Consider the following 47790-nt stretch of genomic DNA (forward strand, 5'->3'; position numbering starts at 1 on the left):
GGGCTCAAGAGCGTACTGGAACGTTATGAAACCCTTCGTCAGACTTAACTGAAACCGCCGTATACGGATCCGTACGTACGGTGGTGTGAGAGGTCGGGGGTTAGTCGCCCCCTCCTACTCGATTTTTGGGTCATATGTAACCTGGCATTCATCCAAAAATGCAACAAATTTCACTTTTGGGCAGAAAATAATCGTACTTAATCATATAATGTGATATACTATTTTTGAAAATAGAGGATATAAAGTATAGCTTATTTCTGAGAGGAGTCGTTCTAATGAAGGCAAAAGCAGCCATAAATGGATTTGGGCGGATTGGTCGAATGGTATTTCGAAAGGCAATGCAGGAGAGAGAAGTTGAGATCGTAGCGATTAATGCAAGCTACCCTGCAGAAACGCTGGCTCATCTCATTAAGTATGACAGCATACATGGAACCTTTCCTTTAAAGGTAGAGGCGAAAGAGCATTCGCTTATTATAGATGGAAAAGAAATTCAACTGCTTCAATCAAGAGATCCGCGTGAGTTGCCGTGGAAGGAGCTTGGCGTCGATATTGTCATTGAAGCAACGGGGAAATTCAAAACACGGGAAACCGCAGGCTATCATCTCCAGGCCGGCGCAAAAAAGGTAATCATCACCGCTCCGGCGAAGGAAGAGGACCAGACAATCGTGATCGGTGTTAACGATCAGTCATATGATAGCGACAAGCACCATATTCTTTCAAATGCGTCCTGTACAACGAATTGCCTGGCTCCTGTCGCCAAGGTGCTTGACGAAGCGTTTTCGATTGAAAGCGGACTGATGACAACGGTTCACTCCTATACAAATGATCAGAAAAATATTGACAATCCGCACAAAGATTTACGACGTGCCCGTGCCTGCGGACAGTCGATTATTCCGACTTCGACCGGGGCAGCCAAGGCGATTTCAAAAGTGCTGCCGCAGCTCGAAGGGAAACTGAACGGAATGGCGCTTCGTGTTCCGACACCGAATGTTTCACTTGTCGATCTTGTCGTGACCGTGCGGCAGGACGTAACCGTCGAGGAAGTCAATTCAGCGTTGCAGCAGGCGGCCGCCGGTTCTTTGAAGGGAATTCTTGGCTTTACCGATGAACCGCTTGTATCGATTGATTTTAACGGGGAAGAACAGTCGTCGGTCATTGATGGCTTGTCGACAATGGTCATGAATAAGCGGCAAGTGAAAGTACTTGCCTGGTATGACAATGAATGGGGCTATTCCTGCCGCGTTGTTGATCTGCTTCATCTTGTCGCCCGAAAGCTGTCAGTAAAGGAAGAGGTTCATTCTGCTTCCTAAAGCAGTTGCGATCAATGCATAGTGCCGGGCGCTTCGAGACATGCTAGTAGGGGCTGGGAAGGAAGCTCGGTTGAGATAAAAAACATGGCGCTGCCTTAGCCCGGGGAAAAAGGGGAAATCCACCTTTTGCCCCGGGCTCCTTCCTTTTTGCTGTTGTGATGGGACGAGTATCCTTGCTTGGCAAAAGTCTTCAAAAAAATTTAATTCTAACTGTTGCAATCAATTTACAAACGAAGTATACTGATTTTCGTGAACTTCAATTACAGTTAATTAGGGATGATTCTTTTGCAGAAAGGGTTAGGACCTCTTTGGACTAACTTTCCCCCGTGTAAACAGACGTTCCTACATGTTTGAGAAGGCATGACATTTCTTTGTAAAGGGGGATTCAACTTATGGACACAATGGGTCGTCACGTCATTGCTGAGCTTTGGGGTTGTAACGTGGAGAAGTTGAATAATATGAGCTATATTGAACAGGTTTTTGTGGATGCTGCATTAAAGTCAGGAGCAGAAGTCCGGGAGGTTGCTTTCCATAAGTTTGCGCCGCATGGTGTGAGCGGGGTCGTGATTATCTCTGAATCTCACTTGACGATTCACAGCTTTCCAGAACATGGCTATGCGAGTATTGATGTTTATACGTGTGGAGATCGCATCGATCCTAACGTGGCATCTAATTATATTGCGGAGGCCCTTGGAGCTACCACAACAGAAGTGATTGAGGTACCTAGAGGAATGGGCCCGGTCAAAATTGAAAAATCAAAAGTACAAGCACTATAAGAAGAGGGGTGTCCTAAAAGCGGTAGCTTTTGGGGCACCCCTTTAAGCAATTCCGTCCTCTTTTTACGCTTTGGCAAGCTGGGTATGGTATGATAAGGACATCAAGCCAACAAGGACAGGAGAGGAAATAATGGCGCTGAAGGATACATTCGGGCAGCTCTTTAGCAAACGGACGGAAACAGCTGAACGTCACCCGCTGAATGAACTGAAGACCCGCTACTATAAAACGACGAAGGACAAGGCGCTCGAAGCAGCCGAGAAGGTTATCCAAGAGCAGCAATGGACGGTGAAAAGAGTCGAGGCGGAGCGCGGTGAAATTGTCGCGACAAGCGCAAACGGGAAAACCCTTTTTATCGTGACGGTCATTACGGTCAAACCATTTCGGACAGCAGTCGATGTGTCCTGCTCGATCGATACCGTGCTCCCGTCGGATTTTGGACAAAGTCGGAAAGCGATAATGGCTTTTTACAAAGCATTAGATCAAAATTTGCCTTACATAGGGTCAGGTTTAGGGGACGAATTATCATAACGATGCTTGTCAGCGATTCCTTTTTTCTATATGATGAAAGATAATAATGTTAAAGTACGACTGGGGAAAGTGGAGATGATTTAATGCGTTGTCCTGCCTGCCACCATAATGGAACTCGGGTTCTTGATTCAAGACCAAGTCATGAAGGGCGCTCCATTCGCCGCCGCCGGGAATGTGAAGCCTGCAATCACCGCTTTACGACGTTTGAGATGGTCGAAGAGGTTCCTCTTATCGTTGTCAAAAAAGATGGAACGCGGCAAGAATTCAGCCGGGATAAAATCATTCGCGGTTTGATCCGGGCATGTGAAAAAAGACCGGTCTCGCTCGAAACACTTGAACAGATCGTCGGCAGTGTTGAACGGGAGCTGCGCGGCAGAGGAAAAAACGAAGTACACAGTCATGATGTCGGAGAGCTGGTCATGGAGCGTCTTGCGGATGTCGACGATGTCGCTTATGTACGTTTCGCATCGGTGTACCGTCAATTTAAAGATATTAATGTGTTTATTAAAGAGCTGACCGATTTGATGAATAAGAACGAGTAACAATGGAGCTTAAAGCGAACTAGCGCTGCAAGCTCTTTTTACGCTGCTTTGACTTGCTCATATCAATCAGGAAGCATGACAGACATCATGAAAAGGAGGGGACCTTTGGTGACATGGCATTGGAAGGAGTTATTACCCGTTGATCGATTTACGGTTCGGACGCGCTATTACCTGGCCGAACAGGATCGTTTGACGCTTACTTTATTGTATCAGCCTTTAATCGGAGCATGTGCCCACAGCCTCTACATGACGCTTCTTTCCCAGCTTGAACGTGATCAATACTGGAGCGGGGAGCTTATTCATCGTCAGCTGATGCTTTTGCTCGGCGAGTCGCTTGAGGTGATTTATGAGGAGCGGAAGAAGCTGGAGGCGATTGGTTTATTGAAAACCTTTAAGCGCAAAGACGAGGAAGGGTCAACGTATTTATATGAATTGCAGCCTCCGATGACACCAAAGCAGTTTTTTGAAAATGATGTTCTTAGCGTTTATTTGTTTAATCGGCTCGGCAAAACGTATTACCGTCAGCTGCGTGAGCGCTTCATGCTTGATGAAGTGGCCAGTGATGACTATACAGAGCTGACATACGCCTTTGATGAGGTGTACGCGTCGCTCCATCATTCTGAAATGGTCTCGAACCTGAAATCGGAAACGGGGAAGGTGCTGCATATTGATGAGCGAAAAGCGCTCATAAGCAGGCAGGATGAACAGGATGTCACCTTTGTTTCGAATCAATTCGACTTTGAGCTGTTTGAAAAAAGCTTATCGAAGTCGATCGTCCCGGACTCGGCGTTGACGGAAGAGATCAAGTCGGCGATTATCAGGCTCGCCTTTGTCTATAAAATCGAGCCGTTGGAGATGAGCAGTATCGTCCAACAGACCTTTATCCATGAGGAGGAGGTCAACAGCGAGCAGCTGCGCAAAAAAGTGCAGGAGTGGTACAAAATTGAACAAGGGACAGAGCCGCCCGCTCTCGGCTTGCGGACTCATCCAGTTAAGGATCGGATCATGGCTGACCGTGAGCCTGCGACAGAGGAAGAGCGGATCATCCATTTTTATGAAACGACGCCACCACTTACCTTGCTTGAAATCCGCTCTGACGGCGCCAAAGTCGCAGCGGCGGATGTTAAAATAATAGAATCGCTTATGCTTGATCATAAGCTGCTGCCAGGCGTGATCAATGTGCTGCTCGATTTTATTCTTTGGAGTCAGGATATGAAGCTCAGCAAGGCGTTGGTCGATAAAATCGCGAGCCATTGGGCAAGAAAAAAAGTACGAACGGTGAAGGAAGCGATGGAGCTTGCCCTCTTCGAGCAGAATAAGTCAAATCAAAGCAGCAGGCGGTCCGGATCTTATCCGAAAGCATCAGCAAAAGGCAAAGCAAACCCGCGGCGGGACAAGCTGCCGAAATGGCTGCTCGCCGAAAAGCAGAAAGAGCAGGACGCTAAAGCGGAGGTCCCTTCTTCCGCCAAGCGAAATGAACTTCCCGCATCAGGGGATAAAAGCTTTGAGGAGATGCTGGAGGAGCTGAAGAAAAGTAAGGCGGGGAAGGGAGAGAGCTAAGTGAAATCAATTCAATCATCGTTAACGGACTGGATGCAAAACAGCAGCCTGAGAGAGCGGCTTGACCGTGCCATGCAGGAATTGCTGACGGACCCCTTCGTCCAGTCTGCTTTACAGCGCAATCCGGACATTAACCAGGAAAGCATCGAGCAAGGTCTTGTTAAATTATATGAATTTCGCAAGGAAAGCTATCATTGCGAGACGTGTCCGGGGCTTGCGGACTGTCCGAACATGATGAAAGGCTACCGGCCGGAACTGATCAGCCAAAAAGGGGCGCTCGACCTGCATTACCATCCGTGCCACTTGAAGCGTGAAGAGGATGAAAAGAAGCAGCAGCAGCAGTTAATGCGCTCTCTCTATGTGCCGAAGGAGATTCTTGAAGCGAGCTTTGATACGCTTGACCGCGATCAGGACAGGGCAGAGGCCTGCCGCAAAGCGCTTGCGTTTGCGCTTCATGCCAATCCCGGCGAGAATGGCGAGGGACTTTATCTTTATGGGAAATTCGGCGTCGGCAAAACACATATTATGGGCGCGGTCATGAATGCGCTAAAGAGCAGGCGGATCGGCTCAATGATTGTGTATACGCCTGATTTTTTCCGGGAAATGAAGCAGGCGATCGGCGACGGCAGCTTTCAGCAGAAGCTGGATATGGTCAAAAGCGTTCAAGTGTTAATTCTTGATGACATTGGCGCCGAGACGATTTCCGGCTGGATTCGCGATGATGTGCTCGGCGCGATTTTGCAGCACCGCATGCTTGAAAAGCTGCCGACCTTATTTACGTCCAATTATGATTATGAGGAGCTGGAGGAGCATCTCGCTTACTCGGATCGCGGCGGGACCGAGGAACTGAAGGCGAAGCGGATTATGGAGCGAATCAAGCATTTCACGGCGTTTGTGACGGTAGAAGGGAAAAACCGCCGCTCACGTTAGATAAATCAGCTTTTCTATGATACGATAACAGTATCCTATTTTGAAAGATTCGGGGGTTACGATATATATGAGCATTGATGCGATTTTAGAGCGCGCGGTCAATGGTGAGCGTTTGTCGATGGAAGATGCGGTTGCTCTTTATGAGAGCGACGAAGTTGAAAAGATGGGCGAAGCGGCGAATACGATCATGAAGAAGTGGCATCCGGAACCGATTACGACATTTGTCATTGGTCGAAATGTCAATTATACGAACTTTTGTGACACGTATTGCCGTTTTTGCGCGTTTTACCGGGCGCCTGGCAGCAAGGAAGGCTATGTGTTAAAAGATGAAGAGATTTTCAAAAAAATAGAAGAAACCGTCGCTGTCGGCGGAACGGAAATTTTAATGCAGGGAGGAACGAATCCGGATCTCCCTCTCAGCTATTATACCGACTTGCTGCGCGAAATTAAAAAGCGCTTCCCAATTTGGATGCATTCCTTTTCTCCGGCTGAAGTATGGAAGATCGCCGAAGTGTCAGGTCTTGGCGTCGAGGACGTTTTAAGGGAGCTTCATGAAGCAGGACTGGACAGCATGCCCGGTGGCGGAGCGGAAATTTTGACGGAGGAAACGAGGCTCCGGGTCAGCCGGTTGAAAATCACGTGGGAGCAATGGATTGAAGCGATGGAAGCTTCGAAGCGCGTCGGGATGTTTGGCTCGGCGACGATGGTCATCGGCTTTGGCGAATCCTATGAGGAGCGCGCTTTGCATCTCCAGCGCGTCCGTGACGCTCAAGATCGTTCAAATTGCTTTACCGCCTTTATTTCCTGGCTGTTCCAGCCGGAAAATACAGGAATGTGGAAAACGAAAAAGCTCAGCTCGCGTGATTATTTAAAAAATGTCGCGATCTCGCGGCTGTTTCTCGATAATATTGCCAATTTCCAATCATCCTGGGTAACGATGGGCCCGGAGGTCGGCAAGCTTTCCTTGCAATACGGCTGCAATGATTTCGGCAGCACGATGATGGAGGAGAATGTCGTCTCGGCAGCGGGTACTACACATAAGGTCAACACGAACCAAATTCTCAAGCTTATCCGTGAAGCAGGGAAAATACCGGCTCAGCGTAATACGAAATATGAGATTCTTCACCTGTTTGAAGGCGAGGAGCAGGCGGAGAAAGACTTTATTATGCAAAACTAAAAAACGCAAAAAAGCTGTTTCCAGAGGGAGAGCCTCCGGGACAGCTTTTTTTAAGGAGGAAGAACGTATAAACATTTTCGGGATGATTCGGGGCGGGGCGTCGGCTTCGCGCGCCGCTGCTAAGAAAAAACGCTCTTTTCGCATATTCCCCATCATGTTTTTTGGAAAGCGGTCATAGGATGGAGTAGAGCCTGTCTGAATACGGTTATGGAAAAATGAAGCAGAAGAAGTTCGTTAGACGGTAAGGGGGAATAAGCGTTGATCGCAATCCATTTTGAACAGACCGATGATTGCAAGCAGCTGTTAGATCAGCTAAGAACGTATATCCGAAATTACGCTGCCTATGGATTGGAAGGAACGGTGAAAAGGGAAGGAGAAACAACGATTTTACTGAACTATGAAAATCAGTTTGTTAATTTCTATGATTCCTTTCATCCATTGCTCGTTTCCGTGCTGACCGATTATGTGATCAGTACGAAGGAAGAAGAGTGGCTGCTCGATATCGTCGAAACGATGTTCTATTTTACAGCCAAGGAGGAGCAACAGGAAATTATCACCATTGCTCGAGCCATTTTAGAAGGAGATCGCGATGATCTGCCGATGATGAAGACGTTTTTCAATCGCCGCGCCTATATTTATGAAGCATTTGCCAATCATGTCGAAGAAGAAACGAGCTTCTTTTATGAGCCATTTCTGACCTTTCGTCTGCGGGAGTATGGGGAGATGCTGATTGATTGTGTGGAAATGGCGATTGATGAATATATGCTTGAGCAGGAATATCAAAATATGATTGCTGACCTCCGGCACTATGTGAAATCACATCAGCCGAAATTTTCATGTTTGCATATTGTCCATGATCAAGGCTTCACACTCTATGATGAGCATTTTCGTCGTTTGACACGGGAGGAGCTGCTGTTTCACTTGAATGTGGAGCTTATGTTTGAAGAAGCGCTTGAGGTCGAGGAAATGGTTGTCAGCCCGCTGGTCAGTCTGCTGCCGGGGAGAGTTTATCTTTTCACCGATGAGCCGGATGACGGTGTCATCCTGACGCTGCAGGCGATTTTTGAAGAAAGATTGCGCCTTTATCCACTGCGGGCTTACGAGCCAGAATCAACCAACTTTTGAAATCCTCTTGATTTTCCAGCTTGCGCTCCCTATAATACTACATATCAACAGTCAAATGAGTAAGGGTCACGACGAGGACATGAGCTGCGAAAATTCTGTTTTCAGAGAGAGAAGCAATAAGCTGGGAGCTTCTTAACATGAATCGCACGCTTACCACCTCTGAACTGCGCGAGGGGAACACCTAATGTGGAAACTGGCGCCGGCATGCAGCCGTTATCCTGCATCAATGAGGAGACTAAAGTAATTTTTCAGTCTTGAATGAGGGTGGAACCACGAATGACACGCGTCCCTTCTATGTCTATAGAGGGATGGGTGTTTTTTATGTTGTTTTTAATTAGATCAGAAAGAAGGAGTGGATAGTCATGGCAATGAAATTAACGTTTCCCGATGGCGCGGTAAAGGAATTTCCTCAGGGGACAACGACAGAAGAGGTAGCGGCTTCGATTAGTCCGGGGCTGAAAAAGAAAGCGCTGGCCGGGAAGCACAACGGTACACTGGTTGATGTAAGAACGCCGCTTCAAACAGATGGAAAGATTGAAATTGTCACGCAGGATAGCGAGGATGCGCTCGACATTTTGCGCCACAGCACGGCTCATATTATGGCCCAGGCGATTAAACGGCTGTACAAAAATGTTCATTTAGGAATAGGGCCGGTCATTGAAGGCGGCTTTTACTATGATATCGATGCTGAGGAATCCATTACAGCAGAAGACTTGCCGAAGATCGAAAAGGAAATGAAAAAGATTATTTCTGAAAATCTTGAGGTCAAGCGCGTTGAAGTATCAAGGGACGAAGCGATTCGGATTTACGAAGAGCTCGGTGATCCGTACAAGCTTGAATTAATCAGCGCGATTCCGGAAGGGGAAAAGCTGACGATTTATGAGCAGGGAGAGTTTTTCGACTTATGCCGCGGTGTTCATATCCCGAGCACGAATAAAGTGAAGGAATTCAAGCTGCTTAGTTTAGCGGGCGCGTATTGGCGCGGCGACAGCAAAAATAAAATGCTTCAGCGTATTTACGGGACGGCTTTCTTTAAGAAGGAGGACTTGCAGGAGCATCTTCGTCTGCTCGAGGAAGCGAAGGAGCGGGATCACCGCAAGCTTGGGAAAGAGCTTGGTATTTTCGCCCTTTCCCAAAAGGTCGGTCAGGGACTGCCGCTCTGGCTGCCGAAAGGAGCGACGGTGCGCCGCATTATCGAGCGCTATATCGTCGATAAAGAAGAGCGTCTGGGCTACCAGCATGTGTATACGCCGATTCTCGGCAGCGCCGAGCTGTACAAGACGTCGGGCCACTGGGATCACTATCAGGACGATATGTTTCCGGTCATGGAGCGCGATAACGAGGAATTTGTTCTCCGCCCGATGAACTGTCCGCACCATATGATGGTGTACAAGCAGGAAATGCGCAGCTACCGTCAGCTCCCATTGCGGATAGCCGAGCTTGGAATGATGCACCGCTACGAAATGTCGGGAGCGGTCTCCGGACTGCAGCGTGTCAGAGGGATGACGTTAAATGATGCGCACATCTTCTGCCGTCCTGACCAGATCAAGGAGGAATTCCTGCGCGTCGTTCACCTCATCCGCGAAGTGTACGAGGATTTTGACATCAAGGAATATAAGTTCCGTCTTTCCTATCGCGATCCAGAGGATAAGGAAAAATATTTCGACGATGATGCGATGTGGGAAAAAGCGCAGGGAATGCTGAAGGAAGCAATGGATGAGCTGGGCGATGTCGACTATTATGAAGCGGAAGGAGAAGCGGCTTTCTATGGTCCGAAGCTCGATGTACAAGTCCGCACCGCTCTCGGCAAGGATGAAACGCTCTCCACAGTCCAGCTTGACTTCCTGCTGCCGGAGCGCTTTGATTTAACCTATGTCGGTGAGGATGGCGCGCAGCATCGTCCAGTCGTCGTCCACCGTGGCGTCGTCTCGACAATGGAACGGTTTGTTGCCTTTTTACTTGAAGAATACAAGGGGGCCTTCCCGACATGGCTCGCGCCGGTGCAGGTTCAGGTCATTCCGGTCTCACCGCATGTCCATTTGGACTATGCAAAACAGGTGCAGGAGCAGTTACAGCAGCTCGGGGCCCGTGTTCATATTGACGAGCGCGATGAAAAAATCGGCTACAAAATCCGCGAAGCGCAAATGCAGAAGATTCCTTATATGCTCGTGATCGGTGATAAGGAAATGGAAGCAGGCGCCGTCAACGTCCGCAAGTACGGGGAGCAGGACTCGCAATCCGTCCCGCTCGAGCAGTTCATTGAGCAGCTGAGTGCGGAAGTAAAGAAGTAAGCAGACAATCAGGAAAAATTCGTCATTGCAATCTCAGCCTATTAACGGTAAAATGAATAGGTCGGTCGCTAAACGAGTTGACACCTATCAACGGGTATGCTATAGTTGTCAAGTAAACAATTACACATTGGACACAAAGCAGAAGCGCCCGCTTCTCACCTGATTGACGCGAATGCAGTTGGCAGGTACAATAACATTCATTTTTCAAATGAACAAAGTGTGGGCGTATTGTGCCTGCACTTTTTTTATATTGAATGAGGAGCATGTACCATTCCGTTCTTCTGAATGGAAGCAATATGCGTGAAGTGCTTTGATCCGTTTAAAATCCTTTGGAGGTGGCTCATTATTAGTAAAGACATGTTGGTCAATGAAGGGATTCGTGCGCGTGAAGTACGTCTTATTGGAGCAAACGGTGATCAGATTGGGGTCAAGTCGAAGCAGGAAGCGCTTGAAATGGCGCAGAATGTCAACCTTGATTTAGTTTGTGTCGCTCCAACTGCGAAACCGCCTGTGTGTCGTATCATGGACTACGGAAAATTCCGTTATGAACAACAAAAGAAAGACAAGGAAACACGCAAGAAGCAAAAGATCATTAACGTCAAGGAAGTTCGTCTTAGCCCGACGATTGAAGATAATGACTTTAACACAAAGCTTCGTAATGCGCGTAAATTCCTGGAAAAGGGAGATAAGGTAAAGGCTGCGATCCGCTTCCGCGGACGGGCGATTACCCACTCCGAAATCGGACGCCGGGTATTAGAGCGTCTGGCGAAAGAATGTGAAGATGTTGCCACGATCGAGGCAAAGCCGAAGATGGAAGGACGCAGCATGTTCTTAATCTTGGCTCCAAAGGTGGAGAAGTAACATCGATTTGAAGTAGATTAAAGGAGGACCTGAGTTATGCCAAAAATGAAAACTCATCGCGGCGCTGCAAAGCGTTTCAAGAAAACAGGATCTGGAAAGCTGAAGCGTTCACACGCCTACACTAGTCACTTATTTGCAAACAAATCAACGAAGCAGAAGCGAAAGCTCCGCAAATCTGCGATTGTTCACTCTGGTGACTTCAAACGTATTCGTGAAATGTTAACGTACAAAAAATAATTGATGTTTTTCTGATAGAAAAAAGGAGGGAACTGCGATGCCAAGAGTAAAAGGCGGTTATGTCGCTCGTCGTCGTCGTAAGAAGGTTTTAAAGTTAGCAAAGGGATATTTCGGTTCAAAACATACATTATTCAAATCAGCTCAAGGACAAGTAATGAAGTCCTTGCTTTATGCTTACCGTGATCGTCGCCAGAAGAAGCGCGACTTCCGTAAGCTGTGGATTACACGGATCAATGCGGCTGCCCGCGTGAACGGTCTTTCATACAGCCGTTTCATGCACGGTCTTAAGCTTGCTGAGATCAATGTAAACCGTAAAATGCTTGCTGACCTTGCTGTCAATGACGAGAAGTCATTCGCTCAGCTTGCTGAAAAAGCAAAAGCAAGCCTTAACGCATAAAGAAGAGACAGCTCTGAAGCAGCGGATATAGTGCCTAGGGGTTATCTCACAAAAAGGAAGAGAGGGTGTCCCGGAGCCTACGGCTTTTTGGGGCCCCTCTCTTTTTTTCTGATGCCGCTACGCGGTTTTTTAGAAAGGGTGTCCAAACATGGGAGCAGGAGTCCTTTATTTGTTAATCGTGAACGTGCTTTCTTTCATTGTTGTAGGGGCCGATAAGCAGAAAGCCCGAAAGAGACAGAGGCGCATTTCGGAGCGGACGCTTTTTCTTTGGGCGATCATCGGCGGAAGCGTAGGCTCCTATATCGGAATGAGATGTTTTCATCATAAAACGAAGCATAAGCGTTTTATGATCGGGGTACCGCTTATTATCGTGATCCAGGTGCTGGCGCTCGCCTTCATCATTTCAGCGATACAAGCATAATGTAGTAGAGGAGGTGGAGCTGACAATGGAAGAGTTTCTAAGAAAGTCTTTATTCGTAATTGAGCAAAGCGGTTGGCTCGCCCCGCTGTTTTTTATTCTGCTCCATGTCGTCAGACAGATTTTCTTCATTCCGGTTCTGTTTATTTGTCTGCTAGGCGGATATTTATTCGGGACGTTGGCCGGCTCACTCTACTCGATTGTCGGTCTGACAGCAGTCAGCTTCGTTTTTTATTGGCTCGTTTATCTCTTTCCGGGTGTCAGGAAAAAGGTCGCTGCTTTAAAACGGCGCATGCTGAAAGATGAATATCGCCTGACATTGCCGCAAATGATGGTGATGAGACTGATGCCGTTTGTTCATTTCCATCTTGTGTCGCTTTATCTTATGGAAACGACAGACAATGTTAAAAAGTATACACAGCAATCCTTTATCGTCAGTATTCCACCGGCGATTGTTTATACATCCTTTGGTGATATGCTGCATGAATTGCCGCTCGTCGGTACGGTCGTATTTATTCTTTTTTTGACGTTGCTGTTTCTCTTTTTTCGGCCGAAGCGCACAACGTCTGTCAGCTGGGCCGGCTTTTTTGCGGAGAAGAAAGAATGAGTGGGAGCTGTCTCATAAGCTTCGTAATGAAAAAGACGGGGTGTGTCAAAAAGGGTATTTTCCCCTTTGGCACACCCCTCTTGCTTATTCTTTTCGCAGCAGCTCTTTAATCGGGCTTTTCCATTCGATTTTTGCATTCGGGTAGCGAAGATGAACATCATCGGCAATGAATTGAAAATCCTCTTTGGAAAATCCGTTCAGCCGGTCGGTTTGTCTCGCCCAAATATAGACGGAAACAATCTCGAAGGAGTCCTCTGTCGTCCCTAAATATTTTTCCCCTTCAAACATCACACCTTTGTAGGTGAGGAGGAAGTTTTTCCTGACGTCCTTCTCATCATCGTAAAAGAAAAACTGCTGTCGTTCATGCGCCTGCTCAAGCTTGCGGCGCGGGTGAAATAAATACTTTAAGGCCGAATAAGCCAGGATTATAAGAGCTAATAAAATTAAGAAACGAAAGAGAATGACCATGTTTCATTCCTCCTTTATGAGGGATCAGTGAATAGAATGATTTTGACATACTTTTATAAAGGAAGTAAAGTAGTTATTCAGTTATACGAATCAGAAAAGATTTGGTTGCATCTTTTTTGAAAAAAATTGTTATAATCAAGTTCAAGGGGAGGGATAACGTTGGATATTCAGAAGCTATTTGACATCCAGGAGACATTAAACAACCGGATTATGACCGAGCATCAGCTGACGCAGGCTGATTTGTTTCAGGAGCAGCAGCTGGCGCTTCTTGTGGAGCTTGGCGAACTGGCGAACGAAACGCGCTGCTTTAAATATTGGAGCCGCAAGCAGGCCTCTGAGCGAGGTGTTATTTTGGAGGAGTATGTCGACGGCTTGCATTTCGTGCTGACACTCGGACTGGCGCTCGGATTTCGCTACCCGCAGCCGCTTCAGTCATATGTCCATCAGGAAACGCTGACCGGGCAATTTCTCGTCGTGATGGAAACGACACACCGACTGCAGCTTGCTCCGACGGAAGAGAACTATCACGCTTTGATGGAAGCGTTCCTGGCGTTAGGCCAGCAGCTCGGTTTTTCCCACGAGGAAATCGAAGCCGGCTATTTGGCTAAAAATAAAGTGAATCATGAACGGCAGGATGTCGGTTATTAGATGAAGTGAGTAGGACCACGCTTTTTATGTATACTACTAATAAGTCACTACTTGATCATAGGAGGAATGTACATAATGAAGAAGCTTGATGAACGTCTGCAAATGCTAAAAGACCTGACTGATGCGAACGGAATTTCAGGAGATGAGCGTGAAGTGAGAGAAGTGATGACAAGCTATATTCAGCCATATGCCGACGAGGTGACGACCGATAAGCTTGGCAGCCTTGTCGCCAAAAAGGTCGGTCAGGCGGACGGCCCGAAAATTATGATTGCCGGTCATCTCGATGAAATCGGCTTTATGGTCACAAGCATTGATGACAAAGGCTTTCTCCGCTTTCAAACCGTCGGCGGCTGGTGGGAGCAGGTGATGCTGGCCCAACGCGTTACAGTCATGACAAAGGAAGGGAACATTCCGGGGGTAATCGGTTCAAAGCCGCCGCATATTCTTCCAGCCGATGTCCGGAAAAAGCCGGTTGATAAAAAGGATATGTTCATTGATATTGGCGCCTCAAGCAAAGAGGAAGCGCTTGAATTCGGCGTGCGTCCTGGCGATTCGGTCGTCCCGGTTTGTGAATTCACCGTCATGAAGAATGAAAAGTATTTGATGGCAAAAGCGTGGGATAATCGGATTGGCTGCGCGATTGCGATTGATGTCATGCGCGAATTGAAGGATGCAAAGCACCCGAATACGGTGTATGGAGTCGGAACGATTCAGGAAGAGGTCGGCTTAAGAGGCGCGCGGACATCAGCGCATTTGATTCAGCCGGATATCGGCTTCGGGATTGATGTCGGCATCGCCGGCGACACGCCTGGGGTAACGGAAAAAGAAGCTCTCGCCAAAATGGGCGAAGGGCCGCAAATCGTCTTGTATGATGCTTCGATGATTTCTCACAAAGGCTTGCGTGAATTTGTAACGACAACTGCTGATGAGCATGACATTCCGTATCAATATGACTCGATGGCCGGAGGGGGCACGGATTCCGGCGCGATTCACGTAACGGCGAACGGCGTTCCGGCGCTGTCAATTACAGTCGCGACCCGCTACATTCATACTCACGCCGCGATTCTGCACCGCGATGATTATGAAAATACGGTGAAGCTGCTCGTGGAGGTCATCAAAAAGCTCGATCGCGAAACGGTGGAAAAGCTTACATTTGATTAATGGTTGGCTCAAAAAAAAAATCAAGAGGGATTACCGTCAAAGCTGGCACTGTTGGCGGTAATCCCTCTATCTGTTTATTGCAGCCCCTGGCTGATTTGCTGGCACATTTCTTCTTTTTGCTGCTCGTCTGCGTTTTTCCAATATACTTCAAATAACACGCCAAGACCCGGCAGCATTTTTTCTTCTCCACGCTGAATGGCATCGAGAATTGTTGCTTCGACATCCTCTTCAGAGCTGCCCTGAATGTTGGCCATAATCGCACCACGAAGGTTAAAGCCCATCTTTGTGCCCTCCTTTCCAGTTCATGATTCTTTCTCCTTGTAGTATGGCTGAAATCAGACTGGATTATGTTTGTAAAAATCGGTATGATGAGGGATAGAACAGACAGGTAAAGGAGTACCGTATGCGAAGGATTGATTCGAGCAAAAATGAGCAAATAAAAGCCTGGAAAAAGCTTCATACGAAAAAAGGGCGCGAGAAAGCCGGACAGTTTCTTGTCGAAGGCTTTCATCTTGTGGAAGAGGCGTTACGGGCCTCGATCAAAGTAAATACAGTGCTGCTGACCGATGAAACGATCCCGCCCCAAGAGTGGCCGCTGGCTGAGCTTGACGTCATTATGATCAGTCCGCAAGTGATGAAGGAGCTGGCTGAAACGGAAACGCCCCAGGGCGTTATCGCCGTATGTGAGCTTCCTGAAACGCCGGATGCCGAGATTACGGAAGGAAAGTATCTGCTAGTGGATCGCGTTCAGGATCCAGGGAATTTGGGAACGATGATTAGGACGGCAGACAGCGCCGGCTTAACCGGTGTCATTGTAGGCGACGGCTGTGTCGATATTTTTAATGGGAAGCTGATTCGAGCGTCACAAGGCTCGATTTTCCACTTGCCGGTGCTGAAAGGAGATTTAGTGGACTGGGTGGAGCGATGTAAACAGGCGCAAATCCCTGTTTTCGGCACTGCTCTAAAAGGCGCCAGCTCTTATTCGGCGATTGAGCCGCAGCGTGATTTCGCGCTGCTGATGGGAAATGAAGGAGAAGGGGTGTCAGAGGAGCTGCTCGAGCTGACTGACCAGAATTTGTACATTCCGATCTATGGAGAAGCGGAGTCATTAAATGTCGCCGTGGCAACCGGCATTCTCCTTTATTATTTACGAGGATAAGGTTGCATCGGCGCTGAAGTTTTTCTATAATGAAAAAGCGATCATCATACAAGTGAAAAAAGCAAAATGCGACGAAAGAGAGTAGTACGAATGAAACCGCTATGCAGGGAGAGAATGCCTTGACTGAAAGCATTCTTATAGCAGGGAATTCCGAATTCGCTCTGGAGCAGGCATCGGAGCACGGGAGATGGATTCTCGTGAAGATGTACCGGTTTATGGCCGTTAAGTCAATGGAGCGAATGCAGGGAAGCGCCACTTTTCTGCGTTAATTAGGGTGGTACCGCGAGAGTCTTCGTCCCTTACCGGGATTGAGGGCTCTTTTTTTGACGATTTCCAGGAAGATTTGAGGGAGGGCGTCGTGCGGTTAGCGGATGCCCGAAAGAAGCCCGAAGCGGGTGTGGAGCAAAAGCAAGTTCATGGTCGAAAAGAAGGAGGAAAACAGATGCGTGAAAAATTAGAAGCGTTACGTGATGAAGCGTTAGAAAAGGTCAAGCAGGCCGAGGACAAAAAAGCATTGCAGGAGGTTCGGGTCGCCTACTTAGGAAAAAAAGGCCCGATTACGGAAGTATTGCGCGGCATGGGGAAATTATCGGCGGAGGAGCGTCCTGTCATTGGTCAGATGGCCAACGATGTCCGTGATGTGATCAAAGAACAGGTCGACAGCAAGGAATCAGCGCTCGAGGAAGCGGCGATTGAAGCCCAGCTCGCAAGCGAAAGCATTGATGTCACTTTACCGGGCCGTCCGGTTCAGGCCGGCTCCACTCATCCTTTAACGGCTGTCGTCGAAGAGGTGGAGGATGCCTTTATCGGTCTTGGCTTCTCTGTTGCCGAAGGACCTGAAATTGAAACGGATTATTATAACTTTGAAGCATTAAATCTGCCGAAGGATCATCCCGCCCGCGATATGCAGGATTCGTTCTACTTCACGGAAGAGCTTTTGCTGCGGACCCATACATCTCCGGTTCAGGCGAGAACGATGGAACGTTATCAAGGAAAAGGGCCGGTGAAAGTCATTTGTCCGGGGAAAGTGTTCCGGCGCGATGATGATGATGCGACGCATTCTCATCAATTTATGCAGATTGAGGGCTTATACGTGGATGAGAACGTGCGGATGAGTGACTTGAAAGGGGTTCTTGAAACGTTTGCGAAATCCTTTTTCGGAGCGGAAAGAGAGATTCGTCTTCGTCCAAGCTTTTTCCCGTTTACCGAGCCTTCTGTTGAGGTTGATGTATCGTGCGGAATGTGTGGCGGTCATGGCTGCCGGATTTGTAAGCATTCTGGCTGGATTGAAGTGCTCGGAGCCGGTATGGTTCATCCGCGTGTGCTTGAAATGAGCGGATTTGATTCAACGAAATACAGCGGCTTTGCTTTTGGAATGGGCGTCGAGCGCTTGGCGATGCTGAAGTATGATATTGATGACATTCGCCACTTCTATACAAACGATGTTCGTTTTTTAGCGCAATTCAAACGGAACTAGACCGATTTCACAGGAGATATTGAAGGAGGAAATGAGATGCTCGTTTCATATAAATGGTTACAGGATTACGTCGATGTCGCGGAAGTAACGCCGCAGGAAATTGCCGAAAAAATGACGCGCGGCGGAATTGAAATTGATTTCATTCATCAATTAAATCAAGGGGTATCCGGCGTCGTTGTCGGTTATGTCAAGGAGTGCCAGCAGCATCCGAATGCGGACAAGCTCAATGTATGCCAGGTTGATATTGGCGAGGAAGAGCCTGTCCAGATCGTCTGCGGAGCGCCGAATGTCGCCAAGGGGCAGTATGTCGCTGTCGCCAAGGTTGGTGCCGTACTGCCGGGCAATTTCAAAATAAAAAAAGCGAAGCTGCGTGGAGAAGTATCACAAGGGATGATCTGTTCGTTACAAGAGCTGGGTATCGATCAGAAGCTGATCCAGAAAGAGTACGCCGATGGGATTTATGTGTTTCAGGGCGAAGTCGAGGTCGGGAGTGATGCCCTTGCAGCGTTGAACCTTGATGATCATGTGCTTGAGCTTGATTTAACACCGAACCGCTCGGACTGTCTCAATATGCTCGGCGTTGCTTATGAGATTGCGGCGCTCTACGATAAGAGGGTCAAGCTGCCGGCAGTGGAGCTGGCGACGAACGAAGAACGAGCGGAGAACTATGTCAGCGTGGCGGTTGAAGCGAAGGAAGATAACCCGTATTACGGCGCGACGATCATTAAGGACGTCAAGGTCGGGCCGTCACCGCTTTGGCTGCAAACTCGCTTAATGGCAGCGGGAATCCGGCCGATCAGCAATGTCGTGGATGTAACGAATTATGTGCTGCTTGAATATGGTCAGCCGTTGCACGCCTTTGATTATGAGCGCTTCGGCTCAAAGGAAGTCCTTGTGCGCCGCGCTCATGACAAGGAGGAAATCATCACGCTTGACGACCAGAAGCGGACGTTGACAAGCGACCATCTTGTGATTACAAATGGCAAGGAGCCGGTGGCGATAGCCGGGATCATGGGAGGGGCAACTTCTGAGGTCAGTGAGGCTACGACGACGGTCCTGCTTGAAGCGGCTTATTTTGATCCGGCGACGATCCGTAAGGCTTCTCGCGATCTTGGGCTGCGAAGTGACGCGAGCGCCCGCTTTGAAAAGGGCGTCGATCCGAACCGAGTCCGTGAAGCGGGCAAGCGGGCGGCCGCTCTGATTGCCGAGCTGGCCGGCGGGACGATTGTTTCCGGCGTTGTGGAACAGGACGAGCTTAGTCATCAGCCTGCTGTCATCAATCTCGATATGAACCGGCTGAATGAGCGTCTTGGCATGAATATTTCAATCGCAGAAGTGAAAACGTTTATGGACCGGCTCGGCTTTGCCTATGAAGAAGCAGAGCAGCAATTGCGGGTAACGGCGCCATCACGCCGTCTCGATTTGCAAATTGAAGAGGATTTGATGGAAGAAGTAGCCCGTCTTTTCGGCTACGATCATATCCCAACAACGCTGCCAACTGGTGCGACGACCCAGGGCGCGTTAACGCCTTATCAGAAAAAGCGCCGTCTCGTCCGCAGGGTGCTTGAACAGGCGGGACTGTCACAGGTCATCACCTATTCATTGACAAGCCCGGAGAAAGCGCGCGGGTTTGCGACGGATAAAGAGGCGAATGCCGTTAGGCTGGCGATGCCGATGAGTGAGGATCGCAGTACGATGAGAACGAGCCTAGTTCCTCACCTGTTCGATGTGATCAGCTATAATTTAAATCGGAAAAATCAGCACGTGCATATTTATGAAATTGGTTCGATCTTTTTAAGTGAGGAAAAGCAGCTTTCCAGCCAGCCGCAGGAACGCGAAATGCTTGCCGGCGCTCTAACCGGGCTATGGCATGAGCACGTCTGGCAGGGGGAAAAGAAGGCGGTTGACTTCTATGTCGTGAAAGGGGTGCTTGAAGCGTTGGCAGCAGAGCTCGGGCTTGCGGAGCATATTCAGTTTGAACAGGCGAAGAAGCCTGGCATGCATCCGGGCCGGACGGCCGTGATCAAACTGAATGAGGAAGAAATCGGCTTTCTCGGACAGATCCACCCGACTGTGCAAAAGGAAAAGGATTTGAAGGAAACGTATGTTTACCAGCTTGATCTTCAAGCGTTGCTGACATTTGAAACAGCACCGATGGTTTACGAGCCGTTACCGCGCTTCCCGGCGATGGTGCGCGATATCGCCCTTGTCGTTCCGACAGAGCGCACGGCTGGCGAGCTAGAAGCGGTCATTAAGCAAGCCGGGGGAGACTTGTTGAAAAAGGTTTATCTCTTTGACCTTTATCAAGGTGAGCATATGGAACCTGGCAAAAAATCACTTGCTTTCTCATTAACGTACCTTGATCCCGAACGGACGTTAACCGATGAAGACGTGACGAGCGTCCATGATCGTGTCATTGCTGAGCTTGAACAAGTCGGGGCGAAGCTGCGAGGAAGTCAATAAGTAGGAATTAATTCCATTTACGGAGCCTGCCTCAAAGGGATATGAATCCTTTTGAAGCAGGTTTTTTTTACGGGTCAAGAGAGGGAGTTAGCTGTGGTTGGTGCCCGCAGAAAGCTGGGCTATGCCGGCGAATGGCTCTTGAGACAGCACGACATAGCCGCTTTTCTTATTTGTATTTCCATTAAGTACCCTTCATGTTATGATAGAAGGTAGGATTTTATTGGAGCGATTGAGAGATAGGAGGCTTTTTCGTGACTGAGCGGAAGGTAAAGCAACGGACAACTGTAACCATTTACGGCCAGCAATATACGGTTGTCGGTCATGAGCCTCCGACACATGTAATGGAAGTGGCTCAAATGGTTGACGAGAAAATGAGAGAAATCAGAAAACGAAACCCTTATTTAGATACAACCCGTTTAGCCGTGTTAACAGCGGTAAATGTTGTCGATGAATATAAAAAGTTGCTTGAAGAGCATGAAAAAGCTCTCAAGCAACTGAAACGGATGACAGGAGACGAGTAGGATGCTAAGCTTTCTTATTTTGTTTATTTTATTTTGCAGCTTTTTTATAGGCAGACGCCGTGGCTTTATTTTGCAAATTATTCATCTAGTAAGCTTTGTCGCAGCGTTGTTCGTTGCCTATAGCTATTTTCGCGAACTGGCTACATATATTCGGCTGTGGATTCCGTATCCGCAGTTTTCCTCGGACAGTACGGTCGGGATGATTGTCAATACGTTTAACGCGGAAAACGTTTATTATTCAGGGATTGCGTTTGCGATCTTGTTTTTCGGGACAAAGCTTGTGCTTCACTTGCTTGGTTCGATGCTGGATTTCCTGGCACACTTACCGATTTTGCGCTCATTCAACCAGCTGCTGGGCGGTATTCTTTGCTTCATTGAAGCGTATTTAATTTTACTCGTTTTGCTGTTTGTCGCCGCGCTCTTGCCAATCGAAGCGGTGCAAAGTGCGATGCAAGGTTCAATCGTCGTCCAGCTGATGATGAACTATACGCCATTTCTGTCTGAATGGATTAAATCGTTATGGATTGAAAATACAATCTAGTTGCAAGAACAGTCCGATAGGTGATGAAGCAGGTGGCGGCTTGATTCATCGGTCGGACTTTTTGTATGGCGGCTTAACGTTGATTTTCTTGTCCAGCTATCGGTATGATAAGAGGGGAGGGGAAGAGAATGAATAAAAAAGATGTCATTCGTGTACTTGAGGCAATTGCCACCTATCTTGAAATTAAAGGGGACAACCCTTTTAAAATATCTGCCTATCGAAAAGCGGCCCAAGCATTGGAAACCGATAAACGAACATTAGCCGAGCTGGACGACCCGGCTTCTTTATCAGGCATCGGCAAAGGGACGGCTGAGGTTATTCTCGAGCTGAAGCAGACGGGAGCCTCGAAGCTTTATGACGAGCTGGCTGGCAGTTTACCGGCCGGACTGCTTGAACTGTTAAAGCTTCCAGGGCTTGGCGGTAAGAAAATCGGCAAGCTTTATCAGGAGTTGAATGTCGTCGATCTCACAAGCCTGCAGCGGGCTTGTCAGGAAGGCAAGGTCCAATCTCTTGCCGGCTTTGGAAAGAAGACGGAGGAAAAGCTGCTCGCGGCGATTGAAGAAGTCACGACTCGTCCTGAGCGTCTGGCGCTGCCGGTTGTGTTACCGGTAGTCGCTGAAATCGAAGCGGCGCTCGAAACGATGGACGGGGTCGAGCGCTTTTCGCGGGCCGGGAGCCTGCGGAGATTGAAGGAAGAAGTGAAGGATTTGGACTTCATTATTGCGACAACGGAGCCGGGAAAAGTCCGGGACCAGCTGCTTGCCCTGCCGGCGGTAACGAAGGTGATCGCCAGCGGTGAGACGAAAGTATCGGTCGAAGTAACGGCGACGTTTCCGATCTCGATTGATTTTCGCCTTATCCAGCCGGAAGCGTTTGCGACGACGCTGCATCATTTTACCGGCTCGAAGGAGCATAATGTCAAAATGCGTCAGCTGGCGAAAAAAAGAGGAGAAAAAATCAGCGAATACGGTGTGGAGGATGCAGAAACCGGAAAGGTGCGGACATTTGCGAGCGAAGATGCTTTTTTTGCTTATTTCGGATTGAGCTATATTCCGCCGGAAGCGCGTGAGGACCAGGGCGAAATCGAGCAGGCGGAGGCGACATCGCCGCGCCGTTATGTAGAAGAGGCAGACATTATTGCCGATCTCCATATGCATACAACGTGGAGCGACGGGGCTCATTCGATTGAGGAAATGGTTGAAGCAGCGCGCAAAAGAGGCTATCAGTATATCGCGATTACCGATCACTCGCGCTATTTGAAAGTAGCCAACGGCCTTAGCATTGAGCAGGTGAAGGAGCAGCATGCGTATATCCGGCAGTTGAATCAGCGTTATGATGACTTTACCATTTTAACCGGTATTGAAATGGATATTCTACCAGATGGAACGCTCGATTACCCGGATGAATTGCTGGCCGAGATCGATTTTGTCATTGCGTCGATCCATTCTTCCTTTCAGCAGGATCAGGAAACGATTATGCAGCGGCTGAAAAACGCTCTGTTGAACGAGCATGTTGACATGATCGCTCATCCGACAGGAAGGCTGCTCGGAAAAAGAGAAGGCTACCAGGTTGATGTTGAACAATTAATTGAGTTGGCGAAAGAAACAAATACAGCATTGGAGCTGAATGCGAATCCGCTTCGTCTTGATCTTGCCGCCCATTGGCTGAAAAAGGCGGAAGAAGCCGGCGTCGTGATAGCGATTAACACCGATGCGCATCATATGAAGATGATGGAGGATATGAGCTTTGGGGCGGGAATCGCCAGAAAAGCGATGCTTGACCCTTCCTCAGTCCTGAACACGTGGCCGTTGGAACGCCTGCAGCAATTTCTTCAGCGCAACAGGCCATGAAGAGATAACGAGCCATCGTTATAAAAGGAGTGTACTATGGAAAGAGTCATTCGTGTATTAGAATATGAAAAAATGAAACAGCAGCTTAGAGAACATGTCGCTTCCTCGCTTGGCCGGCAAAAAGTGATCGAGCTCCGTCCGTCAACCGAGATCGAAGAGGTGGAAGAATGGCAGGCGGAAACAGCGGAGGCGGCAACCGTGATCCGGTTGAAAGGGCAGGCTCCGCTTGGTGGCATCTCGGACATTACCCCTCATGCGAAGCGGGCGAAGATTGGCGGCAGTCTGTCGGCGAGTGAGCTGATTGAGATTGCGAGCACGATTTATGGCGGCCGCCGTTTAAAGAAGTTTATCCAGACGATGGTCGAAGAGGAGGAGCTTGAACTGCCTCGCCTGTACGAGCACGCTGAACGGATTGAAGTGTTGACCGATGTCGAACGCAGCATTAAGCAATGTATTGATGACAACGGCCATGTGCTCGACTCCGCCAGCCCGGCGCTGCGGACGATTCGCCAGCAGGTGCGCAGCTACGAGTCCGGCATCCGGACGAAGCTTGACAGCATTACCCGCTCTTCCAGCACGCAGAAAATGCTTTCCGATGCGATTGTAACGATTCGCAATGAACGTTTCGTTATCCCGGTCAAACAGGAATATCGCGGAGCATTCGGCGGCATCGTTCACGATCAGTCCGCCTCGGGGGCAACTCTGTTTATCGAGCCGCAGGCGATCGTGACGCTGAACAACCAGCTTCAGGAAGCAAAGAGCCGGGAAGCGCGCGAAATCGAACGGATTTTGGCGGCATTATCGGCCGAAGTGGCCGAAGTAGCCGATGCGCTGCTTGTTAATATTGATGTGCTTGGAACGCTCGACTTCATTTTTGCCAAAGCGCATTACGCCAAGGCGATTAAGGCGACAAAGCCCCGCTTAAATGAAAAAGGCTATATTTTAATGAAAAAAGCGCGTCATCCTCTGCTTGATAAAGATGAAGTCGTCCCGATTGATCTTGAGCTTGGCGGGGACTACCGTTCGCTGATCATTACCGGCCCGAATACAGGCGGGAAGACAGTCACCTTGAAAACAGTCGGACTGCTGACGCTGATGAGCCAATCAGGCTTGCACGTTCCCGTAGAAGAGGATTCCGAAATGGCTGTCTATAAGCAGGTGTTCGCTGATATTGGCGATGAACAGTCGATTGAGCAAAGCTTAAGTACATTTTCCTCGCATATGACGAACATCGTCAGCATTCTCGACAAGGTTGACTTTCAAAGCCTTGTGTTATTCGATGAGCTTGGCGCGGGAACAGATCCGACGGAGGGAGCCGCATTGGCGATCTCGATTCTTGACGATGTGTACGAGCGGGGAGCGAGCGTCGTGGCGACGACCCATTACAGCGAATTAAAGGGGTATGCCTACAACCGCGCAGGCGCGATCAATGCCAGCGTCGAATTTGATGTTGAGACGCTGCGTCCGACGTACCGCTTGTTGATCGGAGTCCCGGGGAGAAGTAATGCGTTTGCGATTTCACGCCGTCTCGGCCTCGATGAACGGATTATCGAAAAGGCAAAAGAGCAAATTGACAATGAAACGAATCAGATTGAAAATATGATCGAAGCGCTTGAGAGCAGTCAGAAATCGGCTGAATCAGAGTGGGAGGATGCCGAGAAAATACGCGCCGAAGCAGAGCAGCTCCGCGCTGAGCTGGCAAGGCAGCTTGAGGCGTTTGAGCAGGAGCGGGAAGCGTTGCTGAAGGAAGCCGAGGAAAAGGCGGCGAAGGCAGTCAATGACGCACGGGAGGAAGCCGAGCTGATTATCGCCGAGCTGCGCGATATGCAGAAGCAGGGTCTTGCTGTGAAGGAGCATCAGATCATTGATGCGAAGAAGCACCTTGAGGAGGCAACGCCGAAGCTGACAGCGAAGCAGAAAAAAGTAAAGAAAATCGCGGCGAAAGCTCAACGCTCGATCGCACCGGGCGATGAAGTAAAGGTGCTCAGCTTTGGTCAAAAAGGCTTTGTCACGGACAAAATCAATGACAATGAATTTCAGGTGCAGATCGGCATTATGAAAATGAAGGTCAATAAAGATGATTTGCAGCTGCTTGATCGACCGAAGCAGGTGGAAACGAAGCCGCTTGCGACGGTCAGAGGAAGCGAGCATCATGTCAAAGCCGAGCTTGATTTACGAGGTGAGCGTTACGAGGACGCGATGCTGCTTGTTGAAAAATACATTGATGATGCGCTGCTTGCCGGTTATCATCAAGTTTCGATTATCCACGGGAAAGGCAGCGGCGCACTCCGCAAAGGGGTCAAGCAGCTTCTGAAAAAGCATCCGCATGTGAAAAGTGAGCGTGACGGCGGAATGAATGAAGGTGGACTCGGCAATACGGTTGTCGAATTAAAATAAGTGAGGCGAATGTAAGTGGAGACATTCTTTGAATATGAATTTGTTCGGACAGCGGCGTATTACAGTGTCACCGTACTCGGGCTGATCCTCTTTCTTGCTATTTTTGAGCTCGTCACAAAATACGATAATTGGCGCGAAATTAAGCGAGGAAATGTAGCCGTGGCGATGGCGACAGGAGGAAAGCTGTTTGGGGTGGCGAATATTTTTCGTCATTCCATCGAGCACTCTGATTCCATTTTGACGATGCTTGGCTGGGGCGTCTACGGATTCGTTCTGCTATTGATCAGCTATTTTATTTTCGAGTTTCTAACACCTTCCTTCAAAATCGATGAGGAAATTGCCAACGACAATCGCGCGGTCGGGATCGTGTCGATGATTATTTCGATCGGGCTCTCCTACGTAATTGGGGCCAGTATAATCGCGAGATAGTGACAAAAAAGGAGAATCATGCCGTGGAACTACTGATGAAAATTTTGTATGTTTGTTGTGGTGCTTTTCTGCTGGCGGGAATTGTTTATATGCTGTTTTTTGCTGCTTAATCAAAATCTGTTTCAACTTCCGGGCAGCCGGCGGTGCACTCACTCGCGGGCTGCCCGGAAGCTGTTTCCGTATAGGAAAACCGTTAGTTTGTCCCCGTTTTTCTTGCGTGAAATTGACAAAAAATGATTTATTTATGTAAGCGATTCCAATACAATAGAAGTAGAACGATCATGAAGGAGCAACTGAATAAAGAGGAGGAGATGAAATGTCGACGACCGGCAAGATTTGGCTGAAGCATTATCCCGACGAAATTCCTCATTCCCTTGACTACCAGAACAGCAGTCTCCATGATTTTCTGCAGCGTTCGGCCCGGAAGTATCCGGATCAGACCGCGATTGAGTTTTTAGGAAAGCGGCTTTCCTATTCGGAGCTTCATCAGCAGGCAGTTCAGTTTGCGCAGCGGCTTCAATTACTTGGAATCGAAAAAGGAGACCGGGTGGCGATCATGCTGGCCAATTGTCCCCAGGCGGTGATCAGCTATTATGGCATCATCATGACCGGAGCCGTTGCCGTTCAAATCAATCCTCTCTATGTCGAAAGAGAGCTGGAGCACCAGTTAATCGACTCCGGCGCCAAGCTATTAGTCTGTCTCGATCTCGTTTTTCCCCGCGTCCAGAAGGTGAGAGCGAAAACGAGCTTGCAGCAAGTGATTGTCACCAGTATAAAAGACTATCTCCCCTTTCCAAAAAATCTTCTCTATCCCATCGTCCAAAAAGAAAAAGTAACCGTAGAATACAATGAGCAAACGATCGCTTTCTCCGCCTTTTTGAAGCAAGGTGACGGCGCTTTTAAGCCTGTCCCGCTCGATCCGGAAACGGACTTGGCGCTTTTGCAATATACTGGTGGAACGACAGGCCTTGCAAAGGGCGTGATGCTGACCCATCGGAATTTGGTCGTCAATACGATGCAGGCCGGCCACTGGATCTATAAAACAACGCCGGGACAGGAGCGCATGCTGGCAGTCCTTCCTTTTTTTCATGTGTACGGCATGACCGTCTGTATGAACCTTGCGATCATGAATGGCTTTACGTTAATCATTTTGCCGAAGTTTGAGCCGGACCAGGTATTAAAAGCGATCGAGAAGCATAAAGTCAGTTTGTTTCCCGGTGCGCCGACGATGTATATTGCCCTCATTCATCAACCGGAGATTGAAACATATGATTTATCCTCCGTCCTCGCCTGTCTCAGTGGAGCCGCCCCATTGCCGCTCGAGGTTCAGCAAACATTTGAACGGTTGACCGGAGGAAAGCTAGTTGAAGGCTATGGACTGACCGAAACCGCACCGGTGCTGACGGCGAACCCGATATGGGGCAAACGGAAATCCGGCAGTATCGGGATCCCGTGGCCCGACACTGAAATGATCGTCCGGACAGCCGATGGCGAGGAAGCGGAGCAGGGGGATGTCGGTGAAATTGCGGTCCGTGGTCCGCAGGTGATGAAAGGCTATTGGAAGATGGCCGAGGAAACGGAAAAGGTATTGCGTGATGATGGCTGGCTGCTGACCGGGGATATGGGGTATATGGATGAGGACGGATTTTTTTATATCGTTGATCGGAAGAAGGATATGATTATCGCCGGAGGGTTTAATATTTTCCCCCGCGAAATTGAGGAAGTGTTGTATGAGCATGAGGCAGTCCAAGAGGTGGCGATTATCGGTGTTCCTGATCAATATCGGGGCGAGACGGTTAAGGCGTTTATCGTCCCAAAGGAGGGCAGGGAGGTGACGGCTGAGGATCTTGACCATTTTTGCCGCACTCGTCTGGCGGCTTACAAAGTTCCGCATCTTTATGAGTTTCGCACTGAATTGCCAAAAACGATGGTCGGAAAAGTGTTAAGAAGAGTTTTGGCAGAAGAGGAAAAGAGGAAGGAACAGGATGACGAGCACGTAAGCAGCTAAAAAGGAACGTCCATGTGCCAGGCGGGGAATCGGATTCTGCCCGGCACATCGCTCCATTGACAGAAAGCGTCGGCTTCTCTAAAATGATAGTATGAATGAATACTCATTCATTAAAAGGAGAGACGAACGTGGGAAAGAAAAAAGGAGCAAAATACGAGCAAATCATTGAAGCAGCCGTCGCCGTCATCGCCAGGTTCGGCTATCATCAGGCCCAGGTCGCGAAGATTGCCAAAGAAGCCGGTGTCGCCGACGGCACGATCTATTTATATTTTACGAGTAAAGAGGATCTCTTAATCTCTTTATTTGAGGAAAAAATGGGACAGTTTATCGAGACGATCCGTACGCGCATCCAAACGAAGCAGACATTTGAAGAAAAGCTTTTGCTGCTCATTCAAACGCATTTTGAACAGCTCCAGGCCAATCCACAGCTGGCGATTGTCACCCAGCTTGAACTGAGGCAGTCTAATAAGGAGCTTAGAAAAAAAATTAATCAAATTCTCAAAGGGTATCTTCTGCTCATAGACGAATTAATTAAAGAAGGTCAATCTTCAGCCAGTGTGAAACAACAGCTGGACAGTCGTCTTGTGCGGCAAATGATCTTCGGTACGTTAGATGAAGTGGTTACCAATTGGGTAATGAAGGATTGCAAGTATGATCTAGTTGTACAGGCGAAACCGATTCATCAAATGCTTGTCTCCGGGATAAGTGAACGGCTTTCATAAAGAAAGGAGTGAGAGTGTGGAATTTATTCGTGTCACAGTGGAAGAAAAGGTTGCGGTTCTAACGTTGCAGCGTCCGCCGGCCAATGCGCTTTCAAGAGGCGTGCTGCGGGAATTGGATCAGGTTTTGACCGAGCTAAAAGATCAAGAGGATATTCATGTGCTTCTGTTGCATGGCGAAGGGCGCTTTTTCGCGGCCGGCGCCGATATTAAGGAATTTACAACGATTAAGGACGGAGCCGAATTCGCAGAGATGGCCCGACTTGGCCAGCAGGTTTTCGAGCGGATGGAACATTATCCGAAGCCGATTATTGCGGCGATTCACGGGGCCGCTTTAGGCGGAGGGCTTGAATTAGCAATGGCCTGCCATATTCGCCTGAGTACAGAGGATGCGAAGCTCGGGTTGCCGGAACTTCAATTAGGGCTGATTCCCGGATTTGCCGGAACGCAGCGTCTGCCGCGCTATGTTGGCACTGCCAAGGCGGCGGAGATGTTGTTGACAAGTGAACCGATCAGCGGGAAAGAAGCGAAGGAGCTCGGGCTTGTTAATTCTCTTCATTCTGAGCGGTCGCTCATCGAAGAGGCGTTGAAGCTTGCCCGGCAAATCAGTCAAAAGAGTAGGCTCGCTGTTACCATGGCACTAGAGCTGCTGCGCTATCACGATTCATCGAGAATGCTTGAAGGCGCAGCAAGAGAAGCCGAGCTGTTTGGTCTCGCGTTCGATTCAGCCGACGGGCAGGAAGGAATTCGGGCGTTTGTGGAAAAACGGTCACCGCAGTTTAACCAAAAAAACGAGTAGGAAGAAGGAGGCTTTTTGAATGAATATTTTTGTCATCATGAAACGGACGTTTGATACCGAAGAGAAGATCACCCTTCAGCAAGGGAAAATTGATGATAGTGGAGCTGAATTCATCATTAATCCGTACGACGAATATGCGATTGAGGAAGCGCTCGTTTTGCGTGACGAACACGGTGGTGAGGTGACGGTTGTGACCGTCGGCGAAGAGGAAGCGGAAAAAGAGCTGCGCACCGCATTGGCAATGGGCGCCGATAAAGCTGTTTTAATCGATACCGAGGAGCTGGAGGATCACGATCAATTTACGACAGCTTCGCTGCTCGCCGCTTATTTCAGCGAGCAGTCGTTTGACATCATTCTTGGCGGGAATGTGGCGGTTGACGGCGGATCGGGGCAAGTCGGCCCGCGTGTCGCGGAACTGTTGGCGATTCCTCAGGTGACGACGATCACAAAGATCGACATTCAGGATCGGACAGCGACGATCATTCGCGACGTCGAAGGGGACGAAGAAACAGTGACGGTTTCATTGCCAGTCCTTGTCACCGCCCAGCAGGGGTTAAATGAACCCCGGTATCCTTCATTGCCAGGGATTATGAAAGCGAAAAAGAAGCCGCTCGACGTGCTGGACCTCGATGATCTTGACTTGGAGGAAGAGGATGTCGCAGCGAAAACGGAAACAATCGAGATTTTTCTGCCACCTGAAAAGCAGGCGGGGCGGATGATTGAAGGAGAGCCGCAAGCCCAGGTGAAAGAGCTTGTCGCATTGTTGAAATCTGAAGCGAAGGTCATATAAGGAGGGAAGGCAGATGGCGAAAAAAACGATGATTATTGGGGAAGTTCGCGATGGGGAATTACGGCATGTATCCTTTGAAACGATTGCCGCGGGAAAGGTCGTCGCAGATGGAGGAGAAGTCATCGGTGTTTTGTTAGGTGAAGATGTAAGCGGTTTAGCGGAGCAGCTGATTCAGTATGGCGCCGACCGGGTTGTGACAGTCACTCATCCTGATTTAAAGAGCTACACGACTGACGCCTACCAGCAGGCTGTGCTACAGGTTATCGATCTTGAACAGCCGGACGGCATTCTGCTCGGTCATACAGCGATCGGGAAGGATCTCGCGCCTCGCCTGGCAATGAAAGCGCAGGCCGGCTTAGTATCAGATGCCGTGGCTGTTGAACTGGAAGACGGGGAGCCGGTCTTTACAAGGCCGATTTACTCAGGTAAAGCCTTTGAGCGAAAAAGGATCAAAGAAGGGATGCTGCTGGCGACGATCAGACCGAATAATATTGCCGCTATGGAAAAGGACCCGGCGCGTACGGGCGATGTTTCCTCGATTACTGCCGAGATCAGCGACTTGCGGACGACGATCCAAAATGTTGTAAGGAAGGCGGCCGGAGGCGTTGATCTGTCGGAGGCAAAAATTATCGTTGCTGGCGGAAGAGGGGTGAAAAGCGCCGACGGCTTTAAACCGTTACAGGAGCTGGCCGATTTGCTTGGCGGGGCTGTCGGGGCGTCACGCGGGGCCTGCGATGCCGACTATTGTGACTATGCGTTGCAGATCGGGCAAACAGGGAAGGTCGTCACTCCGGATTTATATTTTGCGATCGGCATTTCAGGGGCGATTCAGCATCTGGCCGGGATGTCCAATTCAAAGGTAATCGTCGCGATTAACAAAGATCCGGAAGCGCCGATTTTTGAAGTGGCAGATTACGGAATCGTCGGCGATCTTTTTGAAATCGTTCCATTATTAACGGAAGAGCTGAGGCAGATCCTTGTTTCGCAATAAAGGGAACAGGGTATCTTTTTAAAAGAATGAGAAAGGATAAAAACGTCAAGGGAATACTAAAGGAGAACAATGACGGTTGTGCAGCTTTGGCTATAAGCGGAGATGGAAGCTGACTCAAAAGAAGGGAGAGGCTTGTCCCGTTACGTTCCTCGTGAGAGAAACGACTTTCTAATAAGAAAGCCCGTTACGCGGTTTTCTCAAACAATTTCGAGCAACTTAGTCGCAACCATTGTTTTTCGATGGTATAATCATGAAGAATCAAATTTGTTATGGATTAGGAGGTTTTTATAATGGCAATTGTCAATGTGACAGATCAATCATTTGCAGCGGAAACAAGCGAAGGTGTTGTGCTTGCTGACTTTTGGGCGCCATGGTGCGGACCTTGTAAAATGATTGCCCCTGTTCTTGAAGAATTAGATTCAGAAATGGGCGACAAAGTGAAAATCGCCAAGCTTGACGTCGATGAAAACCAGGAAACAGCGGGGAAGTATAATGTCATGAGCATTCCGACCTTGCTTGTCTTTAAAAATGGTGAAGTCGTTGATCAAGTAGTCGGTTTCCAACCGAAAGAAGCGCTTGCTGAACTGCTTAACAAGCATCTGTAAGTCAAGTGACAGTCCGCTTTCTCAATCGAGAGAGGGGACTTTTTTTACAAATATAACAGCTTTAGCGCTGACGCAATAGCGCTTCGGACGGATCCGAACGGTAATGGAGGTGAGAGAGAGCGATGAACCAATTAAAAGAAAAGCTGGCGGTGCTTCCTGATAAGCCAGGCTGTTATTTGATGAAAGACCGGCAAGGAACGGTCATTTATGTCGGAAAGGCGAAAGTGTTAAAAAACAGGGTACGGTCTTATTTTACCGGTTCACATGATGCGAAGACACAGCGGCTCGTCAGTGAAATTGCTGATTTTGAATATATTATTACATCATCAAATATTGAAGCACTTATTCTTGAATTAAACTTAATCAAAAAGCATGATCCAAAGTATAATGTGATGCTCAAAGACGATAAGTCCTACCCTTATTTGAAAATAACGAATGAAGAGCACCCTCGTCTCATCACGACCCGGCAGGTGAAAAAGGACGGCGGCAAGTACTTCGGTCCTTATCCGAATGCGGGGGCGGCTAATGAAACGAAGAAGCTTCTCGACCGGCTTTATCCGCTGCGCAAGTGCCGGACGTTGCCGGATAAAGTATGTTTGTACTATCATATCGGCCAATGCCTGGCGCCGTGTGTCAACGAGGTGTCAGCGGAACAGAATCAGGAAATGATTCATGAGATTACCCGCTTTCTCCGTTCCGGACATGGCGAAATAAAAAAACAGCTGACCGAGAAAATGATGAAAGCTTCAGAAGAGCTTGATTTTGAACGGGCCCGCGATCTTCGCGACACACTTGCGCACATGGAAGCGGTGATGGAAAAACAGAAAATGACGATCCAGGATCATGTTGATCGCGATGTGTTTGGCTTTGATTACGATAAAGGCTGGATGTGCGTCCAAGTCTTTTTCATCAGACAAGGCAAACTGATTGAGCGTGACGTATCGATTTTCCCTTTTTACCAGGAACCGCATGAGGATTTATTAACGTTTATCGGCCAGTTTTATTTGAAAAAGGAACATTTAAAGCCGAAGGAGATTTTGGTGCCGAAGGAGATCGAGGCCAATCTTGTCGAAGAGCTGCTGAATGTCCATACTCATTTTCCACAGCGCGGGAAGAAAAAAGAGCTTGTCGACCTTGCCAACCAGAATGCTGCGGCCGCTTTACAGGAGAAGTTCTCTTTGATTGAACGGGATGAAGAACGGACGATCAAGGCGGTCGAACGGCTTGGAAAAGCGATGGGTATTCCGACGCCGTACCGGATTGAAGCGTTTGACAACTCGAACATTCAGGGGACGGACCCTGTTTCGGCGATGGTGACGTTTCTTGATGGCAAGCCAAGCCGCAAAGATTACCGCAAATATAAGATTAAAACGGTAACCGGGCCTGATGATTATGGCTCAATGCGTGAAGTGATTCGCCGCCGGTACGTGCGCCTGCTGAAGGAGTCGCTCCCTTTGCCCGACTTGATTGTGATAGACGGGGGAAAGGGACAAATTGCCGCGGCTCAGGAAGTAATTGAGGACGAGCTCGGTTTATCGATTAAAGTATGCGGACTGGCAAAGGATGATAAGCATCGGACGTCTCAGCTTTTGCTCGGTGATCCTCCGGTGGAGGTTCCGTTGAAGCGGGACAGTCATGAATTTTATTTATTACAGCGCATTCAGGACGAAGTGCATCGTTTTGCGATTACGTTTCACCGGCAGACGCGTTCAAAAACGTTTTTCCAGTCGGCATTGGACGATATTCCAGGCGTTGGCGAGAAGCGAAAGCGCAGCCTGCTTAAGCATTTCGGCTCAATTAAGAAAATAAAAGAGGCATCGATTGAAGAACTGAGGCAGCTGGCGATTCCGGAAAAGACAGCAGAGGCGATACTCGAGGCGTTGAAAGAGGAGTAGCAGGTTGTGCTTGCAATCCTAGAAAACCTTTGCTAGAATGGATAGCAATTAAATAGATGCCGCACTTCAGGTAGTGAAGTGATGGTAGAGGAGCGAAAACCATCAGTACCACTCTAAGGTTTATGAGGACCGATGAGGAGATTGGGAAAGGGGAATTCGCCGAAGTGTAGAAAAGGCTCATGTTTTTCTATGCTGGACCTATGTTGAAGAAGCATAGGGCTGTCACATATCAAACCCAAAGGATATGTGGAGAACTATCTCACGCGAGAAACAGGGAGCAGTGTGGTACCGGACTGGTATGACAAGCAACAGTGAGGAGTTTTCCTTATTGTTGCTTTTTTGCGTTCCCACTGAACGGAGTGAGTTGGAGAGGATGAACAGGATGAAACGAATTGTACAGAAATATGGAGGAACATCGGTTGGTTCAGTGGAACGAATCCGCCATGTCGCCTCAAGGATCGAAAAAGCAGCTGGCGAAGATCAGCAGGTCGTCGTTGTCGTCTCAGCAATGGGCAAATCGACCGATGAACTCGTCCGGCTTGCCGGACAACTGACGGAAAGCCCGAGTAAACGTGAAATGGATATGTTGCTTTCAACAGGGGAACAGGTTACGATCGCGCTTCTGGCGCTCGCTTTGGCGGAACGTGGTGTGGAGGCGATCTCGTTCACGGGCTGGCAGGCTGGAATTGAAACGGAGGACAATCACGGCAATGCGCGGATTGTCTCGATTGAAACAGAACGAATGGAAGCGGAGCTGGAAAAAGGAAAAGTGGTGATCGTCGCCGGCTTTCAAGGAAAAAGCTCGAAGAATGACATCACGACGCTCGGCCGCGGCGGTTCGGACACGACAGCCGTCGCGCTGGCAGCGGCGCTTTCAGCGGATCGCTGTGAGATTTATACCGATGTGACAGGGGTGTTTACAACGGATCCGCGCTATGTCCCGCAAGCGCGCAAACTCCAGTCCATTTCCTATGATGAAATGCTGGAAATGGCTAATCTCGGGGCCGGCGTTCTCCATCCGCGTGCGGTTGAATGTGCCAAGAATTATCAAATGCCTTTGCTAGTGGCGTCCAGTATGGTTGAAGAAGCAGGAACGATAATTGAGGAGGAAATCACAATGGAAAAAAACTTACTTGTACGTGGAATTGCCTTTGAAAATGATGTAACAAAAATTACAATGGCCGGTCTGCCAAGCAGGATCGACACGCTGGCGAAAGTTTTCCAAGCCCTCTCCGAAAACGGAATCAATGTTGATATCATTATCCAGAACCAGACTGATGAGGCGCATGTTGATCTTTCCTTTTCAATTACGCAATCTTCTTTAAAAGAGACATTGACAATTTTAGAAAATGCTAAGGCAGAGTTGGGCTTTCATTCGTTGCACGTAGAAGAGGACCTGGCGAAAGTATCGATTATTGGGGCGGGAATGGTTTCGAATCCCGGCGTTGCTGCTTCGATGTTTGATGTGTTAGCGCAGAATGAAATCTACATCAAGATGGTAAGTACATCTGAAATGAAGGTTTCGGTCGTCATTTCGGAGGATGATATGGTACTCGCTGTTGAGATGCTTCATCAGGCGTTTCAACTGGGTGAGGAAGAAGAAGCGATTACCGCTTAATAAAGCCGTGCGGGGGTGGGACATAACTAATGTGTTTACCTGAATGTCGAACGGATGAATTATACGTAGACTCCTGCGGGAGAAAAAGCAACGGTGGATTCCACTCTTTCCATTTGTTCGTATAGTCATCCAGGCAACACCCTTTTGCCCCACCCTCTTTTCCCTCCCCTTAACTAGGGCTAGTTGTTTGCTGCAATCGAATCGTGACGGTCAAACTCAATTGTAAACAAAACAGCCTTTTTAGAGGCGGAATAGCTTCCTGCGGCAATCCGCTGCAGGTTTTGTTCCAAATATTGGGTTAAAAAGCCGGCTTCAAGCTGATAGCAGCGGGAATCATGCTTTCCCATCCACGGGCCGGTAAGTTCGAATAATTTAGCCTGCCGTTTTTCTTTAACGAGTTGCAGCTGGCCCCAATTCGCTTTTTCGAAAAAGGCGATGAGCTCGTCAACCGATTCGAGCGGATATTTTCGGGCCAATGATTTTCCAAGCCAGTATAAAATCGCCTCGTGATCTTTTCCAAGCAGGTCCTGTAAAAGCTCGTTGCGAATTAAATGGTAGCTAAAATCTTCTGTTTCTAAATTCATGCAGTCTCAACCTCTCCTTACCGCGCACTGAAATAACAATAATGAAGCTTGGTTTCTATTATAAAGAGAATGACCGAATTTCTCTACCACTTATAGCCTTGATTTTTTTTAAGTGGTATACTTAAGCGCGAATGAAGCCGGAGGTATGATCTCATGAAAGCAGGACTTAATCATTTTCTTTCACCATTTCGGAGTATTTTGATTGCCTATGTTATAGCGATGGTACTCTTTAGTATTCTCCTGTATTTGCCGATTTCTCACCAGGAGGGTGTTGAGGTAACATATGCGGAAGCGCTGTTTACATCAGTGAGTGCGGTCAGTGTAACAGGGTTAACGACGATTAATGTATCGGAAACGTTCAGTTACACCGGAATTTTCTTTTTAGCATTGGCGATTCAGCTTGGCGGCATCGGCATAATGACGATGGGGACGTTTGTCTGGATTTTATTCCGGAAAAAAATCAACCTCTCTCAGCGGATGCTGATTATGGTCGACCAAAATCAGTATAAATTCTCAGGCCTTGTCAATCTGATGCGGGGAATTTTGTTTGTCGCCCTGATCATTGAAATGATTGGAGCACTCATTTTAGGTACATATTATTTACGCTATTTCGACACGGCGGGAGAAGCTTACTATCAAGGAGCATTTGCTGCTCTTACCGCTTTTACAAACGCCGGATTTGACGTTACGGGACAGTCGCTGATCCCGTTCGCCAATGATTACTATGTGCAGTTTGTGACGATCCTGCTTATTTTTGCCGGGGCGATCGGCTTCCCGGTGTTGCTGGAATTACGTGAATACATCTCGAAGAAAAACCCGAATTTCAGCTTTAGTTTGTTTACAAAAATAACGACGACGACTTATTTTGTTGTTTTTCTGATCGGCGTTCTTGGAATATGGGCGCTGGAAACAGGTCATTATTATGTTGGCCTGGACTGGCATCAGCAGCTCTTTTATTCGTTATTCAACTCGGCCACAACGCGAAGCGGCGGGTTGTCGATTATGGAGGTCTCGGACTTAAACAAAGCCACGCTGCTGTTTATGTCTGCGCTGATGATCATTGGCGCGAGTCCTTCGAGTGTCGGTGGTGGAATCCGCACGACAACATTGGCGGTCATGTTTTTGACGATTCGAAGCTTTGCCCTCGGGAAAGATGATGTTAAAGTGTTCGGGAGAGAGATTCACCCCGATGACCGGCAAAAAGCGTTTATTGTCCTATCTGTCTTTCTCGTGATGCTGTTTGCAGCTGTGACGATGATCGTCGCGTTTGAGGGTGGAAACGATATAGCGTTGATTGCAATTATTTTTGAAACGGCCTCCGCTTTCGGAACTTGCGGACTCTCGATGGGGATCACGCCCCATCTGTCAATACCGAGCCAGCTCATTCTGATGGCCCTCATGTTCATCGGACGCGTCGGCCTCATCGCCTTCCTCTTCTCCGTCAGAAGAAGAGAAACAAAAAGCTACTACAAATACCCAACCGAACGCATTATTATTGGATAGAAATCACTCAAAATGCCCGGTTTTGGCATTTTGAGTGATTTCGTCCCGCCAGGCGAAGCCGCTTACGATTTTAAAGGAAGGAAGAGTGGTTTTCTCTTCCTTCCGAAAGCGAGCGAAGCCGGCGGAGCAGCCCGGTTTTGGCATTTTGAGTGATTTCGTCCCGCCAGGCGAAGCCGCTTACGGTTTTAAAGGAAGGAAGAGCGGTTTTCTCTTCCTTCCGCAAGCGAGCGAAGCCGGCGGAGAAGGAGTCCACTGAAAAACTTCCTTTTTCGTAACTCCAAGATGAGTAATGGCTCCGCGCGTTGCGCGCCTTGCTTCGAGAAACCCACTCGTAGCAAGGCTTTCAAAATCAGGCAACGGCTACGCTCATTACGAAAAAGCTGCTGAAAAAGTGAAAATCGTCCTTTTTCAGCAGCTTTCGGAGCAGCCCGGTTTTGGCATTTTGAGTGATTTCGTCCCGCCAGGCGAAGCCGCTTACGATTTTAAAGGAAGGAAGAGCGGTTTTCTCTTCCTTCCGCAAGCGAGCGAAGCCGGCGGAAAATGCTGCAAAATCGCGCTTTTTAAACGGTGTGAGACAGCTAAAAAGGCTGTATACGTTTTCTTGACTGGGGTATGAGTTGAGAGTACAATAAAATTGTCGGTTTTTTTTCACAGAAACTTTGGGAAAGTTTCATAATTTGCATGATTCCATATCTCGACAAGTCGCGGTGGGGAGGTACAAGCTATACGGAAAAAACAGAGAGAGTAAGCAGAAAATAATAGTAGTGGATAGGTCAAAAACATTTGTGGGGGGAAAAGTATGGCTGGTAATCGTGAGTTTTTTAATCGAAAGTTACATTCATTACTTGGTGTTATTCCAGTTGGATTATTTTTAGTTCAGCATTTGGTGGTCAACCATTTTGCGACGCGTGGAGCGAGTGCTTTTAACCAGGCGGCTCACTTCATGGAAAGCCTGCCATTCAGGTATGCGCTTGAAATTTTTCTCATCTTTTTACCGCTTCTTTATCACGCCATTTACGGAATTTACATCGCGTTCCAAGCGAATAATAACGCAAGCCGCTATGGTTTTTTCCGTAACTGGATGTTTGTTCTTCAGCGGATTTCCGGTGTCATTCTCTTAATTTTTATCGCATGGCATGTATGGGAAACAAGAATTGCCTATGCCTTAGGCAGAGCAGAAGTAAACTACGATATGATGGCCGATATTTTAAGTAGTCCATTTATGCTTATCTTCTATATCATTGGTGTCGTATCGGCGACATTCCACTTTGCGAATGGGCTTTGGTCATTTGCCGTGTCTTGGGGAATTACAGTTACACCACGCTCACAACAGATTACAACCTATGTGACGATGGCCATTTTCGTTCTGTTAACAGTAGTAGGTATTCGGGCGATCCTGGCGTTTATTAATCCGGACTTAGCAAACATTTAAGAGATAAGGAGTGGGCTACTATGAGTAAAGGTAGAATTATTGTTGTCGGAGGCGGACTAGCCGGTCTGATGGCAACAATTAAAGCAGCAGAAAAAGGGGTTCCAGTCGATCTCTTCTCATTGGTTCCTGTTAAACGTTCACACTCAGTCTGTGCACAGGGTGGAATTAACGGTGCCGTGAATACAAAAGGTGAAGGGGATTCTCCGTGGGAACACTTTGATGATACAGTATATGGCGGAGACTTTTTAGCAAATCAGCCGCCGGTTAAAGCAATGACAGAAGCAGCGCCTGGCATTATTCATTTAATGGACCGTATGGGGGTTATGTTTAATCGTACGCCGGAAGGTCTGCTTGATTTCCGCCGTTTCGGGGGAACACAGCATCACCGAACAGCTTTTGCGGGTGCAACAACTGGTCAACAGCTGTTATATGCTCTTGATGAGCAAGTACGTCGTCATGAAGTAAGTGGACTTGTGACGAAATATGAGGGCTGGGAATTTTTATCCGCGATGATCGATGATGAAGGAACCTGTCGCGGGATCACAGCGCAGGACTTGAAGTCATCTGAAATCCGTCATTTCCCTGCCGACGCCGTTATTATGGCAACAGGTGGTCCGGGAATTATCTTTGGAAAATCAACGAATTCTGTTATTAACACAGGGTATGCGGCATCAAAGCTTTATCAGCAAGGTGTACGCTATGCTAACGGTGAGTTCATTCAAATTCATCCAACCGCTATTCCAGGAGATGACAAGCTTCGTCTGATGAGTGAGTCAGCTCGTGGGGAAGGTGGACGTGTCTGGACGTATAAGGACGGTAAGCCGTGGTATTTCCTTGAAGAAAAGTATCCTGCTTATGGAAATCTCGTCCCTCGTGATATTGCGACGCGTGAAATTTTCCATGTCTGCGTCGATATGAAGCTTGGAATTAACGGCGAAAACATGGTTTATCTCGATCTGTCTCATAAAGATCCGAAAGAGCTTGATATTAAGCTCGGCGGTATTATTGAAATTTACGAAAAGTTCATGGGCGACGATCCTCGTAAAGTGCCGATGAAGATCTTCCCTGCTGTTCACTATTCAATGGGCGGCATGTGGATTGATTACGATCAAATGACTAACATTCCTGGGCTATTTGCGGCGGGAGAGTGCGACTATTCTCAGCACGGAGCAAACCGTCTCGGTGCAAATTCATTGCTTTCTGCGATTTACGGTGGTATGGTAGCGGGGCCGAAAGCTGTTGAGTATATGGAAGGCCTAGAAAAAACCGCTGACAGCATGTCTTCCGCGTTCTTTGAACAGGAAACTCAGAAGGAACAGGAAGCATATGACCGGATTCTAAAGATGGATGGAACGGAAAACGCGTATATCCTTCATAAAGAGCTCGGTGAATGGATGACGGATAACGTAACGGTTGTGCGTTACAACGATAAGCTGTTGAAAACAGATGAAAAAATTCAAGAGCTTATGGAACGCTATCAAAATATTAATATTAACGATACGGCAAAATGGAGCAACCAAGGAGCTTCCTTTACCCGTCAGCTTGATGGCATGCTCAGCCTTGCCCGCGTTATTACTCTTGGTGCCTATAACCGTAACGAGAGCCGCGGGGCTCACTATAAGCCGGACTTCCCTGAACGTAATGATGAGGAATTCTTAAAAACAACAATAGCTACCTACAATGCAGAGAAAAACGCTCCGGACTTTACTTATGAAGATGTTGATACATCTTTAATTAAGCCACGTAAGCGTGATTACTCACAAAAGAAACAAGGAGCTGTGAAATCATGAGTGAAAAAACAATTCAATTCAAAGTGATGCGACAAGACGATCCAAACAGCACTCCTTATGAAGAAGAATTTGAAGTGCCATATCGTCCTAATATGAACGTTATTTCTGCGTTAATGGAGTTCCGACGCAATCCGGTAAACAAAAAAGGGGAACAAACAACGCCGATCGCCTGGGAAATGAACTGTCTGGAAGAAGTGTGCGGCGCCTGCTCGATGATTATTAACGGCAAGCCGCGCCAATCATGCACAGCGCTAGTCGATCAGCTGGAGCAGCCGATTCGCCTTGAACCGATGAAAACATTCCCGGTCGTCCGCGATTTAGTCGTTGACCGCAGCCGGATGTTTGACTCATTGAAGAAGGTAAAAGCATGGATTCCGATTGATGGAACGTATGACCTTGGCCCGGGGCCGCGGATGGCAGAATCGAAGCGCCAATGGGCGTATGAGCTGTCAAAATGTATGACGTGCGGCGTCTGCCTTGAAGCATGTCCGAATGTAAACAGCAAATCTGATTTCATCGGACCGGCTCCACTTTCTCAAGTTCGTCTCTTTAATGCTCACCCAACAGGTGAAATGAATAAGGAAGAACGTCTTGAGACCATCATGGGAGACGGTGGCCTTGCAAACTGCGGGAACTCACAAAACTGCGTACAATCTTGTCCGAAGGGAATTCCTTTAACGACTTCGATTGCTGCACTTAACCGTTCAACAACACTCCAATCCTTTAAAAACTTCTTTGGTGCATAAGCCTGGTTAAAGGACGGAAGGAGAGGGACTGGGGCGACCGGTTCCGCTATTTCAAAGGGGTTGCCCGAAAGCAGTTGCTTTTAGGGCGGCTCCTTTTTCATTCCTGATCATAGAAGGAGAATCAAGCTGATGAAAAGACTACCTGCCTATATTAGCGACCTTGAGACGTGGAAGGCGTCATTTCGTTTTTTTCAACCGGTAAAAGTACGTTTTAGCGAAACGGATGCGTTCGGCCATGTCAATAACACGAGAGTATTTATTTATTTTGAGGAGGGACGGATCGCGCTTTTTGAGAAAGTCGGAATCATGAAGGAATGGGCTGAGAGAGAGAGCGACGCGATGATTGTGACGGCTGATTTGCACTGCGATTATATCCGGCAAATTAAATTCGGGGAAGCATTACAAGTAGGGGTGAAAATTGAAAAGCTCGGACGTTCTTCGATGGAGCTTCATTATCTCGTCGTGAACGAGCGGGAGGACATTTGTTTGACCGGAAGAGGAACGATGGTTCAAGTGAACAAAAAGACAGAACGGTCGCTGCCATGGAACGAAGAAATGAAAGCGCTTTTCCGTCCTTATCTTTCTTGATTGAAAAACGGGGAACAGGCTCAAAAAATCGAAACATCCTACCATTAGTAAAAGGGAAGGCCGGGCAAAAGGTATAACCACCCTTTGTCCCAGCCTCTGATCGTGCAGACGTCATGCGCCGTTTCGTTGCAAAGCTTGGAGACAGCCCCATTTCCTGAAACAAATGCTATCATTCGTAAGCTATATTTCGAGTTCACCTAGTCTAACCAATTCAATCACCGCTTGAGAGCGCCCCTTGACTCCAAGCTTTTGCATCGTATTAGAAATGTGATTTCGTACGGTTTTTTCACTTATGAAAAGTTCTTGTGCGATGTCCTTTGTCGTCTTATCCTGAACAAGTAATTCGAATACTTCGCGTTCCCTTTTCGTAAGTAAAGGCTTAGGTCCAAATTCTGCTCCTTTCAATGAGTTCACTCCTTCTTGCTCGGGCTGAGAGCGGTGGGGATCATGAAACCCCCGAGAGATGAAGGGTTTTAGTCTCGATAGTATATGTATCACGTCGTACTGATGTGTCAGAACTCCTCGAACACATAGAAAAAAAGCGTAACAGGTTATCTGTTGAAACAAGAAAAACAGTTATGCTATACTGGTACTGCTTATTGAGAAGTAAGCGATTTATCAACAAAGGACTACATACGTGTTACTGATACGATCAGGCATGAGTAGGAAGTGTATATGTGACTCAGATGGGGTACGCTACAACTAAGTGCATCCTTTTGTTTTCATCATGTGCGTTTCTTTTCTCATGCCTGTTTTTTGTGATAAATGGCGACTTTAACACAAGTGTGTATGCCTTAAAAAAATTGTTTAATTGAAGAAAGAGGTAGGTACAATGGCAGAAAAAACATTTCATATTACAGCAGAAACAGGAATTCATGCTCGTCCAGCGACACAGCTCGTCAATAAAGCAAGTCAGTATTCCTCTGATGTTACCCTGACGTATAAACAGAAGACGGTGAACCTTAAATCCATTATGGGCGTCATGTCTCTTGGCGTGGGCCAGGGAGCAGAAGTGACGATTAAAGCGGAAGGCAGCGACGCGGACGACGCGCTGAAAGGGATTGAAGAGGTTATTAAAGAAGGGTTAGGAGAATAATGAAGCAATTATCAGGCATCGGGGCTTCTGCCGGCATTGCCATCGCGAAAGCTTTCGTGCACGTTGAACCGAAAATGGACATCGAAAAAAAAGAAGTGCAGGATGCGACCGCCGAGATTGAGCGCTTTCGGGTCGCTGTGGCAAAATCGAAGGAAGAGCTTACTGTCATTAAAGATAAGGCTGAACAGGAGCTGGGAGCTGATAAAGCAGAGATTTTCGCGGCGCATCTGCTCGTCTTGAGTGATCCCGAGCTTGTTGATGCTGTCACAGGAAAAATTGAAGCGGAGAAGCAAAATGCGGAGTACGCAATGAATGAAGTCGCTTCGATGTTTATTGAGATGTTTGAGAACATGGAAAATGAATATATGAAAGAGCGCGCGGCGGATATACGTGATGTTTCCAAACGCGTGCTCGGTCACTTGCTCGGTGTTCAAACACAGTCTTTAGCAGCTGTGACAGAGGAAATGATCGTGATTGCCGAAGATTTGACCCCGTCTGATACGGCGCAATTAAACCCGGCCTTTATTAAAGGGTTTGCCACAAATATTGGCGGGAGAACATCTCACTCGGCTATCATGTCCCGCTCGCTGGAGATTCCGGCTGTGGTCGGAGCGAAAACGGTGACGGAAGAGATTAAGAGCGGAATGACCGTCATTATTGATGGAACGGAAGGCACGGTCGTCATCGAACCGACAGAGGAAGAAAAGGCCTATTACGAGCAAAAGCGTCAGGACTTCCTTAAGCAGAAGCAGGAATGGGCCAAGCTTGCCGGAGAACAGACGCGGACAAAGGACGGAAAGCATCTTGAACTGGCCGCCAATATCGGGACGCCGAAGGATTTAAACGGTGTTCTCAAAAATGGGGCCGAAGCGATTGGCTTGTACCGGACGGAATTTCTTTATATGGACCGCAGCGAGCTGCCGTCTGAAGAGGAGCAGTTTGAGGCGTATAAGGAAGTTGTTGAAAGAATGGACAACAAGCCTGTTATCATTCGCACGCTTGATATCGGCGGAGACAAAGAGCTTCCTTATTTGAATTTACCGGAAGAAATGAATCCATTTTTAGGCTATCGGGCGATCCGGATCTGTCTTGAAGAACAATCGATCTTCCGCGTGCAGCTTAGAGCATTACTGCGGGCGAGTGCCTTTGGAAATGTCAAAGTCATGTTTCCGATGATTGCGACGCTTGAGGAAGTGCGGCAGGCGAAAGCGATTTTTAAAGAAGAGGAAGAGCGGCTTAGAAGCGAAGGAGTTGCTGTTGCTGATAAGGTGGAGCTCGGCATTATGGTTGAGATTCCGTCAACAGCTGTCGCAGCGGACTTATTTGCGAAGGAAGTCGATTTCTTCAGCATCGGGACAAATGATTTGATTCAGTACACGATGGCGGCTGACCGGATGAATGAACAAGTCTCCTATTTGTATCAGCCGTATCATCCGGCGATCTTGCGCTTAGTGAAAATGGTTGTTGACGCCGCCCATAAAGAAGGAAAATGGGTTGGAATGTGCGGGGAAATGGCCGGCGATGAAGTGGCGATACCGCTTTTACTCGGTCTCGGTATAGATGAATTAAGCATGAGTGCGACTTCCATTTTGCCGGCGCGGAGCCAGCTGTTGGGACTTTCTCAGCAGGAGCTGTCTTCCTTTGCTGAGGAGATGCTGGGACTGGACAGTGCGGCCGAGGTGGAACGCCGTGTCAGAGAGCGCTTTTTAACAACGTAAAGAAAAAGTGGCCGCCTTATAAAGCAAAAAAGGCAGGCCGCTTTTTTTTCTCGGGAGGCGTCGGCGGCGCCGCTTCCATCTTTACATATCCTAAGAAAAATCGTTCAGTGATTTTTCATATAGATCTTCTTGCAATTAGACCTCAAAACAGCGACAATAATGAAAATAGCTTCATAATGAAAGAGGTGCGCTAACAAATATGGACCATCGCCAGGTTGAACATATTGAACGCTCATTACGTCGAGTGGCTGACATGGTTAAGCAGAAAGGGCGTGACATTCTTACGCAATTTCCGATTACCCCACCGCAATTTGTCGCTTTGCAATGGCTGAATGAGAATGGTGACATGACAATTGGAGAGCTTTCGGCAAAGATGTACTTAGCGTGTAGTACAACGACGGATCTCGTTGATCGAATGGAAAAAAATGAACTCGTGGAACGAGTGAAAGATAAAAATGACCGGCGTGTTGTGCGGATTCACCTGCTTAGAAAAGGTCAGACGATTATTGAAGAAGTGATCAAGAAACGTCAGGATTATTTAGAAAAAATTTTAACGGATTTTTCCCAGGAGGAAGTTGATACGTTGGAGAAAAGTCTGCACAAGCTTCACGATGAAATGAAGGCAATGCGTGTGAAATAAGCAATAAAAAGCTGAACTGCACAGAATAGACAGAAATTGAGGGAAGAGGATTGGATAAACCGATTGGGGTAATAGATTCCGGCTTAGGCGGACTAACAGTAGCGAAAGAGATTATGAGACAGCTGCCGAAAGAAGAGATTGTGTATATCGGCGATTCGGCACGTTGTCCATATGGTCCGCGTGATCCAGAGGATGTTCGAAGATTTACGTGGGAAATGATCAACCGCCTTTTGAAAGAGCAAATGAAGATGCTAGTGATTGCCTGTAATACGGCAGCGGCTGTAGTGCTGGAAGAAGTGAAACGGGAATTGGCGATTCCGGTAATCGGCGTTGTTCATCCCGGGGCAATCAGCGCCTTGAAGGTCACAAAGCGCGATCATGTCGCTGTGATCGGCACGGCTGGTACGATATCAAGCGGCGCCTACGAAAAAGCGTTAAAAGCGATTAATAGTGAAGTAAAGGTTGATAGTCTTGCCTGTCCTCCTTTTGTTCCGCTAGTAGAGAGAGGGGTGTTCTCGGGGGATGAGGCTGTGCGAACAGTCGATCAGGCTTTAACACCGCTCGATGAAAAGGGCTTTGATACGTTGATTTTAGGCTGCACTCATTATCCGCTGCTGCGGGAAGTGATCCGTGAACGTGTCGGCCCTGACATTGAACTGATTTCCTCGGGCGATGAAACAGCGCGGGAAGTGAGCAGCCTGCTTTATCATAAGAATCTTCTTTACGTTGATGACCGGCAGCCTCAGCACCATTTCTACACGACCGGAGATGCGAAACGGTTCAAGCGTTTAGCGGATCAGTGGATGGAAATTGACGTCGGTCATGTGGAGACGATTCAGCTAGGAGAATAAGAAAAAAAGATGCCCCGGTGGGTTTATTCAATCCGCCAGGGCGTTTTTTCTTGTGAAAAGATGGTCTATTCTTTTTTAACAGCTCGTATACATTTAGTACAAACCATCTTGGGAGGGAAAATGATGCATAGAGTACTATTGATGTTTACGTTGCTGATCATTATGTCAGCTTGTTCTTTTGGTTCAAATGAAGTGATGCAGGAGATGGATACACCGCCAGTCAATTATGTCGATGAAAATGAATCACTTGATTTAGAGGAAGCGGGAGTCGAGGAGCCGGTTGAAGAGGAAAGCGCGGAAAGCGAAGTTCCAACAGAAACGGTTCAGCGGGAGCTTTACTTAATTGATGCGAATGGAATGGTTGTTCCGCAAACATTGACCCTACCAAAAACAGATGGGGTGTTAAAGCAATCTCTTGAATATTTAGTAGATGGCGGGCCGATTACAGAGCTGCTTCCGAACGGTTTTAAAGCTGTCATTCCAGCCGGAACGGCGGTTGACGTGAATTTAACGGAGGACGGGGTCGCTGTAGCTGATTTTTCAAATGAATTTAAAGAATATGATCCGGCAGAAGAGCTGCAGATTCTTCAGGCGATTACATGGACGCTGACACAATTTGATAATGTAGAGAAAGTTCAAATCCGCATTAACGGTTATGAACAGGAAATGATGCCGGTCAACGGCACACCGATCGGAGAGGGAGTCAGCCGCTCTGACGGGATTAATATCGAGGCGGATTCCGTTACAGATATTGTAAATAGTAAAGGGGTAACCCTTTACTTTCTCGCCCAAAATGGAGACAACTCCTATTATGTTCCGGTCACACGCCGTGTTTCAATGGAGAGCGATTCACTGACTGCTGCCGTGACAGAGCTTCTTCGCGGTCCTTCTCCTCATTCCCAGCTGTTATCTGATTTCAGACAAGGTGTCGCCTTGCAGGATGAACCAAGCTATGAAAACGGCGTCGTAACGCTGAATTTCAATGAAGATATTCTAAGCGAGCTGCAAGCAACAGCTGTCTCAACAGAAGTGTTGAACATGCTCGCCCTGACGTTAACCGAACAAGAGGGGATTGAAACGGTCGCGATCGAAGTAAATGGTGAAGCGAATGTTCTTGCTGAAACAGGGGAAGCTGTCCAGCCTGTATCCCGCCCGGAACTTGTCAATACGGGCAGCTACTAAATTCCATTGCAGAACGAGGGAAATTGGACGAAGGCAGCACTTTTCTTTATAATAGTGATGAAATGTAATAAGAAGGGGGTGTGGCAAAGAATTTATTTTCTTTTGCCACACCCCCGAAGCAGCGAGCGAAGGCTTCCGGCTGTCGTGAAGCAGACGCGCTGCCGCTGTCCAACCTTAATGTGGCCTACAAGAAAAGGGGTTGGCCCAAAGCTGAGCTTTTGGGACAACCCCTTCTTAGTGCGCCACGCATGGCGCGTAGCTAGGCGGTGAAAGTCCGCTATGGGGGCTGGCAGTTGCCAACCATTAGCCAAGAGCAAGGGTGTCCATCGCGAGGTGGAATCTGAAGGAAGCTGGAGGCAAA

46 protein-coding genes, 1 riboswitch and 2 other annotated features are annotated in these 47790 nt (G+C 48.1%); of the genes, 42 read left to right on the plus strand and 4 right to left on the minus strand.

Features of this window, described 5'->3' with window-relative positions; translation table 11 throughout:
• Window positions 1-275 precede the first annotated feature (275 nt).
• The 14 genes from M3202_RS18235 (at window position 276) to M3202_RS18300 (ending at window position 12760) form a co-directional block, all read left to right on the plus strand.
• Window positions 276-1310 carry a glyceraldehyde-3-phosphate dehydrogenase gene (locus M3202_RS18235; protein ID WP_251224677.1) on the plus strand — a complete coding sequence of 345 codons (1035 nt, stop codon included), beginning with the start codon at window positions 276-278 and terminating at the stop codon, window positions 1308-1310.
• Window positions 1311-1702: 392 nt separating this feature from the next.
• Window positions 1703-2086, plus strand: coding sequence for an adenosylmethionine decarboxylase (speD, locus tag M3202_RS18240; RefSeq protein WP_285890606.1), 384 nt, complete (start codon window positions 1703-1705; stop codon window positions 2084-2086).
• A gap of 130 nt (window positions 2087-2216) precedes the next feature.
• A complete protein-coding gene (locus M3202_RS18245) occupies window positions 2217-2615 on the plus strand; it encodes a DUF1499 domain-containing protein (protein ID WP_251224678.1) in 399 nt (132 codons plus the stop codon).
• An 83-nt stretch (window positions 2616-2698) separates the two neighbouring features.
• Window positions 2699-3157, plus strand: coding sequence for a transcriptional regulator NrdR (gene nrdR, locus M3202_RS18250; protein ID WP_251192397.1), 459 nt, complete (start codon window positions 2699-2701; stop codon window positions 3155-3157).
• Between the two features lie 108 nt (window positions 3158-3265).
• Complete coding sequence (locus tag M3202_RS18255; protein WP_251224679.1) at window positions 3266-4717, plus strand: replication initiation and membrane attachment family protein; 1452 nt, start codon at window positions 3266-3268, stop codon at window positions 4715-4717.
• Window positions 4718-5647, plus strand: coding sequence for a primosomal protein DnaI (dnaI, locus tag M3202_RS18260; protein ID WP_251224680.1), 930 nt, complete (start codon window positions 4718-4720; stop codon window positions 5645-5647).
• 67 nt (window positions 5648-5714) lie between these two features.
• On the plus strand, window positions 5715-6824 hold the full coding sequence (mqnC, locus tag M3202_RS18265) for a cyclic dehypoxanthinyl futalosine synthase (protein ID WP_251224681.1): 1110 nt from the start codon (window positions 5715-5717) through the stop codon (window positions 6822-6824).
• Between the two features lie 258 nt (window positions 6825-7082).
• Complete coding sequence (gene ytxC, locus M3202_RS18270; RefSeq protein WP_251224682.1) at window positions 7083-7949, plus strand: putative sporulation protein YtxC; 867 nt, start codon at window positions 7083-7085, stop codon at window positions 7947-7949.
• 362 nt (window positions 7950-8311) lie between these two features.
• Window positions 8312-10240, plus strand: a complete 1929-nt coding sequence (thrS, locus tag M3202_RS18275) for a threonine--tRNA ligase (RefSeq protein ID WP_285890608.1) — start codon at window positions 8312-8314, stop codon at window positions 10238-10240.
• A 130-nt stretch (window positions 10241-10370) separates the two neighbouring features.
• Window positions 10371-10492, plus strand: a sequence feature (ribosomal protein L20 leader region).
• A 105-nt stretch (window positions 10493-10597) separates the two neighbouring features.
• Window positions 10598-11101 carry a translation initiation factor IF-3 gene (gene infC, locus M3202_RS18280; RefSeq protein ID WP_251192580.1) on the plus strand — a complete coding sequence of 168 codons (504 nt, stop codon included), beginning with the start codon at window positions 10598-10600 and terminating at the stop codon, window positions 11099-11101.
• 36 nt (window positions 11102-11137) lie between these two features.
• A complete protein-coding gene (gene rpmI, locus M3202_RS18285) occupies window positions 11138-11338 on the plus strand; it encodes a 50S ribosomal protein L35 (RefSeq protein WP_251224683.1) in 201 nt (66 codons plus the stop codon).
• A gap of 37 nt (window positions 11339-11375) precedes the next feature.
• Complete coding sequence (gene rplT, locus M3202_RS18290) at window positions 11376-11735, plus strand: 50S ribosomal protein L20 (protein ID WP_251192404.1); 360 nt, start codon at window positions 11376-11378, stop codon at window positions 11733-11735.
• Window positions 11736-11883: 148 nt separating this feature from the next.
• The gene (locus tag M3202_RS18295; RefSeq protein WP_251224684.1) at window positions 11884-12156 is read left to right on the plus strand and encodes a DUF1294 domain-containing protein; all 273 of its coding nucleotides are present in this window, start codon (window positions 11884-11886) and stop codon (window positions 12154-12156) included.
• Between the two features lie 25 nt (window positions 12157-12181).
• Complete coding sequence (locus M3202_RS18300; RefSeq protein ID WP_251224685.1) at window positions 12182-12760, plus strand: TVP38/TMEM64 family protein; 579 nt, start codon at window positions 12182-12184, stop codon at window positions 12758-12760.
• A gap of 84 nt (window positions 12761-12844) precedes the next feature.
• Here the strand turns inward: M3202_RS18300 and M3202_RS18305 are convergent, their stop codons facing one another.
• Window positions 12845-13228, minus strand: coding sequence for a sigma-w pathway protein ysdB (locus tag M3202_RS18305; protein WP_251192407.1), 384 nt, complete (start codon window positions 13226-13228; stop codon window positions 12845-12847).
• A 159-nt stretch (window positions 13229-13387) separates the two neighbouring features.
• Here M3202_RS18305 and M3202_RS18310 point away from each other — a divergent pair, with 159 nt between their 5' ends.
• Window positions 13388-13876, plus strand: a complete 489-nt coding sequence (locus tag M3202_RS18310; protein ID WP_251224686.1) for a dUTP diphosphatase — start codon at window positions 13388-13390, stop codon at window positions 13874-13876.
• 75 nt (window positions 13877-13951) lie between these two features.
• Window positions 13952-15037, plus strand: a complete 1086-nt coding sequence (locus M3202_RS18315) for a M42 family metallopeptidase (RefSeq protein WP_251224687.1) — start codon at window positions 13952-13954, stop codon at window positions 15035-15037.
• A 74-nt stretch (window positions 15038-15111) separates the two neighbouring features.
• On the opposite strand, the gene sspI is transcribed toward M3202_RS18315, so the two are convergent.
• Entirely contained in the window at window positions 15112-15318 is a 207-nt protein-coding gene (sspI, locus tag M3202_RS18320; RefSeq protein ID WP_251224688.1) for a small acid-soluble spore protein SspI, read from the minus strand.
• 122 nt (window positions 15319-15440) lie between these two features.
• On the opposite strand from sspI, the gene M3202_RS18325 reads away from it, so the two are divergent.
• The 16 genes from M3202_RS18325 (at window position 15441) to M3202_RS18400 (ending at window position 35299) form a co-directional block, all read left to right on the plus strand.
• Window positions 15441-16196, plus strand: coding sequence for a TrmH family RNA methyltransferase (locus M3202_RS18325; protein WP_251224689.1), 756 nt, complete (start codon window positions 15441-15443; stop codon window positions 16194-16196).
• A 62-nt stretch (window positions 16197-16258) separates the two neighbouring features.
• Window positions 16259-16499, plus strand: a binding site (T-box leader).
• Window positions 16500-16638: 139 nt separating this feature from the next.
• Window positions 16639-17673: a phenylalanine--tRNA ligase subunit alpha gene (gene pheS, locus M3202_RS18330; protein WP_251224690.1), complete on the plus strand. Its 1035-nt coding sequence runs from the start codon at window positions 16639-16641 to the stop codon at window positions 17671-17673.
• A 36-nt stretch (window positions 17674-17709) separates the two neighbouring features.
• A complete protein-coding gene (gene pheT, locus M3202_RS18335) occupies window positions 17710-20136 on the plus strand; it encodes a phenylalanine--tRNA ligase subunit beta (RefSeq protein WP_251224691.1) in 2427 nt (808 codons plus the stop codon).
• A gap of 251 nt (window positions 20137-20387) precedes the next feature.
• Window positions 20388-20657 (plus strand): cell division protein ZapA, encoded by a 270-nt coding sequence (gene zapA / locus M3202_RS18340; protein ID WP_251224692.1) that lies wholly within the window; start codon window positions 20388-20390, stop codon window positions 20655-20657.
• Window position 20658: 1 nt separating this feature from the next.
• Window positions 20659-21198 (plus strand): CvpA family protein, encoded by a 540-nt coding sequence (locus M3202_RS18345; protein WP_251224693.1) that lies wholly within the window; start codon window positions 20659-20661, stop codon window positions 21196-21198.
• 128 nt (window positions 21199-21326) lie between these two features.
• A complete protein-coding gene (gene polX / locus M3202_RS18350) occupies window positions 21327-23048 on the plus strand; it encodes a DNA polymerase/3'-5' exonuclease PolX (RefSeq protein ID WP_251224694.1) in 1722 nt (573 codons plus the stop codon).
• A gap of 36 nt (window positions 23049-23084) precedes the next feature.
• Window positions 23085-25445 (plus strand): endonuclease MutS2, encoded by a 2361-nt coding sequence (locus tag M3202_RS18355; protein ID WP_251224695.1) that lies wholly within the window; start codon window positions 23085-23087, stop codon window positions 25443-25445.
• Between the two features lie 15 nt (window positions 25446-25460).
• On the plus strand, window positions 25461-25874 hold the full coding sequence (locus tag M3202_RS18360; protein ID WP_251224696.1) for a DUF350 domain-containing protein: 414 nt from the start codon (window positions 25461-25463) through the stop codon (window positions 25872-25874).
• Between the two features lie 316 nt (window positions 25875-26190).
• Window positions 26191-27882: a long-chain-fatty-acid--CoA ligase gene (locus tag M3202_RS18365; RefSeq protein ID WP_251224697.1), complete on the plus strand. Its 1692-nt coding sequence runs from the start codon at window positions 26191-26193 to the stop codon at window positions 27880-27882.
• Between the two features lie 128 nt (window positions 27883-28010).
• Window positions 28011-28604 (plus strand): fatty acid metabolism transcriptional regulator FadR, encoded by a 594-nt coding sequence (gene fadR, locus M3202_RS18370; RefSeq protein ID WP_432805982.1) that lies wholly within the window; start codon window positions 28011-28013, stop codon window positions 28602-28604.
• A 16-nt stretch (window positions 28605-28620) separates the two neighbouring features.
• Window positions 28621-29400 (plus strand): enoyl-CoA hydratase, encoded by a 780-nt coding sequence (locus M3202_RS18375; protein WP_251224699.1) that lies wholly within the window; start codon window positions 28621-28623, stop codon window positions 29398-29400.
• Between the two features lie 19 nt (window positions 29401-29419).
• The gene (locus M3202_RS18380; RefSeq protein WP_251224700.1) at window positions 29420-30190 is read left to right on the plus strand and encodes an electron transfer flavoprotein subunit beta/FixA family protein; all 771 of its coding nucleotides are present in this window, start codon (window positions 29420-29422) and stop codon (window positions 30188-30190) included.
• Window positions 30191-30203: 13 nt separating this feature from the next.
• Window positions 30204-31181 carry an electron transfer flavoprotein subunit alpha/FixB family protein gene (locus tag M3202_RS18385; RefSeq protein WP_251224701.1) on the plus strand — a complete coding sequence of 326 codons (978 nt, stop codon included), beginning with the start codon at window positions 30204-30206 and terminating at the stop codon, window positions 31179-31181.
• A gap of 290 nt (window positions 31182-31471) precedes the next feature.
• Entirely contained in the window at window positions 31472-31786 is a 315-nt protein-coding gene (gene trxA, locus M3202_RS18390) for a thioredoxin (protein ID WP_251224702.1), read from the plus strand.
• A 122-nt stretch (window positions 31787-31908) separates the two neighbouring features.
• Window positions 31909-33681: an excinuclease ABC subunit UvrC gene (gene uvrC, locus M3202_RS18395; protein ID WP_251224703.1), complete on the plus strand. Its 1773-nt coding sequence runs from the start codon at window positions 31909-31911 to the stop codon at window positions 33679-33681.
• Window positions 33682-33758: 77 nt separating this feature from the next.
• Window positions 33759-33946, plus strand: a riboswitch (Lysine riboswitch).
• A 117-nt stretch (window positions 33947-34063) separates the two neighbouring features.
• On the plus strand, window positions 34064-35299 hold the full coding sequence (locus tag M3202_RS18400; protein WP_251224704.1) for an aspartate kinase: 1236 nt from the start codon (window positions 34064-34066) through the stop codon (window positions 35297-35299).
• Window positions 35300-35478: 179 nt separating this feature from the next.
• Here the strand turns inward: M3202_RS18400 and M3202_RS18405 are convergent, their stop codons facing one another.
• On the minus strand, window positions 35479-35883 hold the full coding sequence (locus M3202_RS18405; RefSeq protein ID WP_251224705.1) for a YslB family protein: 405 nt from the start codon (window positions 35881-35883) through the stop codon (window positions 35479-35481).
• A gap of 153 nt (window positions 35884-36036) precedes the next feature.
• On the opposite strand from M3202_RS18405, the gene M3202_RS18410 reads away from it, so the two are divergent.
• The 5 genes from M3202_RS18410 to M3202_RS18430 all read left to right on the plus strand — a co-directional run bounded on the left by M3202_RS18410 (window position 36037) and on the right by M3202_RS18430 (window position 41942).
• Window positions 36037-37386, plus strand: coding sequence for a TrkH family potassium uptake protein (locus tag M3202_RS18410; protein ID WP_251224706.1), 1350 nt, complete (start codon window positions 36037-36039; stop codon window positions 37384-37386).
• Window positions 37387-38185: 799 nt separating this feature from the next.
• Window positions 38186-38818 (plus strand): succinate dehydrogenase cytochrome b558 subunit, encoded by a 633-nt coding sequence (locus M3202_RS18415; protein ID WP_251224707.1) that lies wholly within the window; start codon window positions 38186-38188, stop codon window positions 38816-38818.
• A 20-nt stretch (window positions 38819-38838) separates the two neighbouring features.
• Complete coding sequence (gene sdhA, locus M3202_RS18420) at window positions 38839-40608, plus strand: succinate dehydrogenase flavoprotein subunit (RefSeq protein ID WP_251224708.1); 1770 nt, start codon at window positions 38839-38841, stop codon at window positions 40606-40608.
• The gene (sdhB, locus tag M3202_RS18425; protein ID WP_251192431.1) at window positions 40605-41354 is read left to right on the plus strand and encodes a succinate dehydrogenase iron-sulfur subunit; all 750 of its coding nucleotides are present in this window, start codon (window positions 40605-40607) and stop codon (window positions 41352-41354) included. Before sdhA ends, sdhB begins: the two co-directional genes overlap by 4 nt.
• Window positions 41355-41483: 129 nt before the next feature.
• Window positions 41484-41942, plus strand: coding sequence for an acyl-CoA thioesterase (locus M3202_RS18430; protein WP_251224709.1), 459 nt, complete (start codon window positions 41484-41486; stop codon window positions 41940-41942).
• Between the two features lie 180 nt (window positions 41943-42122).
• Here the strand turns inward: M3202_RS18430 and M3202_RS18435 are convergent, their stop codons facing one another.
• Entirely contained in the window at window positions 42123-42347 is a 225-nt protein-coding gene (locus M3202_RS18435; RefSeq protein ID WP_251224710.1) for a helix-turn-helix domain-containing protein, read from the minus strand.
• A gap of 427 nt (window positions 42348-42774) precedes the next feature.
• Between M3202_RS18435 and M3202_RS18440 the strand changes: the two genes are divergently transcribed.
• From M3202_RS18440 to M3202_RS18460, 5 genes are all read left to right on the plus strand, one after another.
• Window positions 42775-43038 carry a phosphocarrier protein HPr gene (locus M3202_RS18440; RefSeq protein ID WP_251224711.1) on the plus strand — a complete coding sequence of 88 codons (264 nt, stop codon included), beginning with the start codon at window positions 42775-42777 and terminating at the stop codon, window positions 43036-43038.
• On the plus strand, window positions 43038-44756 hold the full coding sequence (gene ptsP / locus M3202_RS18445; RefSeq protein ID WP_251224712.1) for a phosphoenolpyruvate--protein phosphotransferase: 1719 nt from the start codon (window positions 43038-43040) through the stop codon (window positions 44754-44756). Before M3202_RS18440 ends, ptsP begins: the two co-directional genes overlap by 1 nt.
• A gap of 199 nt (window positions 44757-44955) precedes the next feature.
• Entirely contained in the window at window positions 44956-45396 is a 441-nt protein-coding gene (locus tag M3202_RS18450) for a MarR family winged helix-turn-helix transcriptional regulator (RefSeq protein ID WP_251224713.1), read from the plus strand.
• A 50-nt stretch (window positions 45397-45446) separates the two neighbouring features.
• Window positions 45447-46247 (plus strand): glutamate racemase, encoded by an 801-nt coding sequence (racE, locus tag M3202_RS18455; protein ID WP_251224714.1) that lies wholly within the window; start codon window positions 45447-45449, stop codon window positions 46245-46247.
• Between the two features lie 123 nt (window positions 46248-46370).
• Complete coding sequence (locus M3202_RS18460) at window positions 46371-47429, plus strand: GerMN domain-containing protein (RefSeq protein WP_251224715.1); 1059 nt, start codon at window positions 46371-46373, stop codon at window positions 47427-47429.
• The last annotated feature ends 361 nt before the right edge of the window (window positions 47430-47790 follow it).

The organism is Halalkalibacter oceani, assembly GCF_023715605.1.
GTDB classification, from domain to species: Bacteria; Bacillota; Bacilli; order Bacillales; family Bacillaceae_D; genus Halalkalibacter; species Halalkalibacter oceani.

Coding starts and splice junctions, on each gene's coding strand:
- thrS (WP_285890608.1), top strand. CDS start 8,312: ATGGCAATGAAATTAACGTTTCCCGATGGCGCGGTAAAGGAATTTCCT.
- ptsP (WP_251224712.1), top strand. CDS start 43,038: ATGAAGCAATTATCAGGCATCGGGGCTTCTGCCGGCATTGCCATCGCG.
- pheS (WP_251224690.1), top strand. CDS start 16,639: ATGCGTGAAAAATTAGAAGCGTTACGTGATGAAGCGTTAGAAAAGGTC.
- sdhA (WP_251224708.1), top strand. CDS start 38,839: ATGAGTAAAGGTAGAATTATTGTTGTCGGAGGCGGACTAGCCGGTCTG.
- M3202_RS18385 (WP_251224701.1), top strand. CDS start 30,204: ATGGCGAAAAAAACGATGATTATTGGGGAAGTTCGCGATGGGGAATTA.
- infC (WP_251192580.1), top strand. CDS start 10,598: ATGTTGGTCAATGAAGGGATTCGTGCGCGTGAAGTACGTCTTATTGGA.
- M3202_RS18305 (WP_251192407.1), bottom strand. CDS start 13,228: ATGGTCATTCTCTTTCGTTTCTTAATTTTATTAGCTCTTATAATCCTG.
- sdhB (WP_251192431.1), top strand. CDS start 40,605: ATGAGTGAAAAAACAATTCAATTCAAAGTGATGCGACAAGACGATCCA.
- M3202_RS18410 (WP_251224706.1), top strand. CDS start 36,037: ATGAAAGCAGGACTTAATCATTTTCTTTCACCATTTCGGAGTATTTTG.
- M3202_RS18365 (WP_251224697.1), top strand. CDS start 26,191: ATGTCGACGACCGGCAAGATTTGGCTGAAGCATTATCCCGACGAAATT.
- M3202_RS18460 (WP_251224715.1), top strand. CDS start 46,371: ATGCATAGAGTACTATTGATGTTTACGTTGCTGATCATTATGTCAGCT.
- M3202_RS18400 (WP_251224704.1), top strand. CDS start 34,064: ATGAAACGAATTGTACAGAAATATGGAGGAACATCGGTTGGTTCAGTG.
- M3202_RS18315 (WP_251224687.1), top strand. CDS start 13,952: ATGAAGAAGCTTGATGAACGTCTGCAAATGCTAAAAGACCTGACTGAT.
- mqnC (WP_251224681.1), top strand. CDS start 5,715: ATGAGCATTGATGCGATTTTAGAGCGCGCGGTCAATGGTGAGCGTTTG.
- rpmI (WP_251224683.1), top strand. CDS start 11,138: ATGCCAAAAATGAAAACTCATCGCGGCGCTGCAAAGCGTTTCAAGAAA.
- M3202_RS18300 (WP_251224685.1), top strand. CDS start 12,182: ATGGAAGAGTTTCTAAGAAAGTCTTTATTCGTAATTGAGCAAAGCGGT.
- M3202_RS18235 (WP_251224677.1), top strand. CDS start 276: ATGAAGGCAAAAGCAGCCATAAATGGATTTGGGCGGATTGGTCGAATG.
- M3202_RS18325 (WP_251224689.1), top strand. CDS start 15,441: ATGCGAAGGATTGATTCGAGCAAAAATGAGCAAATAAAAGCCTGGAAA.
- M3202_RS18415 (WP_251224707.1), top strand. CDS start 38,186: ATGGCTGGTAATCGTGAGTTTTTTAATCGAAAGTTACATTCATTACTT.
- M3202_RS18430 (WP_251224709.1), top strand. CDS start 41,484: ATGAAAAGACTACCTGCCTATATTAGCGACCTTGAGACGTGGAAGGCG.
- sspI (WP_251224688.1), bottom strand. CDS start 15,318: ATGGGCTTTAACCTTCGTGGTGCGATTATGGCCAACATTCAGGGCAGC.
- M3202_RS18345 (WP_251224693.1), top strand. CDS start 20,659: ATGCTAAGCTTTCTTATTTTGTTTATTTTATTTTGCAGCTTTTTTATA.
- M3202_RS18450 (WP_251224713.1), top strand. CDS start 44,956: ATGGACCATCGCCAGGTTGAACATATTGAACGCTCATTACGTCGAGTG.
- M3202_RS18405 (WP_251224705.1), bottom strand. CDS start 35,883: ATGAATTTAGAAACAGAAGATTTTAGCTACCATTTAATTCGCAACGAG.
- M3202_RS18295 (WP_251224684.1), top strand. CDS start 11,884: ATGGGAGCAGGAGTCCTTTATTTGTTAATCGTGAACGTGCTTTCTTTC.
- M3202_RS18245 (WP_251224678.1), top strand. CDS start 2,217: ATGGCGCTGAAGGATACATTCGGGCAGCTCTTTAGCAAACGGACGGAA.
- M3202_RS18440 (WP_251224711.1), top strand. CDS start 42,775: ATGGCAGAAAAAACATTTCATATTACAGCAGAAACAGGAATTCATGCT.
- uvrC (WP_251224703.1), top strand. CDS start 31,909: ATGAACCAATTAAAAGAAAAGCTGGCGGTGCTTCCTGATAAGCCAGGC.
- speD (WP_285890606.1), top strand. CDS start 1,703: ATGGACACAATGGGTCGTCACGTCATTGCTGAGCTTTGGGGTTGTAAC.
- M3202_RS18355 (WP_251224695.1), top strand. CDS start 23,085: ATGGAAAGAGTCATTCGTGTATTAGAATATGAAAAAATGAAACAGCAG.
- rplT (WP_251192404.1), top strand. CDS start 11,376: ATGCCAAGAGTAAAAGGCGGTTATGTCGCTCGTCGTCGTCGTAAGAAG.
- nrdR (WP_251192397.1), top strand. CDS start 2,699: ATGCGTTGTCCTGCCTGCCACCATAATGGAACTCGGGTTCTTGATTCA.
- pheT (WP_251224691.1), top strand. CDS start 17,710: ATGCTCGTTTCATATAAATGGTTACAGGATTACGTCGATGTCGCGGAA.
- M3202_RS18380 (WP_251224700.1), top strand. CDS start 29,420: ATGAATATTTTTGTCATCATGAAACGGACGTTTGATACCGAAGAGAAG.
- polX (WP_251224694.1), top strand. CDS start 21,327: ATGAATAAAAAAGATGTCATTCGTGTACTTGAGGCAATTGCCACCTAT.
- trxA (WP_251224702.1), top strand. CDS start 31,472: ATGGCAATTGTCAATGTGACAGATCAATCATTTGCAGCGGAAACAAGC.